Genomic DNA, 57,671 nt, shown 5'->3' with positions numbered 1-57,671 from the left:
TTCGTCAGGCACCCGTTTCACACCTGTGAAAACACATCCGGCCTGCTGTAAACAGGAGGCAATACTGTTCGTCAACGGCCGATCGCCTACCAGCAATACAGGTTCCATTTGTTTTCCCATTCCCTTCATTTATCCAGCTGAATACCTTATTATCAAATCGTTTGAAGCACTTTTCCGGCTTTTCCGATAGCAAGCTCAACCTCTTCGTCAGTGTGCACGGCGCTGATATACCATAGCCCGCGACCGATCACCCGAATACCTTCGTCGTGCATGCCTGCAATGAATTTTGCCAGCTTCGCTTTGTCCGCCAGGAGCGTATCGCGGTAGTCTCTGGTTTTTTCCAAAGAAGTAAAGCTCATCGCAAACATCGGCCCTGGGCCTTCAATCAGCAATGCATGCCCGCTTTCAGCGGCGGCCTCCCTGAGGCCGTCCATTAGTTTTTTGCCCAGCCTGAACATTCTTTCATGTGGTTGCTCTTTTTCCAAAACGGTAATCGTAGCCAGCGCGGCCGCCACGGTGGGGTTACCAGCATTCATGGTACCCGCGTGTATCACCTTCGCTTGCTCGATGAGCTGCATCCACTCGTACTTCCCGACAATCGCGCTGATGGCGTAACCACTTGCGATCGCTTTGGCAAAAATGGACAGGTCGGGCGTAATGCCGAAGTGCTTTTGCGCGCCGCCCAGCGAAATCCGAAAGCCCGTGATTACCTCGTCGAATATCAGTGCAATGCCAAATTCAGTGCAAATATCCCTTAACCCCTGTAAAAAGCCGGGCACGGGCTCGATGCAGCCATTATTACACATAATCGGTTCCGTAATGATCGCGGCGATCTCCGAATGTCTTTCAGCGACCGTTTTCCGCACCAGTTCCAGGTCGTTCCAGGGTAGTATAATAAAGTCGTTTTCAACCCCCTCGGGCAGCCCCTGCGTCCACGGAAACACATTCGGGTTTTCGCGACTGCCCAATGCTTCCGGCGAGGGCGCCGAAATACCCCAGCACACATTGTCCATCCAGCCGTGGTAATGTCCTTCAAAACGAAGAAATTTGTTCCGGCCCGTTTTCGCTCTCGCCACACGGAATGCAGTTTGCACCGCCTCTGAACCGTCCAGACAAAACCGCATTAACTCTGCGGACGGGATCAGTCCATTCAGTTTTTCAGCCAGCTCTATTTCTTTGATATGCTGACCGGCAAATAGTTGCCCCATTTCAGAATACTCCGAAATCGCTTTTAATACTTCCGGATGGGAATGCCCTAATAGCAACGGACCCTGGCTGAGGGTAAAGTCGAGGTATTCGTTTCCGTCGACGTCATAGATCCGGCTCCCTTTTCCATGCGTATAAAAAAGCGCGTGCGGGTGGTTATATTTCCTGAATTCTGACGAAACGCCGCTGGCAAGTACCTTTTTCGCCCTTTCCAGCAAGGCAGCGGATTTGGTGTAGGTTTTCATATTGGGGAGTGGCTGTTGGCTTTTAGCTGTTAGCTTTTAGCTTTTGGCTTTCGTGTGGTTTAGTTGGTTTTTGACGTTTTCTTCTGAATAATTCGCCGCTAGCTGGTGTATTTCCTGATTAAATCGCGTAAAAGCTTCGTCCCATTGCTTGCCTTCTCCGGGTTCGTAGGGATATAATCCTTTGTCATTATGCACCCCGCGGGCCGCGTCAGTAACCATTTTCTGCATAATTGGCGGAACAGTCTCAGTATTGCTGAGCTGCGGGAAAATATTGTTCAGGATCGTACCATAATCTTTCAGCCCTGTATAATCCATTCTTCTGAACAGCCCCATTAATGTCATCCAGGAACCGGCGTCGTACCGAAATGCTTTGTCCACGTCCTCGCGGGTAGCATTTCCGCTTTCAATCTGGTGGAATATTTCACGATAAACCGAGTACATCAGCCGGTTAGTAATAAAGCCGCGGATATCCTTTTTCAGCAACGTAGGTTCTTTGCCCCATCGATGCGCGAGGGAGAAAATCCGGTCGGCATAAGTAGCGGTAGTCTGGTTTCCGCAGGTGATTTCCAAAAAACGGGTCATAAATGCCGGCTCGGCCCAGTGGATTCCAAGAAAGCGCTCAGGATTTGCGACATAAGTTTGCAAATCGCTGATCGGAATCGCGGAGGTATTGCTGCCAATAATACACGAGGGGCTTACCGCCGAAGTGATCTTCTTGTAAACCTCAGATTTGATTTCCAGCTTTTCGATCACGCATTCAATCACCACCTCACAAGGTGCAAGTGTTGCATAATCCTCTGATATATGAAGCATTGACCGAAACTTTTCAACCGAATCGATTAGACCGGCTTCCAGACAGTAATTGAGCTGGGTAAATATGCGCTCGTAAGCATTTTGAGCATCAGGCGTTATCGGACTAATCGCTTTCACAGGGTGGCCCGCGATCAGCAGCGCGGCTACAATGCTGCTTCCCATCAATCCCAAACCCACCACCCCTACAGGTATCCCCGCAACATTCGACTGTTCGTTCATAGGTGTGGCGCTCAGGCGGGTAGTTTTACGATGCAATCAATCTCCACTTTGATATTTTCTGCCAGTACCGATTGTACGGTAGTGCGGGCAGGTTTGATTCCAGGAAAGTAGGTGGCGTACACCGCATTATAGCGGTCAAAATCATTGATATCCGACAAATGCGCCGTGCATTTCACCACGTTCTCCATAGAACCTCCGGCAGCTCTGATGATCGCCGCAATGTTATCCAATGTGCGTGCAGTTTCCTCTTCAATCGTGCCCAAAACGAATTGGGAAGTCTTAAAATCCACAGCCGCCTGACCGCTCACAAACAGGAAACCGTCGGTTACGATACCATCGGAATAGGCGCCGGTAGCAAAAGCAGGATCACGGTCCGGATGAATTATATTTTTCATAAAAACAGAATATTATTTCAAAAAATAACTACATCACAAAAGTACATCTCACATACTCTTGGGTTCTCCTACTTTTGTGTGGATTACTGATACTATTTTTTAGACCGGATTCAGGCGTTCAGTCCACCATCCATAAGAATATTCTCTCCATTGATATAGGCACCTGCATCCGAAGCCAGCAGCACCACGAGGCCTTTGATATCGTCGTGGTTTGCCATGCGCCGGAGGGGAACCTTTTTTGTGTAGTTACTGACAAATGCAGCCGGCTGATTATTAAACAATCCGCCTGGACTAATGCAATTGAAACGAACGTTTTTCCCTGCATTCATCTGCGCCATGTAGCGGTTTAGGTTGATCAGGCCTGCATTGTGGAAGAAATAGTCGGGTGGCAGATCGCCCATTTTCTCGGTTCCGTCGTAATTGGAAAGGTCAGGGCCGAACATGCCCATCATGGAAGCAATATTGATTACACTTCCCCCTCCGCTCATAACGATCAGCTCCGTCATTTCCCGCAGCAGGTCCAGCATGCCCGTCGCATTGACTTGCATGGATTCCTCAAACTGGCTCAAAGGCGCATTGTAGCCTTTCATCGGCCTGGAAACAGCATTATTGACAAAACCGTCGAGCCTGCCGAAGGTACCCGTAATGTTTTGTTTCAAAGCCAGCACCGATTCGTGATCGCCCTGATCCGCTTCCATGGCATGAACATCCAGCCCACGCTCCGTAAAAATGGCGGCCGTAGCCTGCGCGGAACCAATATCCCGGGAGGTAGTAATCACCGTAGCGTCAGCCTCAGCCAGCCCCTCCACAATACATTTCCCATAATTCCCCGACCCGCCGGTCACGAGGATTACTTTGTCTTTAAGGCTAAGAAGTTGTTTGATGTGCATTTTTGTTGGTTTTTTTTAAGGTAGGAAGGAGGAAGGGAGGATGGAGAAAGGGAGGATGGAGGAAAGGGGGGATAGAGAAATTAAAAGAACTAAGCTAGAATTGAGTTTTCAGCCGTTTTTTACATCGACTTTCCTCCCAAGTCCTTTCTCAACTTTCTCCCTTCCTCCTTCCTCCCTTCCTCCACTCTCCTTCCTCCTTCCTCCCTTCCTCCCTCCTCCCTTTCCTCCCCCTTCGACAATCACCCTTACAATCCCCTCCGTCTTCCAAAAGTCCAGCCTCGGCTTTTCTTCTTCTACGGAGCGGATGAATTCGATGAGGTTGTCGCGGAACATGGAGTAGGAATTGCGGATATCTATTAGTTTCCAGCCATTTTGACCAAAAAGGGAAATCTGGAAGGTGCCCGAAATGTCGTTAAAGAGGTGCAGTGTTACGTCCGGGCCATTTTCGAGGCGGAGGTGAACGATCTCTCTGTCCGGCCCGCCAATATTTTTCACCGAAACCACTTTGGGATCATCCAGGATCGCAAAAATGGCTTCGAGTAAATGTATGCCATACTTTTTCCAGTCTTTCTTGCCCACGGCAGTAACGAGTTCCAGCTTGCCGAGCGATTTCAGTTCCTGTTTTGCAATGCGAGCTTCGTTTGCATAGCGCATAGAAGAGCAGGACATAATGAACTTCCCTGCCGCATTTTGGGCAGAGAACCAGTCAAGGTCTTCGGTGGAATAAGCAAGCGGTTTGTCTATAAATATCGGCACGCCCGCTTCGATGAACGGCCGCGCCATTTCCTTATGATTTTCAGGATCGTCGCGCGCCAGAATCACGGCATCCACTTCCCCGATCATATCTGCCAGTTCATTTACAACTACCTCTACGCCAGCAGCCTTGCAAATACTCTCAGAGATTTCCCGATCCTGCGTCCACACGTGTGTGACTTTTGCAGCCGGCAAACCCAGCGTGTCGCGGTTGGCTTCGAGGTAGGCGGCTACGGCCGGATAACCCACACGCGTGATCTCGTCGCCATCAAATTCGCCATTTATTATCGCCGACCAGGAATAAGGATGTGCATTGCCGGGGCTCATGCCGATGATTCCGATTTTTAACATGGTTTATTTTGGCTTTTAGCTGTTAGCTGTTAGCTCTTAGCTTTTTGGTGCTTGATCAGTTTATTTTAACCATCCCATTCTGTCCCAGTGCGGTAGGTTTAGGAATTCGGGGTTGGGGTATACGAGATTTTTAGCTTCTTTCATTATCGGCTCGTCCAGGTAATGGCCGTTTGCCGTTGCCAGTGCTTTGTGTAAATATTCCATTTTATCAATACCCACTAATACCGAGGATACCTCATTAAATGACAGTGCAAACTGGGTTGCCAGCGTTGGCAGATCGGGAAATTGTCCACCGGTCAATGCATGATAACCTTGAATGTGCCGCTCCACATCTGCCAGCGCCGGGTGCAGGTTTTTACCCCTGTCGCTCAACAATCCCTTCATCAATACCGACCGGATCACCAATCCCACACCATTCTCCGAAGCTATTTTGAAAAATTCCCCTTGCCGCTGATCCATTAGATTAAAGGGCAGCTGGATCATATCCCAGTTGCCGCTGTCAATCGCCAGCCTTGTTTCCTCGGTGGAATAGGTCGACGCGCCGGTCGCTTTTATTATATTTTTTTGTTTCAAATCAGAAAAAACTTCGGCGATCACTTCGTTTTGCAAAATTTCTGCATCTGCCTGGTGCAGCATGAAAACGTCCAGATAATCTGTCCTGAGCATTTCCAAACTCTGTTGTAACGAATTCAGAATGAATGGCTTGGTCTCGCTATCTGGCAGCATCTTACCGCCTTTTCGAAAATGGGCGCATTTGGTTGCCAGTACGATCTCACTTCGTCTGTGTTCAAAAGCTTTGCCCATAATGGCTTCACTTTCACCATACAAGCGGGCTGTGTCGAAAAAATTGATTCCCTGTTCCTGCGCTGCGTGAAGCAGGTGAACTGCATCTTTTTCAGATAGCATATCCTCCCTGCCTGCCACGCCGATCCCGTAGGGCATACCAATCTCGACCCCGCCAAAAGCAATTTCAGATACATCGATCCCAGTATTTCCCAGCGGTCGCTTTTTCAATTTATATTAGAGTTTTGATGTGAATATCCCTTCTCAGGTGTCCATATAGGAATTTTTCGACCCTACTGCCGAAGACTTGGTAAATGCACTCACCAGCTCCTGGCAGTAATTTTTAATCCCCACCACATCGGCGCCCATGCTGATAAACTGGTACCCCATCGCGATCAGCTCGTCTGCATTCCCCGGACCGCCGACAGTTCCCGCAAACTTTCCGTGCTTCCGCGCAACTTCCGCCACTCTTTTCCGGGCTGCGATCAGCTCGGGGTGGTTCCATTCACCTGGCGCGCCGATACCTTGACTGAAATCGCCCGGACCGAAAAACAGCATATCATATCCGTCCAGTGCGGCTATTTCTTCCAGCTCTTCCAGCGGCTCGGGGTCTTCGATCTGGAAGATCACAAAACGCTGCCGGTTGGCCTGCACGAGGTATTCATTGAAATCCAGCGCGGTGTAGGCACCGTCGGAATTGCCACCGTCGATCGGCCGGCGGCCAGTTGGGTGAAAGCGCGTCATGCTGACGATCAGTTCGGCTTCGGCCAGGTTCATAATATGCGGGACCATAATGCCCGTCGCGTCGAGTTCGAGCGGACGGATGAAATCGCTGTAACTGCCCCTCGGTACCCTTACCAGCATGTCGGTATCATGCGCTTTGGTAGCCCAGATATTAGAAGCAAGTATCGACCAATCCTGACCAATATGCTCCTGATCCGTCCAAACGCAGTCAAAACCCGAAATAGCGGCGATTTCAGAAACGCGGGCGTCAGACAGATTGATTTTAAAACAACTTACGATTTCGCCTGCCCTCAGCTTTTTCAGTACCCTGCTTTCGCGCATTTTCATGGTTTTCTGTTTAAATCAAAATTAGTATTAGGCGGTAAACCGTGCTGTTACTTTCATTCCTATTTCTGATACTATTTTTCAAAGCCTGGTTATTTTTTCTCAGGTTAAGTGAAGAATAACTGCCTCCATTATTCTCTTTGGTTTATTTTTAAAATAGCGTGGGCAGCAGCGGCTGCAACATCTGCCCGGTCTGCTTCGCTTTCCAGCTGGCTTGCATGGGTGAGCAGCGGAGTTAAGATTGATATATCCTCAACATTACCTTTCTCAGCCAGCGCCGCCGCTATTTCGGAGATATTACCCTTCGAAGGTGAGTTTGCATATTTTACAATTTCAGCATGCAGCTTTTCCGACTGTGCTGAATTTCCTTTCATATTGGTAAAAGCCGCGGACAGCAAGTATATCCTTGCGGGCGAATCGGCTGGTTCTGCCAGCGCCGCCTCTGCCAGCTGCGCCGATTCTTCTTCGGAAATCCCCTTTAACTGGCGCAACGCGTAAGCCGGGATCAGCCTGTCAGCAGATTCGGCATTTACATCCGTCACCGTTTTTAAAAAATGCTCCGAAACGGATTTCATTGAATCCGCCGACGTAAATGCAGTACTCCACAAAGTGTAAAGCGCCAAGGGTTTTACGGGACTTTTGAGGGTAGCTTCGGTTAAGAGTATGTTATTTTCATACGGTGAAATTTTAAGTTTCGCGAGCGTTTCAGCCGCGTGCGTCCGGTCTGTTGCTGATGAATCCAGAAATACATCCAGAATCTTGTTGGTCCAGATTTTCTTGTCAGCCGGATTTTCAGCCACCTGCGCCAGTACCCGCCAAATCCCTATCCGGTATTGCGGCTTGGTGCTCCATAATTTTTCTTCTTCCAGATAAGCTTCCCGCACGCCTTCCGGATGCCCGGCCCAGATCAGATATTCGGCCGCGTGGACCTTCACCCATTCTTTCTGAGTCGCCAGTACCTGTCTCAAAACTGCGATCGATTGCTGCCCGACTTCGCTTGAAATCTCAGAATCGGACTTCTTGCTATTGCACGCACTGCTCATAACCGAAAAGAAAATAAGCGTAAAAACGATTGGATTGAGTTTCATAAAATGGCTGAGTGATTTTACCAACTTGTCCAGCCGCCATCCACAGCCAGGTCCTGGCCGGTGATGTAGGAAGCGGCATCAGACAATAAAAAAGCGACCGATCCTGCGATTTCCGAAGCCTGACCAATGCGCCCCATCGGAGATTTGCCAGCTAACCGTTCTACGAAAGCCGCGTGGCCTTTTTGTACATCAGGATTAGGGAAAGGTCCGGGTGAAATGCAGTTGCACCGCACATTGGATTTGCCCCAGTGAACAGCCAGGTAGCGCGTCATTTGGGTGATTCCGGCTTTGCCAACGCCATATTCCAGCGGATTTTTGTTCATTGGTTCCTGGTAAACTTCGGGATAAGGGGATACCGAACCGTACATGCTCGAAAAAAGGACAATACTACCTTTTTTCCGTGCAGCCATTTGTAAACCGATGGCGCGGGTAAGGATGAATGTGGCGGTAAGGCCGCCGTGGTTCACTTCGTCAAAATCCTCTGCGGTGAGTTCCTCCATTCTCTTCGCCGTGGTAGCGGTGGTGAGGTTAACATAACCGTCGGGCACTCCGAGTTCCGCTATTTTTTCGCTAACAAACCGCTCCGCGGCCCCGGTATCTCTGATGTCGAGCGCAGCATAGGCGGTATTTGTCAGATTTTGTTTTCTTACAAAAGCCTCTGCCCGGTCGCCCAGATCTACACAAAGCACTTTTGCACCCAGTTTATCCAGCACCGAAACCGTGGCCTGTCCAAGATAGCCGGCCCCGCCAAAAACCCAGATATGCTTGTCTTTCAAATTCAATATGTCGGCAGCAGCGTCTGTCATTACATCAGCAGTTTTTATTTCTATTTCAAAAATTTCCCCTTTTTCAAAATTTCCGCCCACAGCTGGTAGCCTTCGGCGGTCAAATGGACACCGTCCCAGGTGAGCTCCTTTTTTAACTTACCTTCATGATTCACAAAATGGCTGTACAGGTCGATGAATACAGCGTTTTCTTCCTTTGCCAATATCGCCAACCCGCTGTTCACTTCCCTGATCAGCTCATCCTTATTACAATGGTTAGGCAGCTTTTTGAAAGAATCGTTGGTTGGCAGCATCGTTTGCAGGTAAATGCGGGTTTTGGGCGACTTTGTTTTTATCCTTCTCACAATGCGTTTATAATTATTGGTCAGCACATGCCCAGGCGTGTTTTTGGCCAGATCATTGATACCGATCATCAGGAACACTTTTGCCGGTTTCCCGCCCGTCACTTCGTCCAGGCGGTCGAGAATACCGTAGCTGGTATCGCCGGGAATTCCTCTGTTGCGGATACGCTTGTTGCCCAGCAATTCCTGCCATTCTGCCCAGAACGTAATGCTGTTTCCCAGAAAGACGATATCTTTCTTGGAGTGATGAAAGGTTTTCATCAGCGCAACACGCGGCGGGTAAATTTCTGGCCGGGTAGTACTGTCCCAGCTCACTGTCTGACCAAAAGCATTGCCTCCAATCAGCAGCAGAGTAAGCTGTACGATAATACCTGTGTGCCGGAAAGCGCATTTACCGATCATTTTGAAATCAGGTTTTCAATAAATCACCCAACTATTTAATTTCCAGAATACTGCCTGCAATATGCTGCGGGCCGCCGGGCACATTGAAATAATAACTAACCAGCACACGGTTCTTATCCAGCTGCACAGCCCACGGGTAACCCAGGTCGGTGGTACCGCCGTCGATGCGCAATACAATTTCAGGCGCAGTGGCGAAGTCGGTGCATTCCGCATTCAGGATGCGGGCGCGGATACCCAGCGGCTTGTGACGGTAACCATAGGAAACCAGCACGCGGTTGTCGGGCAGGCGAAGCGCCTGCATCGGGTGGCCCTGAAAACCCATTTTCTCCCAGGCGGTGAATGTTTTCCCGCCATCGGTAGAGCGCGCAATGCAAGCCTGGTCATCGAGCCCGGCAGTACGCAGAAACGCAACAATATCACCCTTCGGTGTTTCGTAAACCGAGGCTTCATTGAAGGAGACTTTCTCGTCCACGGCCACCGGCGCGGAATATTTCCAGGTCAGCCCTTTGTCAGTTGAGATCAGTAAATGGTTGGAAGTCTTGCTCGGTGTTTGGCGGTCGGTTGCTGCCACTACCCAGAAAATGCGTCCGTCCTTTCCCTCATACATGGCGCCCCGATTATAAGCCGGCACCATATTTCCCATTGCCGTGTGATTGATCTCCGGTTCAATATGCGGCGGGTACAAAGGCCCCTGCCAGGATTTGGCGCCGTCGGTAGAGCGCAGGACGTATCCGCCCAGAAAAACAGCCCCGCCGGCCAGGAAGTAAGGTTTTTTCAGACTTTCCATTCCCTCGGGGCGCACAAAAGCCCAGCCGTAGCTCGCGCAAAGCAAAGTACCGTCCCGCAGTTGCAGCAGGCACGGATCCTGCGATCCGCCGAAAGTGTGGGCGTAGATCAGCTCCGGTTCCGGTGTCCAGGTTTTGCCGTCTTTCGATTTCAAAGCCACGAGGTAACTGTTAGGATCTACATGACTGGTGCCTTTTTCACCGAAAACCTTCCGGTTCGGCGCGCGCCGGAATGCGAGTAAAATCTCGCCGTTCTTCTTCTTAATCACCGAAGGAAAAGCGGAATGGAATTTTTCATCCTGATAAATGATCACATCCTCTATTTTACGCACGCCGGGAATGCTGTCGGCGGAGGTAACAACTGTTTTAGGGTCTGAAAATTCGCTTGGGTTTGCTACCGCCGGGAGATTAACTAGTAATGTAAAGAGCAGTGCAGGGATCAGTATCTGATTCAATTTCATAAAAAGCGGGTTAGTTTTGATTCAATAGCGAGAGGAGCTGGTCACTTGCCGGGCAATACTTCCAGTTTTTTGGGCTCGGAAAAAGGCGCATCTGCTGCCTTCGCCGGCACTTTGAAGCGGTAAGCACGGATTCCGCTCCCCTGGCCTTCTTCATAATATACCACCAGTACCGAACCGTCTTTCAACTCAACCGTCGATGGATATGCACCCAGCGTTTCGTCTACCAGGTAAGGTCCCTCCCAGGTTTTCGCTTCGTCCCTGCTAATGCGCAATCCGGTGTACCCTTTCTTGGAAGGCGCATCCCGGAATGCCCTGGTAGTGAGCAATATTTCCCCTGTTTTCAATCGGGTAAATGAAGGCGAGTGGCCGCGAAAACCAATATCCTCCACATCCGACCAGGTTTTGCCCATGTCGTTACTCTTTGCAAAATGCATGTGTACTTCCTGCTGCGCGCGCAGTGCGGCATAGAGCGTTCCGTCTTTGAGGAGGATCACGTCCGTTTCGGCAGCCAGCGGGAGATTTGCTTTTTCACCGATCGTGATCACCGGGCTCCACGTTTTTCCTTTGTCTTTTGAGCGCATCACGCCGCCCCAGGCTTTCAGGCCTCCCCGACCCTCCTGATGGTAAACAGGCAAAATGACGGTACCGTCAGGCATTTCGCGCACCTGCGCCGAGGAAAGCCAGTCGATATCGCCGGTTTCCAGCAGGGTCGCTTTTTTATCCCAGGTTTTACCATTATCCCGCGACCAGAGCAGCTGCGGGCTTCCGACCATTTTATATTCTTTGGCCCCAAAAGCGGCATACCGGAGTGAGAAAAAACTGATCACTACCGATCCGTCGCTGAGCTGCGCAATATGCGGGTCGCGGTTGTCGTCGGTATCGTCATAAATCGTGACCGGTTTCGACCAGGTACGGCCTTCGTCTTTGGACCGAACCAGACAGATCCGTCCGGCCTTGGGATACTTTTCGCTTTGCTTCGTCACATGTTCGTCGCCCGCATAGAACACAGCCACGATATCTCCGTTTTTGAGCCGGCATGCATCGGGGAATGCCTGGTAGTCGCCGGCATCACCGCCTTTTGAGATCAACATCGGTTTCAATGTGTCTGCCGGAGACGGTATTCGTGTTTCCCGGGCGAGCAAATCGCCGGAAACCAGCAGGGCGCTCAGCAGCAGGAAACGTGAAAATCGGTTGGTATTCATATCATTAAGGTTTAGGAATAGATGCTTTTTAAATACTAAATACCAGGCTGCTTTGCATTTGCCCTCTTCTTAATTAAGAACAGGATTCCTACGCACACGAACATCAGCACGCCTGCAAACCGGAATATCTGTCCCAGATCCACATGCATATCGCGCAGAACCCCACCTGCGTACAAGCCGATCCCTCCGATCACGCAGGCAAAAAAGTTGAGTACACCATACCCGGTCGCACGGTAGCGGGGATCGGCGGTAAGACAAAGTATCGGCATCAGGTTGGCGTCACTGAACATGCGGGTAACTCCATAAATCATAAACATCCCGATCGCCAGCGGCAACAATGAAGTATTACTCGCAATGAAAATGCTCGGCGCTGCAATGCACAGCCCGATCACCGGGATAAGAAACTTGGAATTGACACTCCCTTTGGCAAAGCGATCTGACAGAAACCCGCCCAGGATCACGCCGACAATGGAAGCCGGGTACAGGTAACCTGTGGCATATAGCCCGGCCATTCCCTGCGAGAGGTTGAAGTGCTCTTTATAGTAAGTTGGCATCCAGCCCATTACCATCCACCCGATAATACCCAGCAGCGACCAGAAAATGATCAGCAGGATAAACGATCCTTGACTGAACAAACTGCGGAGCGCCTGGAAGAAATCTACTTTTGGTTCTGCGGGCTTTTCCTCCGTTTGCGCACTTTTGGGCGCATCTTTCAAAAGCCATAAAAGAACAAAGGAATACGCCACACCGATCACCCCGAAAACGCTGAAAGGCGCACTCCAATCGTAATCCTCGGCGATCCAGCCGCCCACAAAACCAAGGCTTTGCCCCACCATAACACCCGCAATATGAATACCGGAAGCAAGGGAGCGGGTCGTGGTTTTATGATAATCGACGATCAATGCGACGGCGGCGGGAATGTAACAAGCCTCGCTCACGCCCATCAATACCCGCGTCGCCAGCAGCTCCTCGAATGTGGTCGCGTAAGATGTAAGCCACGTTACCGCAGACCATACAAACAGACTGACGATGATTACACGGCTCCTGTTGAAATGATCGGCCAGAAAACCAGCGAACGGACTCAGAATACCATATACCCACAAAAAAACGGAAGTTAATAACCCAAACTGCGCGTCGGTCATCGGCATTGCCTGAATAATGGAGGTACGCATGGTGGTGATCATGGTACGGTCCAGGTAATTAAGACAACCCACAAAACACAGCAAAATCACAATCCGCCAGGCGCCGGAAGGCAATACGTTCTCAGCTTTCAATGGAGCTGCCTGGATTGTTGACATAATTAATACGGGTAAATTGAATACTAAATTGCTGCTGATATGAATGCAAAGGCTACCTGCCGGTTTGCAGGTCTTTCAGCGGAATTTCTGCCTGATAAATGATCGACTTCCCTTCGTGACTGGAATAATAGGCCACATATAGCTGGTTCTTTTCCAGGATAAGACCGGGATAGCTGCTGTCGCCATTGCTGGGCAATTTGATGGTTTTGAGGATCTTACCTTCAAGATCCGTTACATGCAACGCAGTGGAGGCTTCTTTTCCCTCGTGCCACCGCGAGCCGATGATCAGCCGGTCGCTGTCCAGAAACTGGAAGTTTGGCCCGCCGAGTCTGACACTTAACTTATTGTATTTCCACTGATTATAGGGAAAGTCACTGACTGCAAGTACGCCCATCTGGTCACCAGTTTCTCTTCTGACCAACACGTACATTTTGTTGTTTTTATCAAAACGAATGGTCGATTCGTTGGGGCTGCCGTCTATTTCGAGTCCGGGTACTTTCTCGTAGTATTTGCCGTCTTTGGTTTTGAGAAGTTGAGCGAACATAGTCCGTACGCGCTTACCGTCGACCATTTTGTATTCGGCAGTGTACATAACCCCGTAACCTGTGCCTTTGTGCCAGGTCACCCGCCAGATCCAGTCAAGGGTCGGGGTAATTTCTTTGCTGAAAGTCGTTTTTTCGGGCTGTGAGAAATTTGTGCCTGACTTATCGGACATGGAAACGTAAGGTGCCAGTGAAATGTATCTTCCATCCTTGACAACACCGACTGCCACGATTGCCATTAAAGTCCCGTTGGGCCGGACAGAGAGCCTGGCTTCCCGGACATCCTCTGCGTCCATATCAAACAAAGCCACCGGTTCCCAATCTTTGCGGTTCTTCGATCTGACGATCCGCACCTTTCCATTGTTCTCATTCCCTACGTGGTTCGAACCTTCACGAAATGTAATGTAATAATAGTCTTTGAATTGGATCAGATCGGGGAATGCATTGTGCGGCTCCTTGTCCCAAACTCTGGTAACCCGGATAGAATCCGCCGGATTTCCTGTATTTGCAAATGTGAAGCTGGTTCCGGAAACAAACAAAACCAGCAAAAACCATTTCATTTTCAACATATAATCAGATTAGAAAGTGAGTAATTTGAATGCATTCATTCAGCCACGAGCTCGCCTTTTTCGCGCATTTCCTTCTGTAATTGAGCTTGATAAGCCGCTTTGGCCTCTACATCTTCCCGGGCGGATTCGCCGAAGTAGATAAAACCCAATGCTCTCCGGGTACGATCGGAGGTTTGGTTACCGTCGGCGCGGTGGATGGTAAGTGAATCGTGGATCAGCAGATCGCCCGGCTTAGCGGGAAATGCAATCTCGTTTTCCAGGTCTTCAGGCAGACCATAATCGGTAATACCCTGCGAAAAGCCGAGCGTCTGCGTGCGGCCGTGACGGCGCATTCCCTTCTTGTGCGAGCCCCTTACATAACGCACACAACCATTGGCCTCGTCCACATTTTCCAGCGCCATCCACATGGTCACTGCTTTGGCCGGTTTGAGCATAAAATAATATCCGTCCTGGTGCGGTGGCGTCGGTTTGCCGATTTTAGGTGGTTTATTAAAATATTCCAAAATCCTGGGAACGATCTGATCTTCAAGCAACTGACCTGCAATCTCACTAAACTTACTATTGTGTAGCATGGGCGCGAAAGAAGGTTCATATTCAGATACATGCATGATCTGTTTCAAGGTTTCCGGGGCATTTTTATCTTCATAAAAAACATCATTTGCAGGCAAACCCGGCACTACATCTGCGATAAAAACTTCCAGTTTCTGATTCACATCTGTAATTTCTTCCTGCGACATAAATCCCGGCAAAAAGACATAACCGTCTTCTTCAAATCTCTTTTTGATCAGTTCAATATCCATTTTTTCCAGTATTAAAATGAATGCTTGCTGTTAGTTATACCCCGGATTTTGCTTCACTTTCGGTTCGAGGCTTAATACCGTATTTGCGATCGGGAAGAGCAGCAGATGATCCTGTCCTTTTCTGGCTTGGAGATTTGGTACCAGGTCAAAAGCTTTTCCAAAACGGACGAGGTCCCACCATCTTTTCCCTTCGTATATCAGCTCAAAAAGTCTTTCCTTCAATATCGCATCATCGTTAGCCTGTTTCGTGCCTTTAACAAAAACGTGTTTGCTATAATTGGCACCGTAAGCCCGCTGGCGCACTTTATTAATCTCCTCGCTCGGGTCCTGGTCAAGTGCATTTTTGGCTTCTGCTTTCAGCAAAATCACGTCAGCGTAACGGTATAGCACGATATCGCTCAGGAAAAGCCTGGTTCCGCCGGTCAGCAAGCCGCGCCCTTTCATAGATAGAGTCGTGTAGAAGGTAGCCTTACCCGCGGCGTCGTAAGTGAAAATTTCGTGGAATGATCCTTTTTTTCGGGTATCGTCTTCGGTGAACTGGTTTCGTACCAGCGGCGTGATCACCAGCAGGCCCTGCCCGCCACCCACCGGCTGTATCATTGCCTTCGTCGCCGCGTCGATATTAGCGGGTACTGCACTGTCGATGATCCAATGCAGCCAGAATTGGTTATTGGCTGCGCCGTCCAGGTCCTGGTAACGTATCGTCATGATCGTTTCCTTGTTGCCTTTGTTCGCATACTCAAACAGATCCGCAAAATTGGGCAGCAGCGAAACGTCCGCTTTTTCCACTTCCGCAATTGCGGCCAGCGCCGTAGTAAAATCGGCTGCGCCTCCATTCATTCGCTTGCCTGTCCACAGAAATACGTCCGCTTTCAATGTATTGGCACCAGCTTTCGACCATTTAGAACGACCAGCCAGGAAATTATTATCAGGGAAAAGCGACAGCGCCATTTCAATATCACTTTTGATCAATGCAAATACCTCAGCCTGAGGCGCACGCTCTTTGATGGTAATTTCAGCGTTTGAACTTTCAGTAGGCTCAGTCCGGATGATCAGATCGCCCCAGGTTTTGGTCATCACGAAATAAGTATAAGCCCGCATTGCGTATGCCTGTGCTAGCACCATGTTTTTGGCAGCTTCCGATTTAAATGTGATACCGGGCGTGTACTTGATGAGCAGGTTAGCAGAATTGATGACAGTATAGAACCCGCTCCAGTCCGGATGATTGGGCTGGTCGCCGCTGATTTCGTTCAGGAAAAGGTCGTTCCTGCCGCTGCCGTATACGCCGCCTTCAAAAACCTCGCTGCGCTGCTCGCCCACGGTGTAAATAGCGCCCGAGATGTTCCGGAGGTTCACGTACATTCCGTTTAAGGCTCCTTCTGCATCGTTTTGTGTTTTCCAGAACGAAGTAGTTGTGATTACGCTGGTAGGGGCTACGTCCAGCACGTCGCAGGAAACGCCGCAGAAACATACCAGCAGGGTCAATGCAATTTGTTTAGTTTTTTTCATGATTCCCTTGATGATCAAAATGATAGATTAGCTCCGAAGATGAGATTTTTAGGCATTGCATACCGGCCGTCGTCCACGCCGCCCTCTTCGGGGTTCAGCCCCAGATATTTGGTGAAATAATGAATGTTGTTGGCAGTAACATTGAACCTCAATGCCGCAATTTTCAGCTTGTTTAATATTCTGGAAGGTATCGAATAGCTGAGCGTCACTTCCCGGATCGCCAGAAAATCGCCGGATTCCATATACATCGAATTTCCGGAAGTAGTCACACCATCGAACAAATTGCGCTGTACACGCTCGCCTCCCCAGTACGACCGCGGCGTGTCGGTAATGTCGCCCTGTTTTTTCCAGGAGCGGTCCACCATTCTTTGCGTCAGGTTTCCGTCCGAATACATATTCCCGTCGAGGAACATCCGGCCCCAGTTGAAAATGGTGTGACCCGTCGTGTAGTCCATACGCACGTACAGGTTCAAACCTTTGTAACTCAATGTATTCGATAAACCTCCTGTCCACAGCGGATAAGCATTGCCCATATACCTTTTGTCTCTGGAATCGATCGTGCCATTTTTATCAGCATCATAAAATTCCACATCACCGCCATACTGGGTTTTATCCGCGCCCACGATGTAGGAAGCAATAGGGCCGTTTTTTGCATCTTCATCGGTCGGGTAGATCCGCACCTGCTGCCTGTCAAACATTTCTCCTAACCGAACTCCCTCCTGCAACCCGCCTTTCCAGGCGTAATCCTGAATAGCATCGTCCCAGATCAATATACCCCCTACTCTATTATTCGGAATGCCATTATTTGGCAGTTTCAGCACTTTATTTTTTGTCTTTGAAGCATTGAAAGCAACGTTCCATTGCAAGGCAGAACTTGCCGGTAACACGCGCGCACCGAGTTCTATTTCAAAACCTTTGTTTTCCAATGTACCCAGGTTGGTCAGCACGCTCCCGAAACCGGTGGATTGCGGCAGCGGCAGACTGGTCAGCAGGTTGCTCGTCACGCGCCGGTAATAGTCGAGGATCATCGTAATGCGGTTGTCAAAGAATCCAAAGTCCGCACCTATGTCAAAGGTTTTAGATTGTTCCCATTTCAGCTCGCTGTTAGGAATAACTGTATTCTGGATCGCAGCTGCGCCGCCATATTTGCCACCCACACCGTACGCTCCCTGCGCCGTGAAGTCGCCGAGCCCGCTGATATTACCATTTACACCATAACTTCCCCTTAGTTTCAGCTGCGACACACCTCTTGAAATCCCCGCCCAGAAATCTTCCTTATGAATATTCCAGCCCAGCGATACTCCCGGAAATAATCCCCATTTGTAGTCGTCGCCGAGGTTAGAGGCACCGTCGTAGCGCATGTTCACAGTCAGCAGGTATTTGAGCCGGTAGTTATAATTGGCACTTCCAAAATACCCCAGGATCGTTTGCTTTGTTACGGTTCCACTCACAGCAGTCGCTTCGCCGGATGCATTCAGGGTCGGGATCAGATCTGTGGAAGCGCCCCGGCCCGTTGCGCTGATCCCGGAAGTGTCGCGGACAAAGTAGGAGAAACCCGCTTTTACGTCGAGATTATGGTCTTTGAATGTTTTGGTATAAGAAAACACACCTTCCGCTTGTGTCTGCCGCCACTTGGAAGCACTGGCGGACGAGATACGGGAGTCTACAAACGCAAGCGGACCGTTCCAGTAGCCGGGCTGAAACGAGCGAGCGTCCCTGGAAACATTGTACATGGAAATCTGCGGATCAAATGACAGGCCGGGCAGAATATCCCAGTGCGAGCCGAGTGTAAGTGTCAACTTCTCGTTTGCATTATCATAAACTCTGGTATTCATCTGGTACTCCGGGTTACCGATCCCATTGTTGGTTCCCGGCGCAAGTGTACCGTCTTCAAATTTGTATTTGGCCGTCGGTGCGAGGCCCGCATTCCGGTAAAATGTGACCGCCGTTGAACCGTAAGGCATATTGGACTTAGCCCGCGAATACATCACGCGGGAGAAAACGCTCAGGTTCTTTTTTACTTTGATATCCCCATTTAAACTAAAACTCAAACGGTTGTACTTGGTGGTAATAACCGTCCCATCGGCCGACATATACCCTACGCCCGCATTGAAAGTAGCTTTTTCGGTACCGCCGGAAATCGACAGGTTATGGTTATGCGACAACCCCGTCTGATAGTTAAGTGACTGAAAATCGGTGTCTTGAAATATCAGTGTCTTGGTAGGATCGGCCGGGTCGGGCATGCTTTGCCAGCCTTCTTTCAACTTATGCTCGTTAGCGGGAGTGAGGTACTGCGTGGTGAAGGCGGTATTGTTGGTTAGATCGTTGCCGGTTCCGTAACCCATCGGCAAAGTCAACCTGGAAGTATAGTCGCCGAATTTGGCAGCACTAAAAACACCTAACCTATTGACGGTCAAATAATCTCTCGCATTTGCCAGTTCAAATAATTTACCCGGCTTCGAAGTTGTGAGATCGTAGGAATAGGATATGCGCGTTTGCCCGGCCTTTCCATTTTTTGTCGTAATAATCACTACCCCGTTCGAGCCCCTGGCACCGTATATCGCGGTGGAAGCGGCATCTTTTAATACCTGCATGGATTCTATATCCTCGGAATTGATATCATTCATATCGGTGCGGATCACCCCGTCGATAATGTATAATGGACTAGCTCCGTTGGGATTATTAATGGAGGTCCCGCCACGCACGATCACGCGGGGCGCTGCGCCGGGCTGTCCCGAGGTACTCTGTACCCGCACCCCCGACACGGTCCCCTGCAAGGCCGAAGCCGCATTGGCGAAAGGCACATTTTCGAGCACTTTGGTATCCAGCTTGGAAATGGACGTAGTGAGCGTTTCCCGTGACTGCACCCCGTACCCAACTACCAAAACCTCCTGCAAAACAGCAACATCGGCTTTCAGCGTCACATTGATCTCCGAACTATTACCGATCGGTATTTCCTGACTTTGATATCCTATAAAGGAAAATATCAGCGTGGAGCCCGCTGTTGCGCTCACGGTGTAATTTCCTTCCGCATCGGTGCTGGCGCCGGTAGTCGTCCCTTTCACCTGGATATTCACACCAGGCAGCGCCTCGTTTTTTTCGTCAATAATTTTTCCGGAAACCCTTACCGCCGATTGAGAAAATGCAGCCGGCATACAAAAGCAAATCAATACAACAAATAACAAACAGGACTTCCGGTGAAAAAGATGTAGTAATATTCTCTTTTGCATAGCAATGGGCTTAGAAGGTTTGGCTTGATTTAACAAATCCAAAATTAAGTTCTGCTATTTCTTCGATCCTCTACTTTTGTTTGCTTTTATGATACTATTTTTCGACAAAAAATCCGGGCATGACTTATCTGGTTGTTCCTAGTGGGTTGAATTTGCGAACAATGCACGCTCCGCTTACAAAACAGCTTGACCTTGAATGTGCTGCTATCTGTCGCAGCGCCGCGGAAGTGATGAGCCCGGAAAGCGGATTTAGCGCGCATTATGCCGTGTTTGTGTATACGCTTGTCATAATTGCGCACAGGAATGTGAGCAACATGCGAAAAATGGGTATGGAGCATTGTGCCGTTAGTGCGCCGAAGCTTGCCGCTACTGCGCTCAGCTTTGTGAGCAAATGGCTACACCGGTGTAAATAAACCGGGTTTGGGATTCTTGCTACTTAATCGCATAGGATGTCGCATCAAATTCACCCAGCCTAAAATATCCCAATACTTCTTCGCTAGGATCATTGACATTAGTACAGTTTCCTTTTAACGGTACGGGGAGAGTTGGAAAAGGCCCGCCTTCCTCACTTCCGGATTGCTGAATCAATATGTTTAAATAGTCATAGTACCGTTGTGAAATACCATACACATTAATACCTACAGTTACTCCAGCAACATAGTTTTCATTATCGCTTTCAATATAATTTTCGTTACCATCTGAAAATTTATCGCTAATAACTGCAAGAGACGGCAATGGTAAATTAGACGGAGTAAATTCACCAAAATAATAATTTTTAACAGCTCCGGGGTCGTCAAAAAATACCTGAAGCACAATTTCTATATCACCATCAGAGCCTTCAATGGTTTGCTCAACCCGATTAATAACAGGTGCTGCAATTAAGGTTTCGGTTGCTGTGTAGGAGTTGCCTTTGTAAAAGATCTTTAAAGTGTACGATGCGTTTAATTCCGGAACAAAATCGGTTGCAGTGTAACTACCATTATTCTGGTCGGCAAACACAAATATTGACCCGTCGTTTTCCTTGGTTACTGTTGCCGAAGCACCCGTAACAGGTACATCCGGATTCTTATCAAAATAAGCAGTTGATTTTCTTAGATTGATGGTTTGTGTTTTTCCCGTCGTACCTTTTTGCCACTTAATAGACGCATCAACCACCAATCGTGCGCCGCCGTTTGGGACTTTAACATCTATGACATCGGTGCAAGAGTTTAAAAGTCCTATTAATAGAAGGAGTGCCCCTAATTTGCCGTATATATTTATGTTTTTCATTGTTTTAAAAATTAAAATTGTATGTTACTGATGGGACAATACCAAATATGGAAGTACGAGTTGCTTCAGATACACCTGTCTGGTGATTTTGACCAAAATAGATAGAGGCTGCATTACTTCGGTTATAAGCGTTGTATATGCCAAATACCCATTCTCCCTGCCATTTTCTATCTTTATTTTTTCGGGGTGTTAAGGTTGCAGACAGGTCTAGTCTGTGATAGGCTGGCAATCGGTCTGCATTCCTTTCGGAATAAGTCGCCACGGATAATCCGTTGTATATAAACTGTCCGTTAGGATAGGTAACAGGTCGGCCCGTCTGGAATACCATGTTAGCCCCAAATCGCCATTTTTCGTTGAGTTTGTAACTTCCGGTAAACTCAAAGTCGTGCGTTCTGTCCCAGTTAGAGTTATACCATTTCCCGTTGTTAATACCTGCTCCGCCAGCTGCCCCTCCGGGTGTGCGCTGTTGCGATTTTGACAACGTATACGCTACCCATCCTGTAAAATTGCCTTGGTTTTTCCGCAACAGAAATTCTAATCCATAAGCCCGGGCTTCACCAGTCAAAATTTCGGTTTCAATGGTGTTTTGTGCGATAAGTTCTGCGCCGTTAATATAATCTATCCTGTTGTCGATAGTTTTGTAATAGGCTTCGGTTTCGATCGAAAACATATTTTCTTTTAGATTTTTGAAATAGCCAAGAGCATATTGATCAGCAATTTGCGGCTTAATAAACTTTCCGCTAGGCGCCCAAACATCTAATGGCGTGGCTGATGAGGTATTGGAAATTAAATGCAGGTATTGAGCAACTCGGTTATAACTTGCTTTAAACGAAGACTTCTCGTTAAGCTGATAAGAAAGTGCAAACCGAGGTTCTAAATTATTGAATGTCGCCATGCTTTTTCCCTTATCGTAATTGGTAGTAGAAATGGGTTCGGCACGTTCATAAATGCCCAATTCTTCGTTGTAATTGACTGGCAAATTATTTTCGTAATTATTTAATGTCTGTTTCCCGAGTCGGTTAAAGTAACTAAGACGCAAGCCATATTCAGCGGTGAACTTTCCAGAAATCTTATGTTCTAAACTGGCATAAACCCCCGCTTCGAAAGCAAACTTATCGTCCAATTTCTCGGAATTAACACCCGACTCTGCATTTAAAGGATTGAGTCTGCCTGGATTGAAGTTGTAATAAATGCTACTTACTCCAAAGTCAAATTTTAATTTATCGCTTGCATAATATCCAAAGTCATAGCGCATATTATAATTGCTGATATCTGAGGTCCAATCAATTCCTTCAATAGGAATTTCCAGGTTGTAATTATATCGACTGTATATCAGGGATGCATTGGAGAATAACTTGTTATTGAAAATATGATTCCATCGCAAGTTTCCCGAGAGGTTTCCGTATGAATTAGTGAAAATTCCTGCCAGGTTAAAGTCATCATTACCGAGATAGCCAGAAAGATAAAGTTTGTTCTTCTCGTTAATTTCGTAATTGGTTTTCAGATTCAAATCGTAGAATCCGGCTCTGCTGCTTTCCTTGGCCAACGCTAAAAATATATTTACATACGAAGCTCGACCAGCAATCAGAAACGAACCTTTGTCCTTAAACATGGGCCCTTCCGCCGCCAAACGACTGGAAAACGCACCAATACCGCCCGTGAGTTCGAACTCTTTACTGTTTCCGTCCTTTTGACGTATATCCAATACCGAAGAAGCCCGACCTCCAAACCGTGCAGGGATGCCTCCCTTGTAAAGTTTAACATCCTTAATAGCATCAGCATTAAATACTGAGAAGAAACCAAACAAATGGGAAGCGTTGTAAATGATTGCTTCATCCAAAAGAATCAGGTTTTGGTCTTCCGCACCGCCACGTACATTGAAGCCCGATGCGCCTTCACCGGCATTGGTAACACCTGGCAGCAATTGAATGGACTTGATCAAATCTACCTCGCCCAAAACGACAGGAATCTGTTTGATATCCTTACTTGAGAGTCTTGTCACACTCATTTGCGGCGTCGCAATGTCTATTTGCTTTGCTTCTTCCGCTGTGATAACTACTTCATCTAGCTGGGCGTTATCGCCTTTGAGCTCAATGTTGAGCTTTTGATTTGATTTAAGGTCTATCGCCCTTTCAAAAGTTGTAAATCCTAAATAGGAAATCGCTAAGGTATAATTACCTTCCGGTGCTGTAATAGAATAAAAACCGTATTCATTGGTTACGCTTCCAACAGAAGTCCCTTTTAAAATGACAGTTGCTCCCAAGAGTGTTTCGCCGTTGCCAACATCCTTAACTACACCACTTATGGTATATTTTGTTTGTGCAAATAGGAATACCGGGCACAACATCAGCACCGCAACTAAGGCCTGCCATTTTCTTAACCTAAGGGGTTTTAATTGACTCGTTTTTTTCATAAGATTTTCAAATAGGTTATTTATTTGTTGTTTAAAATTTCATCTTACCTCACAAGCAATCGCCGTCTCGAGATACGAGATGATTCACGATTTGTAGTTCCCCTGGAAAAGAAGGTAATGCACAAGCAAACGATAAGCGCTATACGTTTACTTAGATTCTAGTTGTCGTTAATGAAAGGCTTGGCTTCGACAGCACAACTGTTTTCAAAAGCCATTACGGGTTGTCCGAAAAGAAAGTGGGGTGAATGCTAAAAATATTTCCCTCTTAAAAAAATATAGAATCACACCCCACCTTTGCATGTTACCTTCCGTAATGACAAGATGATGTCTAATCTAATTACCATTGCTATTTAGAAGGAAAGCGCTCTTTGATGAAAAGGATCTGTCAAGCATTTTGAATGCCTGTAAGGGTGGCAATGCTCAGGCACAACGATGTCTGATCCGACAATTTGCAGGATATGCCAAAAGCATTGCGCTTAGGTATGCAGCAACCTTTGAGGAAGCAGAAGAGATTGTCAATGACTGCTTTTTAAAAGTGTTTAATAATTTACATAGCTATGACAAAGCTCAACCTTTTAAAGCCTGGTTTCGAACAATTGCTATTAATACGGCGATTGACTATTACCGTAGGAACCTTAAATGGCAGGGGCAGCTTAGTCTGGATGATCTGGAAATTGCGGACTGGAGTGATGACATTTTAAGCGAAATATCTGCCCAGGAAATATTGATAATGGTTCAACGCCTTCCACCGGCTTATAGAATGGTTTTCACTCTGTTTGTAATTGACGGATATTCACATAAAGAAATAGCCAATATGCTAGGTATCCAGGAAGGAACATCAAAATCTAACCTGAGGGATGCCAGACGAAAGCTGCAAACAATGATAAAACTAAACTTTCCGCATTTGTATCAACTTTATAACTGGCCTACTAAGGGATTTAATGAAAACTGAGCAATTTGACGACGAATTCCGGAAAAAGTTATTGGGTCTGGATCCAAGCGATGAAGAAGTCGATCGGATATATAATTATGTCTCTTCGAATGGTAATATTACACCCCATTTATCATGGACTAAAATCCTGATTTATGGATTGGTCGCTTCGTTGTTGGTCGGCTCTCTAGCCTTCAATTACGTTCAAAATCTAACCAATAAAGAACTCTTGTCCTCTTTGGATTCTTTAAAAAGTAGAATCAATTCTATTGAACTAAATTCTACTCAAAAAACAAGTCTACGTGTCGACACCGTATACATTGACCGATATATTGAAAAAACCATTGCAGCTGAAAATCATCAGGAGTTGCTTTATACCAGGCAGAGTACTCAGAACGAAATTCAGCAGCCGATTAATAATCCGCTTACGGATGAATCAGTAAAGAATCCAAACCTCAGACCAGCGGATTTATCTGGCATTGCACCGAATCAAACGGCTGATACGGTTGCGAAATCCATTGCTCAGAGTAATGCTTCCGGCGCAGAATTAAATACCAGCAGATCAGATGATACCAATGTTGAGAAAAGATTTTCCGAAATAACTGGTAACGACAATAATCCGACAAACAAGGCAGTGTACACAAGTAAAGACGATTTTCCCAAAGCTGGTAAGACAATAATAAATAGCCGTATTGGCAACATTCATCTTTTATTTACGGGGTTAAAACTACCACTTTTAAAGACGCCTGAGAAATTATCTGCTGCTAGCAAAGACAAACCCAAATATTATTCAGAATCATTGAAGTCGGTTCTTAAAAAGATGGATTATTATGTGGGTGGAAGTCTTGAAGCAGGTAGCAGACTGGTCGCAGGCTCAATTCTTGGAGAGCTGCGGATCACTCCCAAATGGAGTTTTCAAACCGGCGCTCGCTGGAAAGAGATCACCGGCGACAATTATGACACTGCCGAGCAGTTTGGTCAACAAACCGGCCAGGATTTCAGGGCTCTGTATGCTCCCTTCGTAGCTCAAAATGTTGATTTGTTAAATATTGAACAAAATTATCAGCTCGTTCAGATTCCCTTAACCATTGCATATCATTACAAAATACATCCGAATTGGGCCCTGCGTTTCGGAATAGGAACTGATCTTACAGTTTACTCCCTAAAAGACATCCATTTCAATTATAAGAAAGACAGTCAATCCTTTGATAAAGGAGAATACAACGCAAAATTAGCAATAAAGCCAATTAATGATATTACAATAAACCTGGGTCTGGAGCGTCGCTCGAACAAGTTCCTGTTTAGGTTAAGCCCTTACGTTAGTCCTCAATTACGTAAAACAGAATTTTCCAACAAAGATATTTTGTGGGGTGCAAGGGTGCAGGTTTTGTATAAATTCAATAGATGACTTCTAACAACGTCGGCAGTTGTCTCAAAAAACAATGTCTAAAAGCTCCCCCATATGATATTGCTCACTATCAACAAGTTAGCTCATAGATTTTCTGCAAATCATCAGGCAACCGGTTCGACATTTGTTCCGTTGCGGGTACGAAAGCCCTTCAACGCGAGTTGAGGGGCTTTTTTGCGTTCAGAGGATTTCACAACCGCACTTTCCCAAGTATTTAGAACATTGCTGGTTCGACACCGGTTTAGTTAACACACCCAATTTCAGGTCACTTTCCGACAAAAAATCAAGCTCATAGAGGCTTAGTCTTGTTAAAAGCTGTTATGAAGACCCATTTTTGTAATACATTTATAATGAGCAAAACGCTGATTTAATTGCAATAAAAAATTGAAATACTTTAACCTTTTTATTCTGTTTTGTTTAATTGTAACTGCCTGTTCTAGGAAAGAGTCCAAGCAGTATACGATTGGCTTTTCGCAATGCACGGGCAGTGATAACTGGCGTAAAACCATGCAGGAGAGCATGTACCGTGAGCTTTCTTTTAATCCGGAGATTAACTTTGTGATGAAGGATGCGGGCGGACAGAGCCAAAAGCAGATCACGCAGATTGAAGAACTGCTTAAACAAGATATTGACCTGCTGATTGTATCCCCGAATGAAGCCGAGCCTATCACGCCCGTTGTAGAGAAAGCCTATCAAAGCGGAATTCCGGTTATCATCCTGGATCGCCGCACTAATTCTGATCAGTATACTGCCTATGTTGGTGCTGACAATGTGGAAGTCGGGCAGATTGCCGGAGCTTATACGAATACACTTCTGAAAGGGAAGGGAAAGGTGATCGAGATCAGTGAAAAGCCTGGCTCATCAGCGGATATTGATCGCCATAAGGGTTTTATGGAAACGGTCAGCCGCTTTCCAGGCATTAGATTGACAGCAAAATTGGATGGAGACTGGGACAAATATTCTTTCGAAGCTCCCCTCACCAAACTGCTGCAAACGCATACCGACATTGACGTTATTTTCTGCCAGAATGATCGCCGCGCGCTCACGGCTTTTAAGGTTTGTAAGAATCTGGGTCTTGAAAAAAAGATCCGTTTAATTGGCGTTGACGGACTAACCGGGCCAAATGGCGGCATTGATCTGGTTGACAGAGACATTCTGAATGCAACCATTCTTTATCCGACAGGCGGTGAAGAAGCCATACGAACCGCGATTTCAATCCTGCGAAAACAGCCTTTCAAAAGGGAAAACCGGTTGCAAATCACCATGATCGATTCGACCAATGTCAGGATCATGAAATTGCAGAGCGAAAAACTGGTTGCCCAGCAGCAGGACATTGAGCGGCGACAGGAAAAAATTGAGGAGCAGCGCGCGATCTCTGAAAACCAGAGCATTGTCATTTACACCGTTTCCATTACACTTGCCCTGGCACTTATTTTCGGAGCCATTTCCTTTTATTCTTTACGCGAAAACCGGAAGATTAACAAGCGGCTGGAAGTGCAGAATCATGAAATATCAGATCAGAAAAACCAGATTGAACAACTTGCGCAAAGCGCCGAGATTGAAAATGAGGCTAAGCTTAAATTTTTCACCAACATTTCGCACGAGTTCCGTACACCGCTGACATTGATTTTAGCACCGGTTGAAGATGTCTTAGCCAGCGAAAAAATCCGTGATCCTTTGATCAAACAGGAACTTTCGCTGATTCGCAAAAACACATTAAGGTTGCTTCGGCTGGTAAGCCAGCTGATGGATTTCAGGAAACTGGGAAGTCACCGAATGCAAGTACGTGCAGGAGAGCACAATCTGGTAGCATTTATAAAAGACATTATGGTTGCCTTTGAACGCATTGCAACCAAACGGAAGATCGATTTTCAACTGATCGCTTCTGATCCTGAGCTGATGGTTTGGTTCGATGCCACAATGCTGGATAAGGTGATTTTTAATTTGCTTTCCAATGCCTTTAAGTTCACGCCGGATAAGGGAAGGGTTTATTTGTATATCAAAACCATCTCTGATGATCAGGTGCAAATTACCGTTGAAGACAACGGAATAGGCATGACGGAATCCGAAGTTGCCCATGTTTTTGAAGTATTTTATCAGGCCGAAAGCGGTTATAAGGCGCTGGGAACCGGACTAGGGCTAGCGCTTTCCAAAGAGCTGATCTCGCTTCACAAAGGCACAATTTCTGTTCGCAGCCAGCCTAATAAGGAAACAGCATTTACCATTGAACTGCCGCTGAGTAACAAACATTTTCAGGAAGATGAATTACAAACCGGGCATGCGGAAGATTTTTCTATGGTCCAAAACTTCGAAATTCAGGAAGAAGATCCGGCTTCAAATAATGTTTCTGCCAAAGAGGTTTCAGTTCATGAACAATCCGTCCTGCTTATTGAAGACAACAATGATCTAGTGAGGCTTTTGGAACAAAAACTGAATGTCAATTACCAGATACTGGTGGCCAATGATGGTGAAGAGGGGTTGAGAGTGGCATTTGAGCACATTCCCGATCTGATCGTCTGCGACGTAACACTACCCAAAAAAGATGGGTTGGGCGTGAGCGCGATACTCAAAGCAGATTTCAGGACTTCACACATTCCGGTGATTTTGCTTACCGCCAGAACCACCATCGAACAGCAGATTGAAGGCATTCAAACGGGCGTGGATGCTTACATTACCAAGCCGTTCAATCTGCTATATGTTCAGGAAAGTATTAAGACTTTGCTGAAAAACCGGTCGGTGCTTCGGGAACATTATACCAGTGAGTTACCCATTGAAACCTCGTCTGGCACGAATCCGAACAAGTTGGACAAGAAATTTATCACCCAATTCACTGCATATATTGAGGAGCGTTACGATAATTCAGAGCTCAGCGTGGAAGACATCGGCAGGGACCTCGGCATGTCGCGGGTGCAGCTTTACAGAAAAGTGAAAGCGCTGCTGGGCATGAGCGTGAATGAATACATTCAGCAGGTAAGGCTCAACAAAGCCAAGTTCCTGCTGCGCCGCGACGATCTGACCATTGCCGACATAGCCTATAAAGTGGGCTTCTCCTCTCCTACCTACTTCTCCACGGCCTTCAAGGGAAAATATAACCAAACTCCGATGGAATATAAGAAATCATAAGCAGCCGGCTATTTGTTCAAGATTTTCAACCAATCGTCCAATTCGTTTACCACTGAATTCATAAGAAATGATACAATTTTGAAACAAGATGTATCAAAATTGAAAGGCTACGGATGTATCAAATTTTAAATCGCAAGTTAATTCACTGATTATCATCATTATAACCTTCTAAAATACCACTGTATCAAAGTTTAACTTTATTGAGATATTATTTAGTTATTCCGGGCAGCAAGTGTCGGTAGTTTTGACAAAAAATCAGAACTACCAATGAAAAACAGTAAGGTATTAGTTTGGTCGATCGTCGTTGCGCTTGGCGGGTTTCTTTTCGGATTTGATACGGCCGTGATCTCGGGGGCGGAAAAAGCCATTCAGCATTTATGGGATCTGTCCGCGGTCGAGCACGGGTTCACGGTTTCCATCGCATTGATAGGAACTGTTCTCGGCGCTATGTTAGGCGGCATTCCGGCAGACAAGCTCGGCAGAAAAACCACCTTATTCTGGATCGCTGTTTTATACCTTGTTTCCTCGCTCGGGTCTGCGCTTGCCACCGATTGGTATGTTTTCATTTTCTTCCGGTTCCTCGGCGGGTTGGGTGTAGGCGCTTCTTCCGTAGCTGCCCCGATGTACATTTCCGAAATTTCTCCTGCCAAATCCCGTGGGAAAATGGTGGGGCTATTCCAGTTCAATGTCGTTTTCGGAATTCTCATTGCCTACTTCTCCAATTACTTCATGCAGGATATGGGCGACGATGCGTGGCGCTGGATGCTGGGCGTGCAGGCTTTGCCATCTCTGATTTTCTTGCTCGCAATTCTTTACGTTCCTGAAAGTCCACGCTGGCTGATCATGAAAAAAGGTGACGTGGCGCAGGCAAAAGAAATTCTGAACATTATCGATCCCCAAACCAGCGAAGAAACATTGTTTGCGATCATGAACGCAAACGAAGAAACAAAAGACAAACCGTCCGCCAGGCTGTTTTCTGCCAAATACAAAACACCCGTAATGCTTGCCATTTTGTTCGCGGTTTTCAACCAGGTTTCGGGCATCAATGCCATTATTTATTACAGTCCGCGCATTTTTGAAATGACGGGATTGGGAGCCAAAGCCGCTTTTTTATCTTCGGCGGGAATCGGTTTCGTCAACTTTGCCTTTACACTTTTAGCGATCAACTTTATCGATCGTTTCGGCAGACGCACATTGATGGCGATTGGCTCGGTGGGCGTCATTATCACGCTTGGATTGGTTGCCAGGGCGTTTTTTATTCAGGATTTTACGGGCGTTCCGGTTTTCCTGTTCGTTTACATTGCCTTTTTTGCCTTCTCACAAGGCGCGGTCATCTGGGTTTTCATATCTGAAATTTTTCCCAATGAAGTGCGGGCAAACGGTCAGGCGCTGGGAAGCTTTACCCACTGGTTTATGGCGGCCGTGATCGCCTTTTCTTTCCCTATTATTTCCGAATATCTGGGCGGCGGAATTACATTTTCCTTCTTTGCCATCATGATGATTTTGCAGCTCATTTTCGTGTGGCGCATTATGCCGGAAACCAAGGGAACTTCGCTGGAAAGAACCGATAAAACAATGATTCTACATTAATATCTCCACTTATATGACACCAACAATAACCGTTTTCGGAGAAATGCTATGGGATATGCTGCCATCTGGCAAGCAACCCGGCGGTGCGCCCATGAATGTGGCCATTCACCTGAAAAACTTCGGCATGAACCCGGCCTTCATCAGCCGCGTCGGCGACGACGATCTGGGCGTTGAACTCATGGATTACCTTAACAACCAGGATTTTAACACAGATTTTATTCAAACCGGCATAACGCATCTTACCGGCATCGTAAAGGTTAACCTGACGGACAAAACAGAAGTAACTTACAAAATTGTGCAGCCCGTTGCTTGGGATTACATTATGACGACGCCTGAAAACAAGCAATTGGTTAAGGACTCAGATGTGTTTGTCTACGGCACGCTTTCCGTACGCAGCCAGCAGTCGCGCAACACGCTTTTTGAATTGCTGAAAGATGCAAAACTGAAAGTGTTTGACGTCAACATTCGTCCTCCTCATCTGGACAGATCAACCACAGAATATCTGCTGGAACAGGCTGATATTGTAAAAGTTAACGAGCACGAGCTTAACACAGTTTGCACGTGGTTTGGCATCCAGCCAGACGTCGAAACGCAGATGAAATTCCTCTACGAACGCTTCAACCTGAAACTGGTATGCGTAACGCTTGGTGCCGATGGCGCGGTTGTTCTTTCCAATGACGGATTTCACTATCAGGGCGGATATGTCGTGGAAGTGCAGGACACCATTGGCAGCGGCGATTCCTTTCTGGCCATGTTTCTTAAAGAATATATTTCGGGCTCTTCCATTCCCTCAGCCCTTGAAAAAGCCTGCGCAGTTGGTGCGCTGGTTGCCTCCTATTCTGGTGCTACACCTGTTATTGCCGAAAAAGAAATTGCTGATTTTTTAACAAATAATCAAACGAATCATGTTTAAACGACTACCGCTTCTGGCTTTTGCCATACTCTGTTGGGTGCAACTTGCGGCTGCTCAATCCAACATTACCGGAACCGTGAAAGACGGCGCCGGTGTCACACTTCCGGGCGTAAGTATCCTGGAAAAGGGTACAACCAATGGCACATTATCCGATGCCGATGGAAAGTACAGCATTAGCATTAATAGCGGTGCAACGCTGGTATTTTCTTATGTTGGCATGGTGCCAAGTGAAGTGGTTCCAGGCACCAACAGTGTCATGGATGTGACGCTGGAATACGATTCAAAAAGCCTGAACGAAGTGGTTGTTACCGGCTATCAGTCTGAGCGAAAGAAAGATATCACAGGTGCGGTGAGCGTGGTGAGCATTAAAGACATTAAGGACAGCCAGGTGGGTAACCCCGCAAAAGCATTGCAGGGAAGAGTGCCGGGTGTGTTAATCACCACGGATGGAGCGCCCGGCGGAGGCGCTACGGTAAGAATCCGGGGAGGAAGTACATTGGGCAATAATGATCCCCTTTACATCATCGATGGCATTCCTACCAAAAGAGGATTGAATGAAATCAATCCGGCCGACGTCGAATCCATTCAAGTTTTGAAAGACGCTTCGTCTGCGACCATTTATGGTTCACGGGCTGCCAATGGCGTTGTGATTGTGACGACAAAAAAAGCAAAAAACGGACAATCGCGGTTGAATGTTAACATTTCCACTTCAATTCAGGATTATGCTTCTAAATTAAAAACACTGAATGCAGACGGCCGGGGCCGGGCTTATTGGCAAGCGGCAGTGAATGACAAAGCAGATCCGAACGCCAATCAGATTTATCAATATGATTGGAATAACGACTTCAACAGTCCGGCATTGAATCAGATAAAATATCCAGAATTTATTGACGCAGCAAAAACAATGAAGCCCGCAAACACTTATTGGTATGACGAGATTTCACAAAAGTCCATTATCCAATCGTACGACATGTCTATTTCCAATGGTTCTGAAAAAGGAAATACCATGTTTTCACTGGGCTATTACGACAATAAGGGAATTGTAAAATCGACGCACAATAAAAAATACACTGCAAGGCTGAACACGGATTTCTCGCTCTTTAAATCAAAACTGAAAATCGGCGAAAATCTGTCTGCTACTTACATCCAGGATGTGCAGTCTCCTACTGCGGATATTTTGTTTGCTTCACTGGTGTCACAGCCCGTTGTGCCGGTTTACACCGTGGATGGCGGCTGGGGCGGCCCTGCCTCAGGAATGACTGACCGACAAAATCCTGTCAGGCTCATCGAGGACAACAGACAGAACAAAGGCAACTTCTACCGACTCTTCGGTAATGTATTTGCAGACCTGGAAATTATCCCAAAACTGCATCTGAAAACCAGCTATGGAATTGATTACAGCGGTGGTTACAAAAGGCTGCTTCGGAAATCGTACACCTCAGGTTTCTTGTCTGATCCAACCAATCAGGTTTCCAACTTCCAGGAGTATTCGGGAAATTCGATCTGGCAAAACACATTAAACTATGACATTCAAACCGGTAAGCACCAAATTGGAATCCTTGTTGGACAGGAAAGTATCCGATATATCGCCCAGGAATTTTCGGCAAGCAGAAGAGGCCTGGCATTGGAGAATATCAATTATTCCTATTTGAATGCTGGAAGCAACAACATTAATAACGGCGGCAGCGGCAGTGCGAATTCACTTTTCTCCTATTTCGCGAAGGTCAACTACACTTATGCAGACAAATTCCTGGCATCGGCAACCGTACGCCGCGATGGTTCGTCGCGCTTCGGAAAGGACAACCGCTTTGGAACATTCCCTGCATTCTCATTGGGTTACCGTTTGAGCGAGGAAGCATTCATTAAAGATATTCCTTTCATTTCTGATTTAAAACTAAGATATGGCTGGGGTCGCTCTGGTAACCAGGAAATTCCGAACAATGCTACGCAATCTTTATACTCAGCCATTTACGGCAGCGATCCGACGTGGGACTTTGATAATGGCAGTGCTTATGACATTGGCGGCAACGGCACGGGCCAGCTTCCGTCAGGATTTACATTAATCCAACAAGGCAATGACGCGCTGAGATGGGAATCTCTGGCAGAATCGAATTTTGGTGTGGATTTTGGTTTCTTAAACAACACTTTGACTGGTTCAGTTGATTATTTCCAGAGAAAAACTTCTGACATCCTGATCAGCCCGGCATATCTGGCTGTGATCGGCGACGGTGGAAACCGGTTTACAAACGGCGCTTCGATGAAAAACAGTGGCTTCGAAGCATTGCTTTCCTATGACACAAAAATTGGCAACGACCTAAGAATCAACCTGACAGGAAACTTCTCCCTGTATCGCAACAAGATTACTTATCTACCAAAAGAAGTGATTGCATCCTATCCGGGAAATGGAACGGATAAGACCATACTAGGCCGCCCGGCAAATTCTTTCTTTGGATACGTAGCCGACGGAATATTCCAGAATCAGGGCGAAGTAGACAATGCTGCAACCCAGCCGGGAAAAGGCGTGGGACGAATCAGATATGCAGATTTGAACAGCGATGGCACCATTGACGCGCAGGACAGGGATTTTATCGGAAACAGCACGCCTAAATATATGTATGGCTTCAATACATCCGTCAGCTGGAAAAATTTCGACCTGAGCTTTTTCTTCCAGGGAATCAATGTAAAGGTTCAAAACGAATTTAAAACCTACACCGATTTCTCGTCACTCTGGACGGGTACCAACTGGGGTGAAAGAACTTTGGACGCATGGACGCCGCAAAACACAGATTCTGATATCCCTGCATTGACATTGGTAGACAGAAATAACGAAGGCCGCTTCTCGACTTACTTCATTGAAAACGGTTCCTACCTGAAACTGAGAAACGCACAGATCGGGTTCAATTTCAAAAGTTTGAATAACCTGAAAATTCAAAGCGCGCGATTGTATCTGCAAGGGAGTAACCTATTTACAATCAAAAGCAAAGCTTTCACAGGTCCTGACCCGGAGATTCCAAACTTCGCTTTCCCCATACCCGTCATAGGAACAATTGGACTGAATGTCACTTTCTAAATTTTGAAATCATGATCACTAAAAAATTAATATACGCCCTGACATTGCTCATGTTGCTTTTCACGGGCTGCGACGATGCGCTGGTAGAACCGGCACAAGGGGTCATTTCGGGTGACGATTTAAACACGCCTGAAAATGTGGACAAAATGGTTATAGCAGCCTACTCCGCGCTAGGAAACGATCATTACACCTCCCCTTTTTCCAGTATGTGGGCGTATGGGAGCATTCGCGGAGGCGATATGTACAAAGGCGGCGATGGCCCGGGTGATTTGTCCGAATTCCATTTGTTCGAAACATTTTCGCTGAACCGGGTTGATAATGCATTGATCGACCAGGTATGGTTCAGATTGTACGTCGGTATCAGCCGGACTAATGATGCATTGAGAAGGGTGAGCGCAATGTCCGACGCGGAATATCCGGAAAAAGCAGCTCGTATGGGTGAACTGAATTTCCTGAGAGGGCATTTCTACTTTTTGCTGAAAATCCTGTTCAAATATGTTCCATACATTGACGAAACCATTGCCAAAACCGACTATCCGACCATTTCAAATGATAAGCTTTCCAATGATGAACTATGGTCAAAAATAGAAGCGGATTTCCGAAGTGCTGCTGAGAATTTACCCGACAACCAAAGTGACAAAGGCCGGGCCAACAAGATTTCAGCAAAAGCCTATCTGGCAAAAACCCTTTTGTACAAGGCTTACGAACAAAACGAAACCAATGCCGTAGTAACCATAAACAAAGCCTTGCTAACAGAAGTAAATGCGCTTTGTGATGAGGTGATCAACTCCGGAAAGTATAACCTGAGTGCTGATTTTGCTGACAACTTTTTAACAGCAACCGAAAACGGTCCGGAGTCCGTTTTTGCAATCCAATATTCAAAAAATGACGGTACGCCGCTCGGCAGGCTTGATTACGGGCATGCGCTCAATTATACGATGAACCAGGAATACGGCTGCTGCGGTTTCCACGTTCCAAGCCATGACCTGATCAATTCATTCAAAACAAGTGCTGACGGACTGCCTCTGTTTCAAAACTACGCTGCTAATGACGTGGCAGCATCGCTCGATTTCCAGACCAGCTCTTTCGATCCGCGGCTGGACCACACCGTGGCAAGACCCAATGCTCCGTTTAAATATGGGAAAAGCTATGTATTCCAAAAATCCTGGGCCCGTGCTCCGGCGGTTTACGGCGCTTTCGCGAGCATTAAAGAAGTAGTTTTGCCGACGGACCCTTCGTTTCAAAAAGTGCCGCCTTTTATGTCCAGCGCCAAAAACTGGCAGATTATCCGGTTCGCCGATGTATTACTTTGGAAAGCAGAAGCATTGATAGAACTGGGTAGACAAGACGAAGCACTTCCTTTGATCAACAGGATCCGTGCCCGCGCAGCGGCAAGTACCGGTTTGCTGGTACAAGCAGACGGCAAACCAACTGCTAATTTTAAAATTCAACCTTACGTTAAAAGTTCGGATTGGACACAGAACTATGCAAGAATGGCACTTCGCTGGGAAAGACGACTTGAATTCGCTGGTGAAGGTTATCATTTCTTCGACCTCGTTCGCTGGGGCGCTGCGGCTGAAACCATTAATGCCTATTTCCAGATTGAGAAAACAAGGGCAACGCATTTGGGAGATGCCCGATTTACAGCAGGCCGGGATGAATATCTGCCTATACCATTGAACCAAATCAATTTCAGCAGCGGCTTGTATAAGCAGAATGTGGGATGGTGATTGGCTTTTAGCTGTTAGCTGTTGGCTGTTGGCTGTTGGCTTTTTGAACCTTTAACCTGAGAAAATTAACCTGTTAAACTTTAACGCATTAACCCTTTGGCTAAAAGCCAACAGCTCAAAACTAACTATATGAAAAAAATAATCATTGTATTACTCCTCATTTGCGCTATAACCGGCTCGAGCGCCATGGCTCAGGCGTTCAAAGAAAAATACCGTCCGCAATTCCACTTTACACCCAAAGCCAACTGGATGAATGATCCGAATGGGATGGTGTTTCACAATGGGATTTACCATTTGTTTTATCAATATTATCCGGATGATAAAATCTGGGGCCCGATGCACTGGGGACATGCGACAAGTAAGGATATGATCGCCTGGAAAGAGCAGCCGATTGCTTTGTATCCGGATAGTCTGGGTTACATCTTTTCGGGAAGCGCTGTTGTCGATAAAAATAATACGGCTGGATTCGGTAAAGACGCATTGGTCGCTATTTTCACGCATCACGATCCAGTTCAGGAAAAGCAAAAAACGGGCAAACACGAAACGCAGAGCATTGCATACAGCCTGGACGACGGTAAAACGTGGACGAAATACAAAGGAAATCCTGTGCTTCAAAATCCGGGCATAACCGATTTCCGTGATCCGAAAGTGCGGTGGTTTGAGCCTCAGAAAAAATGGGTGATGACGTTGGCAACCAAAGATCGCATTACGTTTTATTCATCTCCTGATTTGAAATCCTGGACGCGTGAAAGTGAATTCGGTGCGAATGAAGGCGGCCACGGCGGCGTTTGGGAATGCCCTGATCTTTTCCCGATCAAACATGAAGGAAAAGATATTTGGGTGCTGATCGTAAACATTAACCCGGGCGGTCCAAATAAGGGCTCGGCAGGACAATATTTCCTGGGAGATTTTGACGGAAAAACATTCACTTCCAATTCCAAAGAAACCAAATGGCTGGATTTTGGAACGGATAATTACGCGGCTGTAACATTTGCAAACACAGGCAACCGCAACATTCTGATGGGGTGGATGAGCAACTGGCAATATGCCAATCAGGTTCCGACAGATCCTTGGAGAAGCGCCAATACAATTGCCCGGGAATTGGGTCTGAAAACAGTCGGTAAAGAAACTTACCTGACGTCGGTTCCTGTCAAAGAACTGGATGTTTTGAACACCACAACATTCTCGATGAAGAATGTAAAAGTGAAAGATCAGCTGGATCTGACGGAAACAGCAAAGAACAAAACCGGACTTTTCCGCCTGGATCTAACGACCAAGAACACAGCAGATTTCTCCATTGTGCTGGCCAATGAAGCGGGTAACGAACTGGTAGTTGGTTATGACAAAGCCAAAAATCAATTCTACATTGACCGTTCGAAATCCGGTGCAATTGATTTTGAAAAGGGTTTTGGAGAAAAGCACATTGCACCAAGGTTTGCAACGGGAAGTGACATTCCACTCACATTGATTGCAGACGTAGCATCCGTGGAGCTTTTTGCAGACAACGGACTTACAGTAATGACGGATATTTTCTTTCCGGAAACCCCGATGTCTAAACTGTCTATCAAATCCGTTTCTGGCATTACTGTTGATAATTTAAAATACACGGTTTTGAAACCTTCGGTAGAATAATCCGATAACCCAATGAACTGCTGTTGATTGCATGCGATTGCCATTGACTAGTGCCTACGCAAGCGTTAAGGATGCAATAGTCTGCAAATCATAGAGCAACCCGTTCGACATTTGTTCGGTTGCGGGTACAGTTAAGGGGCATAATGGATTGTATTACAATCCATTATGCCCTTTTTTTATTTGGTCGTTACGCATACTCGATTCGAAAATGACAGATATCGAGTTGGATAAGCTCATAACAAACAAAGGTGTAGGTTACATTGTAGGATAAACCAGCGCTCGTCTTCATCAAGAGTACCATATAGCAAAGCCGGGGAACATCGCCACGGCTATTAGGTTGCTGATTGATACTATTGTTGGATCGGCGTAACTTTTCCCGCTACTGTCCAAACGACATCACCGTAGATGATTCGTCCATCGGCTAGGATAGCATAGGCGCGCTGGTAAACGTCTGTGCGTAATGGATAGTTACCTCCTTGGTCGAAAGACTTCTCCCCTTCACCAAAAGCATCTGGGAACACATGTGATGGAAATTGCGCATCTACCGTTGGCGTCTTGTTCGGGTTGGGAGTTTCGCCAGAACGGTAAGTTGTGAAAACAATTCCATATTTTGAAACAGGCACATTGCCTACATTTTCTACTACCAATCGGTAACGATTGGTGTACATACTTTCAAATGGTGGTGGGTTCTCTCTGGTTTGAGTAATTGGAAGAGTTTTTAGAACCGGCAAGACCTCAGGAACGGTGTGATCTTCACAAGAAAAGCTGAGAAGCAGAACAGCACAAAACAGAAAGGCACTTTTGATGATTGGACGGGTAAATTTTTTCATAAAGTATAAATTTTGTTTGGCCAAATGTAACCTTTAAGCACATGACAGCAAACGGGCTACATGAATTTTTTGCAATTTTTTAACGATCTGTTAACATTTCCACAAAACAAAAGATGCCCTAGTTAAAGCCCCTGATTTGTTGCATTGACGAAAAGTAAATTCAACTAAATCGACCTTCTCTGCTATCTGACTGATAAAATTCTTGACCTTTTTCAGTGGGTCATCTTGTAACTTTGAGCAACCAACGATTAACATTTATGACAACAAGCGAGCTGGTTGACTATTTTGCGGAGCGGGAATTACCCGAAGGCCCAATTAAATAAACAAATACACGACCGTTGAAAGTCTCGCAAAGTTTATCGCCTCAGAATTGAACATGTTGAAGGTGAGCCCAGACTACAAAGGGTCAGATAGTTGCCGGCTTCGCTTGATTGAATTGAAGGAGTGGTTAGAGAACGGACGAGTTACCCACTAAACCCGAGAACGCACGATACGGGCAACTACAGTCCTAGATCGACAATACCAATGCTATTCTAAATTTAATTTTAATTGGGCGCTGAGGTGCGGAAAAATATACTTTTGTTTTCGTGCATCTAAGAAGCTTACGAGAGTGGCCACTCATGGTACCGGGGCAACCACTCAGTCTAAACCCAAATCAGATGCGTGGAGGGGTGGGTGCTATTGCATTATTTGCAGTGCGTGTTGGGGGTCTGTGTAGGAGAAAGTATGCTTTTTGAAAAATCGCGATCAGACGAAATATTGAAATCAGAGGGTTTAGCAAAAAAACCAGTTTGATTTTTGCAATTTCGTCGTTACTAACTTGTAACGCATGAAAATTGATTTCAAAAATTGGTTTCCCGAAACTAAATCTTAGCACCCCATTTTTTTTGTGATAGTTGCCGGGGGCATTGTCCTCTTTTATAAAGTTCGGCAAGTATATCTCGATGAATTAGAAACCCTCCCAAACACGACAGATGAATTTGGTACTTATGGTGATTACATGGGAGGGCTTTTAAATCCTATTTACGGATTTTTAAGTCTAATTATGCTACTTGATTTTTTGGAAACACTGCCGATATAAAAGTGCAGTAACCCGTTTTACATAAACTTTATTCAATGATGAATTCAGATAATAAGGCCACATTATTAGCAGCAAATGCTGCTGTGGCAGAAGGAGATAATGAAGGATTTCTATCTTTTTGCACCGAAGATTTAATGTATGAATTTGTCGGTGATCAGACATTGCAGGGAAAGGCTGCGGTCCGGGAATATATGAAATCAGCATATGTGGAACCGCCAGAGTTTGATGTCGAACATTTGATTGCCGAAGGTGATTTCCTGACCGCAATTGGAAAGATCAGCATGAAAGATGAAAGTGGAAAAAAAGTTGATTACTCCTATTGCGATGTCTGGCGTTTTCGGGATGGCAAGATGGCTGAACTAAAAGCATTCGTCATCGAAATATCGTGAAGCTCACGATTTACTCGACCTCCACAGAAGAGTTTATCAATAACTGTTTTGACCTGTTTCAGGAATTCGTGGCAAAGCACGAAATGAAACAGGCTGTTACGCTGCTCCAAGTCGTTGCCCTGAACGACACATTGAATATTGAGCTGAATGCTACCGTTGCAAGATAGCAGGCTTAATGCGGATCCCAGCACATTCACTCACCGTCAAGCTGTTTTAAAAGTTTCTCATGGCAAAAACAATAGACATTCAATATAAATACATTAAAACAGCTCTAATATCGTAGGGAATTCATCTGGATTGAGGAAATTTGATTAAAACTTGTTTTTCAAATTCTAACATTACCACTACCGAAATGGATATCTCACAAATTTTCAAAAACAATCAGAATTGGGTTCAAAGCAAGCTTAATCAGGAGGCCAATTACTTCAGTGACCTTTCCAAGGGACAGACTCCCGACATTCTCTACATAGGTTGTTCAGATAGCCGTGTCTCTGCCGAAGAACTGATGGGCATCGCACCTGGCGAAGCATTTATTCTGAGAAACATCGCTAATATGGTACCGAACACCGATTTGAGCGTCATGTCAGTGATCAATTATGCTGTGGAGCATCTTAAGGTAAAACACGTCGTTGTCTGTGGGCATTACTATTGTGGTGGTGTGCAGGCAGCAATGAAATCCGGTGACCTTGGGATATTAAATCCTTGGTTAAGGAATATTCGAGACGTGTACCGGACTCATAAAAATGAATTGGCTGCCATAGAAAATGAAGAACAGCGTTACAAAAGATTAGTTGAATTGAACGTAGAGGAGCAATGTATCAATGTAATTAAAACGGCAGAAGTGCAAAAGGCGCAACGTGACCGAGGTTTGACCGTTCACGGTTGGGTATTTGATGTACACTCCGGAAACCTGATTGACCTGAATATCAATTTCAAAAAATTACTGGAAAATATCATGGAAATTTATCGCCTCGATTTGACCGACCCTGAGGTTCAGACTGCCAAATCATAATATTTGACCAAAGAATCGCTTTAAGTCAGCAAATGAATTGATCCGTCCTTTATACGCGGTAATGAAAGCTAAGATGGGCACATCGTTAGTCTAAATGTCCGCGTATATTTCATAACGTTAACATCAATTTCAGTTGTCTTTGACTGCTCTAACTTCTCATGTGGGCGTCCAGTCCAAACCGACGGAGTGATCGCTTTACTGCTGATGGGAGAGAAACCATGCCTCGGCTAAATGGGTTTCAATTAAAACAGAAGCTACAAACCGACGCAGAGCTACAATTAAAATACATCCCTTACCTTTCTTTTCCACTGCCTTACATCAGAAAATGGTGATCGATGCATACAGTATGTTTGCACAAGGTTCTTTTGTAAAAGGGGGACCATTCCAGCAACTGGAGAATACATCAGGATAATTATGGAGTACAGGTCAAGGTTGCAGCTCCAAATAACTTTAACTGAGTTTAAGCGCAGATACATAAAGTCTGGTCAAGTTGGCCGGTTTTTGTAATTTGGTATCTTAGCTATAATCTTGAAATAAATGGCTCTTCCTGGTACTCAGTCCGCATTGATTCCCGAACATCCCAAAGGCAAAATCGTTTATATTGACAACCTGAAAGTGCTCCTTACTGCGGTCGTCATCGTGCATCATGCGCTGGTGACTTACGGCGCGCCCGGCGGCTGGTATTATTACGAGAAATCAGAATTACAAGGCGCCGTCATCCCGATGACAATGGTCGTCAGCGTCGACCAGTCCTTTTTTATGGGCTTCTTCTTCTTTCTTTCTGCACTCTTTATTCCCGCATCCCTAAAACGCAAAGGCACTGCGGTTTTTGTTAAAGACCGGTTTTTTAGATTGGGTATTCCGTTGATATTCTATTCGTTTGTCCAGGCGACGATCATGAACTACTTGGTTTACCGCTACGGTGGAGAGCACGACATTACTTTTATGCAATTCGTGTCGGGTTATGATGGCTGGATAAATGTGGGCGTACTCTGGTTTGTTGTCGCGTTGTTACTCTTCACATTGTGTTACGTCGCATGGACAAAACTCGCCAAACACGACATAAAACAATGGCAGTTACCTTCTATTAAGCATATCTTAGTCTTCGCTGCCGTGCTTGGGCTGACCACTTTTTTAATCAGGCTGATTTTCCCGGTGGGTTGGGTTTTGGAGCCGTTGGGGTTTCAGCTTGGACATTTTCCACAGTATATTGCTGCATTTATATTCGGATTAATTGCCGCCGAAAACAAATGGATCGAGCAGGTTGATCAGCAACGTTACCGGAGGCTGGGAATATTCATTCTCGGCATGATCGTTATCGGCTTTCCGTTGATTTTCTCTCTCAAAATCGTCTTTGGCCAGCCGCTTGAATGGTTTGTCGGAGGCTGGCATATCGCTGCGTTTCTCTACGCATCCTGGGAACAGATTCTCGGCATTTCCATCATGGCCGCACTGCTTGCATTTGGGAAAAAGAGACTGAATACCTCGTCCGAATTCATGACGAAAATGTCGCGTTGCGCCTTCGCCGTGTACATTCTGCATCCTTTTGTGCTCGTGGTGTTCTCGCTTGCGCTAAAAAGCTGGACCGTGGACCCGGCGATTAAATTACTGATTGTAGCGCCACTTGCCGTCGTGTTTACCTTTTTGCTAGGTCACCTTGTCCTGAAAATTCCGGGCGTGAATAAAGTCGTTTAAAATGCACACTGCCGCATCAGAATAGTGGGTAGTCTCATGCTAATCTTCTGGCCTTCTATTCCTAATGTTCAGATAATCTTAATGCGGACCGGCCCCTTGATATTGTTGACATCAACAGGTATTCCCTTTTGCGTTATTGCTACGCTACCCTTGTTATGCAAATCAATTGCTACCTCGCGTACATCATTCATGTACTTACGCCAATCGTCAGGAAACAGCATGCGTGCAATTTCAGAAGGACAAGTACTTTTCTCAGCGCCACGATGAATGGCCGTGGCTAGAATGGTTGTTGCTATTTTCTCGTAATGCTGCATGCGAATGCTAGTTGAGCACTGTCAGTTTCTTTGAATAAGCCTTTGTTGAGCTATTTCAACTGCCTTGTGTAGCTTTTCGCTAAGGAGTTTCTGTGAGGGCAGGACAGTCAGGTAGTCGGCTACTCTGATATTGCTTTTGTCGAGTTGTAACAATTCCACATGCTCTTCATTTTTGCCGGTGCAAAGGATAAGTCCAATTGGCGTGTTTTCACCTTCAACTTGTTCGTTTTTTTCAAGGTAACGAAGATATAACTCCATCTGACCTTTGAAGCCAGCCTCAAATTCGCCGATTTTAAGATCCATAGCAACCAGGCATTTTAGTCGTCTGTGGTAAAAAAGCAGGGCGATGTAATAATCCCGGTTATCAATAGTTATCCTTTTTTGACGCGCCAGAAAAGCGAAGTCGATGCCCATTTCGGTGATAAAACGCTGCAACTCAACGATAATACTTGTTTCTAAATCTCTTTCGGAATAAGTATCCGCAAGTCCCAGAAAGTCGAGAAAATAGGGATCTCTGAAAACCAAATCCGGACTTAACTTCTGCTCTGTTTTTAGTCTCTCCAGATCATTCAGAATCGTCACTTCCGGCTTTTTGCTGATGGCAGTGCGTTCGTAAAGCATGGAATTTATTCTTTCTTGCAGTTGACGCGACGACCATTTTTCCAACTTACATATCTCAATGTAAAAGTTCCGCTTCAATTCATCGTCAAACGCTATAATCTGTCTGATATGTGTCCAACTCAATTGTGTACGCAGTGCGTGCACAATCTCAACTTCCGGAAAAACCTCGGCAATTCGAAGGCAATGGTGCAGTTGTCGTTTGCTCCATCCGTTGCCATATTCCAATGTCAACTGCTTAGATAGCGTGTCCACAATCTGCTTGCCGTACTCTGCTCTGTTGAAATTAAGAACCTCTTGATTGATTCTTTTACCAATATTCCAGTACAAAAGTGTGATTTCGGCATTGACCGCAATGGCTACATTTTGCCTGCTTTGCTCAATGAGTTGCTTTATATCACTGGCAATGAGCGGCATGTTTGAAAGTGGTGTATTCATAGGAGTCAAACTAATTTATTAGATTGTCTTTTACAAGCGGTTTGCTTAATGTCCATTTTTACCATGACGTAAGTCTGAACTGCCGTGAATCGATATGTAAAACAAAAAAGGACTGTCGCCAACAGTCCTCCAATTCCTAAACTTTCGCAACCATTTTCTGAAACCCCTCTACAAGTAAGTTCACATCAAACAGCGCCGATTTTTCGGCCGTATCAAACGGAATATCAGAATGATAAAGCGCCAGATCATGCACCATTTTCAGCGAATGCGCCAGCTCCTTACAGCCCTGACATTCGATGAGATACCAAAACTCGGCTTGTGACTCTGTCAGCGGTGCTCGGACATTTGATGCGTGACGTGCATCATTCGTTGGGTTGACTGAATTTGCATTCGAGTCGACACCGGGACCATTTAAAGTTTGCATATCCTAGATGGATTGAAGTGATTAAAAATGGAGAGGTCACCGCAAACTTTATCAAAGCTGATGCTACGATAGGTCTCGGGACTCTCACCCGTATGCCTCTCCAATACGATACTTTAAACCCAAGTTTTAACATGAGCATCATAAAAAATTTAATAAAGTTTGCGGGGCAAATATAGGGGAATATTTATCACATCTTCAATACAAATTCTGCGAAGAAATGCCGAGACGCAAAGCTTCTTGAAAATTAGTCAAGTTTCCCATTTTTGGGAAAATTCGCTGTATCTTGCACTAATTATCTAAATTTTCAACGTGACAATGGGAAACAACGACATGCCGATCAACATTTCGGATTTGTTTGAACAAGTAGGAAGTGGCCCCTCTGTAAGCTTTTCCGAGCTGGTTGAACAGAAAAAATTAGAGCTTGGCATTACAGACTTTCAAATGTCAAAAATCCTGGGGATACCAAAGAACACCTTCTATCGAATGACAAAGAGGATATCGGAGGGCGATGTAGAGTCACTTGATTATTTTTCAATTATTAAGATTAGCCAGCTCTTTAACCTCGACGTCCAGGATTTAACGAAGACTTACGTCGGCTCATTGAACTCGGAACATATCGGACAAATCGAAGACGCCAGGAAGGCTAACTATATATTACGAACCTTTGACGTCAAGGGCCTTAAAGATTTAAACTTCATTTCATCTATTACCGATTTCCAGCACATCGAGAATCGCATAAAATCATTTTTCCATCTTGATTCTATTTTTGATTACAGTCATGAAGTTGGCAGAGTGTTGTTTAGCAAACTGCACAATTCCAATGATAAAATGAGAGAACTTTGGGTTCGATCAGCTTTTTTTCAGTTTGAAAAAATTGAAAATACAAACGAATTCAATCGCGAAGCACTATTGAGTCTTGTCAAAAACATAAGACCATATACCAGGTATGAAGAGAAAGGATTTCTGACGGTAATACGTGCTCTATTTGGTGTTGGAATTACAGTAATTGTTCAACCTTCTCCACCGAAGGCCAAAGTACGAGGTGGAACATTTGTCGTAAATGGAAAGCCTTGCATTGCCATTACTGACTATAATAATAACTATGCAACGTTGTGGTTCGCTCTAATGCATGAGCTATTTCATGTTCTGAATGATCTGGATCAACTAAAAGTTTTGAAATATGCACTTACAGAAGACGGTGCAGCAGACCTGTTTCTTCTTCAAGAAGAGGATGCTGACTGGTTTGCCCGGGAAATGCTCTTTCCGCGTGAATTCATGAACTACATTAAGCATTTGATCAACTCTCCTGCATCCGTGGCGAAGTATGCCGAAGAAAAACGTGTTCATTCTGCAATAATTTACAGTTTCTTTTGCTACGAAGCTAACAAGGAAATGGGCAAGAACTTGTATGGACTTTATCAGCAATATTTTGGTAAAACTGACATTGCCTTACGATCATTAAAAACGAATCCTTTTGATAAAGAATCAATTTTTGAGGAAATAGAATTGATTAAGAAAAGATTAACTGTCGGAACAAACTAACTAAATATATTCAGAAACATGGAAAATAAAAAAACGAAGAAAGATCAGACAGATCGTCTTGAAGAAATGAAAAAATTGATTGAACAATCGAAAGATATGACATCAATCCAACCTTTATTATTTCCTCTTGAGGAACTGGGAGACGAAGATATCAGCTTTGACTCTAACATATTTAGCGACATTGCTGATCCTGACAAATCGCACCGGTTATTTTTTACCATGCGAAGAATGCTCATAGATAATCTTCCAAGAGGAAAGGAAAATAAGGCACTCCGACAGCAAATCTATGATCAAAAAAACTTGTTTTTAAATAGAGGAAAAGCTCTTGATAAAAATGGCATTCGCCACAGTTCCGGCCAAATGACTTACATTTCTACTTTTTTGGAGCCAGCCTTCAATGTGACAGCTGATTGGGTAAAGTCAGGAGGAGGGCCGATGGACATTTTTATGGCATTTTACGATCTTAATAAGGCTAACGGATTTAGTCTGGACTTATAAATCTTGAAAAGGTCCTAGGTGATATCAAAATATCGACCATTTTCCCGACGTCAGGAAAATGGTCTGCAAGCTGTAATAAGTCTTAACACGCTTTTTACGCCTTGCCGTAATCGTCCAGTTGAATTAATTCGACAATAAGCCTTGCAAATTTTTCTATAACGACAAAACTGCAACAGCTTGTTGCAGTTTTGTAACAACCTGATAAAAAGACAATTATGTGGCTCTTAGCTTTCTGTTAACAGCATACTATATTCCATATGGAGGCCTAGAAGATTGCTAGACTATCGTTTCGATTTGAAACAATTTCCAAGTCAACATTTTTCAAATCAACCAGAAATACACCCGTTCTCTGAATAAGCAAGTTTCAGTTATTCGAAATTTTCGAGTAACCGAAACTGATGGAAAGACCTCATTCCCAAACAAACACCCTAATAATCAACGACGCTACCGTAATAATAACAATCCCCGCAACATCGAGCAGCAACCCGGCATTGCGCATATCAGCGGCACGGACCCGCCCGCTTCCGAACACAATGGTGTTTGGCGGGGTTGCTACGGGGAGCATAAAGCCGAGCGACGCGGCCAGCGTGGCGGGCACCATCAGCATTAATGGCGGCATGCCGGTTACTTTTTGAATGGCTAATAATATGGGTAACACCAATTGTATGCAGGCGACATTGGAAGCAAGTTCGCTGATGACACAAATGATCACGCACATGCCAGCGATAACAAAAACGGGGGACGCATCCTTTAAAAAAAGCAGTTCTTGTGCCAGCCAGGTGCTTAGCCCCGACTGATCGCACCCTTTTGCCAAAGCAAAACCACTGCCCAACAAGAGGATGATGCCGATTGGAAGTTTCTTCGCTTCTTCCCAGCTCATCAGCATTTTACCTTTTTCATTTTTCGAGGGGATCAGAAATAGTAAAACTGCCATTACAATAGCCACCGTGCTATCCGTAATAAACGATGCCTGTGTACCCAAAAGACGGCCCCAACCTTTTAGATGAAAAGATCCAAAATCAATATCCTTTCGGCCAAACCACAAGTATGCGGTAATGACAAAAACGGCAAAAACGACCTTTTCTTCAAAAGCCATTTTGCCCAATTGCCGCAGGGAGGCAACAAAGTAACTGCGGTCGAATATAACAGCTTTTGCACTGCGGAGAAAAGTGAATTTGAGAATAAAAAATGCCGCGGCCAACAGCATTACTGCAACCGGAAAAGCTAGGACAAACCAGCTGACAAAGTTCATGTCGCCGGCATCTTTGTAAGCATCTAAATATATTTTGTAGAAAGCAAGATTAGTGGCCGTTCCCACCAGTGTAGACATGCCACCAATGGATGCAGCATAGGCAAGCCCCAACAGCATTGCCTTGGCGATCGCATTTTTTTGAGCAGCAGATATGTCGTGTTTTTCAACCTGAACAATAATCCCCAGCACCGCAGAAAGCATCATCATGACGGTTGCCGTATTGGACACCCACATGGAAATGAAAAAAGTAGCGACCATCACGCCGCCAAGCATGGTGGCCGGGTTGGCGCCGAGTTTCGATAAAATGGACAATGCAATCCGCTGATGCAGGTTCCAGCGTTCAATCGCGAAAGCCAGCAGCACGCCTCCGATGAATAGGAAAATGGTTTGATCCATATATTGGGCCGCCACCGTTTGCGAATCGGCTATGCCTAGTATCGGCATCAGTATGAATGGCAGCAAGGCCGTCACGGCCAGGTCAGTCGCTTCGGTGAGCCACCAAATGGCGACCCATACCGTCACCGCGGCCATTCTGGTAACTTCGGGATGCCCGGGATTTAAGTCAGCAAAAAACAGGACAAGAAAGAACGCAGCCGGTCCGGCAAACAGCGCAGCAAATTGGGCAGGTTTCAAGGAATTTCAGTTAAGAATATAAAGGAGGTAAGTAATTTTGTAACCAAGCGCTATTGTTTTAATACTTAAAAGCGAAGCTGTTTACTAGGGCTTTCTATAAAAATTAGCTTTTTCCGGTGCAAGTGGCTGGTTGCCTAAAATGATATCGGCAGCCTTTTCAGCAATCATCATAATGGGTGCATACAGGTTTCCATTGGTTATATACGGCATCACACTGCCATCCACGACGCGCAAACCTTCAAGCCCATGCACCCGCAGCGTGAGCGGATCCACCACAGACATGCTATCCGTACCCATTCGACAAGTGCAGGATGGATGCAGCGCAGTTTCAGCATCACGTCTGACCCAGTCGAGAATTTCCTGATCAGTCTCCACACTATGGCCGGGCGAGAGCTCGCCGCCATTAAATTCACCCAGTGCCTGCTGATTCAGGATGTTCCGCGCGCAGCGGATCGCCTCTACCCACTCCTTCCGGTCTTTATCCGTAGACAAATAATTAAATCGAATAGCTGGCTTTTCCTTTGGATCCGCGGACTTGATGAGCACAGATCCACGCGCATCCGAATTCATCGGACCGACATGCACCTGATAGCCGTGACCACCTGATGGAGAACTGCCGTCATAACGGATAGCAACAGGCAGAAAATGAAATTGAAGGTTAGGGTAAGCAACGGTATCATTACTTCTGATAAATCCGCCGCCTTCAAAATGATTGGTTGACGCAGGTCCACTACGAAACAGCATCCACTGCAGACCAACCCGGGGTTTATTATACCATTTCAACGCCGGGTATACGCTCACCGGTTTTTTGCAGGCATATTGGATATAAACTTCAAGATGATCCTGTAAATTCTGGCCCACACCCGGAAGGTCGTGCAGCACCTCTACCCCCGCCGCCTTCAATGTTTCAGTGTTTCCTATTCCTGACAACTGGAGAACCTGGGGAGAATTAATGGCACCCCCGCAGCAGATAATCTCCCCTGCCATAACTTTGTGCAAACTATTTCCTTTCAAAAACTCTACACCCACTGCACGCTTTCCTGAGAACAGGATTTTGGTTGTGAGCGCGTCACAGATGACTTCCAGGTTTTTACGTTTTCCCAAAATAGGATGCAGGTATGCGTCGGAGGCAGACCAGCGCTTTCCATTTTTGATATTACGGTCGAACTTTCCAAAACCTTCCTGCTGGAATCCATTCACATCATCGGTGAGCGGATATCCTGCTTGTTTGGCTGAATTGAAAAATGCCTGAAACAACGGGTTAGTGGCCGGCCCGGTCTCCAAATGCAGGGGCCCGTCGCCACCACGCCAGGCATTGACTCCGGCGGTTCTGTTTTCTGACTTTTTAAAATAAGGCAGGCAATGTGTATAATCCCATGTTTCCATTCCCGGATCCTTTGCCCATTTTTCATAGTCCATTGGATTACCCCGAATGAAAATCATTCCGTTAATTGAGCTGGAACCGCCCAACACTTTCCCACGTGCGTGATACACCTGCCGGTTATTCATAAACGGTTCAGGTTCGGATTGATATTGCCAGTCGTAAAATTTGCTGCCGATCGGATAGGTCAGCGCTGCTGGCATATGGATGAAAATATCCCACCAGGAATCCGTTCTTCCCGCCTCAATGACCAGCACTTTATGGTTGGGATCTTCACTTAGCCGGTTTGCCAGCACACAACCTGCCGACCCACCTCCAATGATGATCGTGTCAAAATTTTTATCCATTGTCTTTTAATGACTTATAATAATAAATGAAAATTCCGATCACGATCAAGCCAGCCGTGTACATCCATGCCGAATACTGGTGATACCACTCCAAACCATACGTTTCAGGTCGCGGCCAGGATACATTGACCACCATAAATGTGCTCCAAACAAGCGCGAGAATATTAATTGGTAAGCCCCATTTGCCTAAATCAAATCTTGCGTTAGTATCTCTGTTATGCCTTGCAGAAGAAAGTCTATTTTTGAGTTGAAGAGCAACCACGATCCAGTAGGCCAAATTGGCCCAAAGTATGGCGATAGAGGTTACCAAAGCGAAAACATTGGGAAACTGAATGTTCACTGCCAAAACAATGATCGCTCCCAATCCACAAATCAGCGTTGCTAGTATCGGAGTGTGAGTTTTTAAGGAAACTTGCGATAAGGATTTGCTAAAAGGCAGGTACCCATCACGCCCCATCGCGTACATTAATCTGGCAGCCCCGGAGTGAACTGCCAATGTGCATACAGTAATGGCAAAAATGACACAGCAAAGAAATAGACTTCCGGTAGTTTCTCCCAGCACTGATTTAACCAGCATAGGTAACCCTCCGCGTATATTTCCCAGATCCGGCATATTGAAGTCCGGCACTGCCATGAGGGCGAAAAGTAATACGAGTAATCCCGCAGTGCCTGCCGCTAACAGTGCCTGCAAGATGGCGCGGGGTGCTTTTGTACGGGGGTCGTGCGTTTCTTCGGCCAATGTTCCGGCAGTATCAAAACCATACAAAACATAAGAGGCTGTCAATGCAGTGGCTGCCAAAAAAATCTTCACATCAGGGAAAGAGCTGCCCACAGATTTGATTTGTTCAATATGGACGACCGCCTCGACCGGAGATCTTACCCTGTTTAGAAAAAGCAGGATTATTAATAGAACAATCCCAACCAGTTCTGCGACCGCACCAATATTATTAATCAGCACCATCAGTTTAATGCCTTTCGCATTTACCAGCGTACTGATAACAATCAGAATAGACCCTAGTAAAATGCCGTTAATAGCAACCGATTCTGCATCATCTGAGGTTCCGATGACCTGAAAGGCACTTGATATTTGAGGCAGGCTAACCTGTAATGCCATCGCTACCGCAGCAAGGGTGACAATGAGGCAAGCCAGGTAAATCCATCCTGTCATCCATCCAAAGAAAGGGTTTCCTGTAAACTTTGCCCATTGATAAACCCCACCGGATAACGGAAAACGGGAAGCTAGTTCTGCAAAGCAAAGCGCCACCAGCAACTGACCCGCAAGTACAAACGGCCAGGTCCAAAAGAATCCGGGACCTGCAACCCCGTAACCCATATGGAACATTTGGAAAAGCCCCGTAAGAATAGAAATGTAGGAAAATCCGGCAGCAAAACTGGAAAAGCTGCCCATCGAGCGTTTTAATTCCTGCCGATACCCAAAACTGGCCAGATCGGTATTGTCACTAGCTCGGGAATCCTTCATATTAGTTTTGCAGGGTTTATTTCACTATTACTACATAAAATGGATAGCGCTCGATATATACTTAACAGTCAGCCCGATTTGTAAACCTTTACTAAACTTATGTTCCATGCTAGCCTGCATAATGCTTGAAAGAGGCAGCAAAAAATATAGCGGCCAGCCAAGAATATACGTCACGGTTTTTTCGCATGAAACCCGGTACTTTGCGAAAACTCGTAATCTCCTCTGTTCTTTCCTGTATGCATTCAACTTTACTTCCTGCAAAAAGTACGTCCAATTTATTTTTTGTTTCTTTTCGAATCGCTATTTGCCTGGCGCTTTTTTCACTTCTGAATGGCGTTTCTTCTGCTGTTCTTGCTTCGACATTCTATGTAAAAACAACCGGCACAGGGAATGGGTCGGGCTCCTGGGCAAATGCGAGCAGTGATCTTCAGGCGACTATCAATGCCGCCAACGCAGGCGACGAAGTCTGGGTGGCAGGTGGTACATTTCAACCTGCGGCTTTTACGTATTTCTCCATGAAAGAGGGCGTGAAAATCTATGGCGGCTTTGCAGGAACGGAAATCAATCTCGCTAGTCGCGACCTGACTATCACTGCTAATAAAAGTATTCTGCGTGGCGTGCAAAGTTCTGTCAATACAATCCGCAATTCAGGGAACGGGCTTACCACGGCTGCTGTGCTGGACGGGTTTACGGCTTCAGGAGAAACCAGCGGCATTTTTAATGCCAATTCGTCGCCCATGTTTGTCAATGTGATTATCACAGATAATGGCCTTAACGGAGCCGGTATGAGAAATGAGAATTGCTCCCCCGTTCTGGTAAACTGCGCTATCGTGAGAAACCAAGGTGCTGGAATAGAAAATATAACTGCCTCTCCGATATTGACGAACTGTACAATTGTCGATAACGTACCTTCTGGTCAGACCGCTACCGGTATGCGAAATTCGTCTAATTCGTTTCCCCAAATTCGGAACAGCATCATTTTTGGAAGACTTGGGATCCCCGATGGCGTACCAGGGATCATCAATGAAACAGGTTCCAGCGCAGTGATTCGATATAGCATCGTGCAACGTGTATATGATGAAAACCCCGATCACCACAATGCTCCGCGAGCAGTCGATCCGCTTTTTGTCAATGCTGAGGCGGGTGATTACCGGCTGCAACAATGCAGCCCTGGTGTGAACAAGGGTAATAGTGGCTATTATGCCAGTGGCCAGACGCCCAATTTAACTACTATTACGACCGACCTGGCTGGTAATCCACGCTTTTACGGCCAGGGAACGGTAGATATGGGCGCATACGAATACCAGGGCGCCACTTCTGTGGGTGTTCCAGGCGTGTGGTATGTGAAGGCAGGCGGAACCGGCTCCGGGGCAAGCTGGGAGTGTGCTTCCGGCAGCGTGCAGCTTGCAATAAGTTCAGCTGCGAGCGGTGAACAGGTATGGGTGGCAGAGGGAACCTTTTACCCGGATCAGGAAGACGGACTTGCCAGAGCACTCATTATGAAGGAGGGTGTAAAGGTTTATGGTGGCTTTGCAGGAACGGAGACAAATCTTGCCAGCAGAGATGTGACCATCAATGCTAATAAAAGCATTTTGCAGGGCTTGCCAAGTGTTCTCTACACCATTAATAATACGGGAAATGCGCTTACTACTGCTGCCTTGCTGGACGGTTTTACTGTTTCTGGAGGAACTAGTGGTATTTTAAATTCCAATTCATCACCCATGTTCGTCAATGTGATTATCACAGGCAACACTGGCGGAGGGCCTGGTATGAGAAATGAAAACTCCTCCCCCGTTTTGGTCAACTGCTCCATCGTTAAAAACCTTGGTGTAGGTATGGTGAATTCAGGGGCCTCTCCGATACTTACGAACTGCACAATTGCGGATAACAAATCTGACGGAGAAGACTTGATAGCCGGAGTAAATAATACTGATAATTCATCTCCGGAAATGAAGCTGGGATAGTCAATGAAGGGGGTTCCAGCTCTTTGATCCGGTACAGCCTGGTACAAGGAGAAACCAGCACGTCAAATGGTAATATTTCAGGCTATGTGGATCCGGTCTTTCGGGATGCCGCTCAGGATGATTACGGGCTGCAGGCTTGCAGTCCGGTTGTGAACAAGGGAAGTAACACCTACTTTACCAGCGGTCAGACGCCGGATTTGTCACTTATTGTTAAAGACATTACTGGCAGCGGTCGCTTTTACAATAATGGAATCGTAGATATGGGCGCTTACGAGTTCCAGGCCGATCCCCTACCGCGGGGAGTTGCCGGTGTCTGGTATGTAACTCCGGGTGGAAGTGGGGCAGGTACGAGCTGGGCCTGCGCACAGAGTGACTTGCAACGCGCCATTAATTCGGCATCCAGCGGCGATCAGGTGTGGGTAGCTGCAGGTACGTTTATCCTTGGGAGCGGCCCGCGTTTTTTCATGAAAGAAGGCGTAAAAATTTATGGAGGTTTCGCAGGCAATGAAACAAGCCTGGATCAGCGGGACCTGTCTGTTACAGCTAATAAGAGTACCCTCAGTGGTAATAATGGCGCCGGGGTACTAGTCCATTCCGGGCTGAAGCTGACCAGCGCCGCTGTACTGGACGGCTTCACGATAACAGGTTCTAACACCGCCCCTGCGATCCAGAACGGCAGCGGATCATCGCCTAAGCTGGTCAACCTGACGATAACCGGTAATCAATATACGGGTATGAATATTTATGATTCTTCCCCTGAGCTGATCAATTGCTCATTCATTGGCAATGTCTCTCCAATTTTCGGAGGCGGCCTCTTAATATCCAGTGCTTCTCCAATATTGACCAACTGCTTAATCAGCGGCAATACATCTGCCTTAGATGGAGGAGGGATCTTTGTGGCTGATTCAAAACCCGTAATCACCAATTGCACGATTGTCAGAAATATTGCTAGCGGCCAAGGTGGTGGAATTTTCAATACCAGCGGCCAGGCTTTTCCGATCCGCAACAGCATTGTTTATGAAAATAATACCGGTCTAGTGAATGTTCCGCAGTCTGGCATCAAAAGCAGCCTGGTTCAGGTGGACGGAAACGCAGGAATAAGCGTCGATCCGCTTTTTGTAGATGCCAACGCAGGTAATTTCCGGTTACAGCCTTGCAGCCCTGCTATAAATGCTGGGTTTAATTATTTTCAAGAAGGCCAGAGACCGGACATTTCCGGCATTACTGCCGATCTGGATCGCAACCCACGGGTACGTGAGCACATTGTTGATCTGGGTGCTTACGAGTTTGGTGGCGCAAGGCGCGAACTGGCCAATGATAATGATGAAGCTTCCGCTGACATTGCCGGAGACTATGTTTTGACTTCCGCTGATTGCCAGCTTATCGCCTATTTAAATCCAGGTGGCGTGGTGAATGGAACAGGCGCCGTGTCTGGCACGGTGAAAGGAAAAGTTTGGGTAGCAAGTACGCAGCCTGACGACTTTGTAAAACGACACTACCAGATAACGCCTTTCAACAATCCCGACGGTGCCGCAGCCAGAGTAACCCTATTCTTTACCCAGCAGGAATTCGATGACTTTAATGCTGTAAACCCGACCAAGCTGCCGCTTAACGCAGCCGACATTGAGAACAACAAAGCCAATTTACGTATTGAAAAGCGTTCAGGAGTGAGTAATGACGGCTCTGGTCTGCCCGACTCTTACCCAGGCAACGTCTCCACATTTACACCTGCTCAGGCTAATGGCAAAGTTGAATGGAATGCTGACGCGCAATACTGGGAAGTGACTTTTGATGTAACCGGTTTTAGTGGTTTTTTCATAAAAACGAAACAGTCTGCGCTACCGCTTAATCTGATCAGCTTTACTGCAACCAAAGAAACAGGAAGCAATTTGCTTCAATGGAACACTGCGAGCGAGGTCAATACGAACAACTTTGAAATCCAGCGCAGCGGCGATGCCAAAAGCTTCCTTAAGATTGCGACGGTGGACGCGGCTGGCAGTGGAGATAATCATTACAGCTATCACGATCAAAACAACTTTGACGGTACCATTTATTACCGTTTAAAAATGTCAGATCGTGACGGCACGTTTACGTACAGCAAAATCACTTCACTCAATGAAGAAGGCAAGCTGAATGCAATTTATCCAAACCCAGCAAGCGAAACGGTTACTTTCCAGGTTAGTGATGCATTGCTAAGAACATCTGCCAATTTATATGATATTACTGGTCGCCACATGCAAAGTCTTGACATTACTGCCACCAAACAACAGATCAGTATAAAATCGCTGCCCAGTGGGCTTTACATTCTCAAATTTGCTGATGGTACAAGCGAGCAATTTGTGAAAATGTGACGGGTAACTTTCCGTACTTCTTGGCATATTCCTTAGGCGAAACTCCAAACTCCTCCCTAAAACATTTGGAGAAATACGAGAGATTCGAGAAACCTACGTCATACATGATCTCAGATACATGATGGGGCGGTTGGAGCGGTTGATTGGAGCAGGCAGATAGGTAAATTGCTAAGCTCCGGAGGAGCAACCTGTTTCTAGAATAGATCAATGATAATAATTTGTTAGGCCCCAGCGGGGCCTCCTGGGAATTCGCGGTTAATTAGGAGGCCCCGCTGGGGCCTTTGCTATAAAACCGGGATATATTTTCTATAAACAGGGAGCCGCTCTGCGGCATAAAATTCAATACAATTAATAGGGAGAGAATGCCTCAGACGTTGACGATATAGATTATCATTAAACAAGAGGAATAATATGATTTTGTTTGATCCGCCCATCCAGGTGAACTTATCCGCGAAACTCTTGACGGAATTTATGAGGAAACAGGAAAAAAGACTTACCGTTGAGCAGGTGGCTGCAGTTTTGGGGACAACCCGTAAAACCCTGTCAGCAATTATAAATGGAAAATCTGCGGTGTCGCCAGAAATGGCAATTCGTTTAGGCGCTGCGTTCCCGAACACGACAGCCGAATTTTGGTTAGGTGTGCAGGAGAATTACAATTTAGCGCAAGCTAGAAAGCGTGTAGATGCATCTAAAGTTAATGCGATATGGCGGCCGAATGGGTTGCTGCCAGCGTAAACATCTCAAATTATGATAACTTAGAGAATATAGAGATTGTTTGATTTCGTTGATTATTTGAAGGAGGGATTTCGAAGGAGAATGATGAGATGAAGGGGCGGTTGGAGCGGCTGATTTGGGGGAGGTAAATAGGTAAACTGCAAAGCTCCGGAGGAGCAACCTGTTTCTAGAATAGATCAGTGATAATAATTTTGTTAGGCCCCAGCGGGGCCTCCTGGGAATTCGCGATTAATCAGGAGGCCCCGCTGGGGCCTTTGCTATAAACTGATATCGTTGTTCTATAAACAGGGAGCCGCTCTACGGCATAAAATTCAATACAATTAATAGGGAGAGAATGCCTCAGACGTTGACTATATAAATTATCATTAAACAAGAGGAATAATATGATTTTGTTTGATCCCGCCCATCCCGGTGAACTTATCCGCGAAACGCTTGACGGAATTTATGAGGAGACAGGAAAAAGACTTACTGTTGAGCAGGTTGCCGCAGTTTGGGGACAACCAAGAAAACGCTGTCTGCAATTATCAATGGAAAATCGGCGGTGTCACCCGAAATGGCAATTTGTTTAGGCGCTGCGTTCCCGAACACGACAGCCGAATTTTGGTTAGGCGTGCAGAAAAATTATGGTCTTGCACAGGCGAGGAGGCGTGTAGATGCATCTAAAATTAATGCGATATGGCGGCCGAATGGGTTGCTGCCAGCGTAAACATCTCAAATTATGATAACTTAGAGAATATAGAGATTGTTTGATTTCGTTGATTATTTGAAGGAGGGATTTCGAAGGAGAATGATGAGATGAAGGGGCGGTTGGAGCGGTTATTGGAGGAAGGTGAAAAGAGCAAATCTCTATTTTCAACTAAACAACTATTAGAA

The 57,671-nt window shown here is 46.0% G+C and carries 49 protein-coding genes (1 of these 49 running past the window's edge); 21 read left to right on the top strand and 28 right to left on the bottom strand.

The window, feature by feature from the left end:
* The 18 genes from LZG94_RS24105 to LZG94_RS24020 form a co-directional block, all read right to left on the bottom strand.
* Positions 1-120, bottom strand: partial view of a 3-hydroxyacyl-CoA dehydrogenase family protein gene (locus tag LZG94_RS24105; protein WP_233794224.1) — the 5' end (the start) only. 759 nt of this gene lie to the left of the window's left edge; the window shows 120 of its 879 coding nt (coding positions 1-120); the start codon lies at positions 118-120; the stop codon falls past the left edge of the window.
* 32 nt (positions 121-152) lie between these two features.
* Positions 153-1,451: an aspartate aminotransferase family protein gene (locus LZG94_RS24100; RefSeq protein ID WP_233794223.1), complete on the bottom strand. Its 1,299-nt coding sequence runs from the start codon at positions 1,449-1,451 to the stop codon at positions 153-155.
* A 36-nt stretch (positions 1,452-1,487) separates the two neighbouring features.
* Positions 1,488-2,519 (bottom strand): 3-hydroxyacyl-CoA dehydrogenase family protein, encoded by a 1,032-nt coding sequence (locus tag LZG94_RS24095; RefSeq protein ID WP_233794222.1) that lies wholly within the window; start codon positions 2,517-2,519, stop codon positions 1,488-1,490.
* Positions 2,495-2,878: a RidA family protein gene (locus LZG94_RS24090; protein WP_233794221.1), complete on the bottom strand. Its 384-nt coding sequence runs from the start codon at positions 2,876-2,878 to the stop codon at positions 2,495-2,497. The genes LZG94_RS24095 and LZG94_RS24090 overlap by 25 nt, the downstream gene beginning before the upstream one ends.
* Before the next feature lie 110 nt (positions 2,879-2,988).
* On the bottom strand, positions 2,989-3,768 hold the full coding sequence (locus tag LZG94_RS24085) for an SDR family oxidoreductase (RefSeq protein WP_233794220.1): 780 nt from the start codon (positions 3,766-3,768) through the stop codon (positions 2,989-2,991).
* Between the two features lie 108 nt (positions 3,769-3,876).
* Complete coding sequence (locus tag LZG94_RS24080) at positions 3,877-4,872, bottom strand: Gfo/Idh/MocA family protein (RefSeq protein ID WP_233794219.1); 996 nt, start codon at positions 4,870-4,872, stop codon at positions 3,877-3,879.
* A 60-nt stretch (positions 4,873-4,932) separates the two neighbouring features.
* Positions 4,933-5,886: an aldo/keto reductase gene (locus LZG94_RS24075; protein ID WP_233794218.1), complete on the bottom strand. Its 954-nt coding sequence runs from the start codon at positions 5,884-5,886 to the stop codon at positions 4,933-4,935.
* Between the two features lie 33 nt (positions 5,887-5,919).
* Positions 5,920-6,726 carry an HpcH/HpaI aldolase/citrate lyase family protein gene (locus tag LZG94_RS24070; RefSeq protein WP_233794217.1) on the bottom strand — a complete coding sequence of 269 codons (807 nt, stop codon included), beginning with the start codon at positions 6,724-6,726 and terminating at the stop codon, positions 5,920-5,922.
* Positions 6,727-6,854: 128 nt separating this feature from the next.
* A complete protein-coding gene (locus LZG94_RS24065) occupies positions 6,855-7,811 on the bottom strand; it encodes a hypothetical protein (protein ID WP_233794216.1) in 957 nt (318 codons plus the stop codon).
* Between the two features lie 17 nt (positions 7,812-7,828).
* Entirely contained in the window at positions 7,829-8,617 is a 789-nt protein-coding gene (locus tag LZG94_RS24060; RefSeq protein WP_233794215.1) for an SDR family oxidoreductase, read from the bottom strand.
* A gap of 20 nt (positions 8,618-8,637) precedes the next feature.
* Entirely contained in the window at positions 8,638-9,339 is a 702-nt protein-coding gene (locus LZG94_RS24055) for a GDSL-type esterase/lipase family protein (protein ID WP_233794214.1), read from the bottom strand.
* A gap of 31 nt (positions 9,340-9,370) precedes the next feature.
* Positions 9,371-10,585, bottom strand: coding sequence for a sialidase family protein (locus LZG94_RS24050; RefSeq protein WP_233794213.1), 1,215 nt, complete (start codon positions 10,583-10,585; stop codon positions 9,371-9,373).
* 41 nt (positions 10,586-10,626) lie between these two features.
* Positions 10,627-11,787, bottom strand: coding sequence for a sialidase family protein (locus tag LZG94_RS24045; protein WP_233794212.1), 1,161 nt, complete (start codon positions 11,785-11,787; stop codon positions 10,627-10,629).
* Positions 11,788-11,822: 35 nt separating this feature from the next.
* On the bottom strand, positions 11,823-13,085 hold the full coding sequence (locus LZG94_RS24040; RefSeq protein ID WP_233794211.1) for an MFS transporter: 1,263 nt from the start codon (positions 13,083-13,085) through the stop codon (positions 11,823-11,825).
* Between the two features lie 52 nt (positions 13,086-13,137).
* Entirely contained in the window at positions 13,138-14,196 is a 1,059-nt protein-coding gene (locus tag LZG94_RS24035) for a hypothetical protein (RefSeq protein WP_233794210.1), read from the bottom strand.
* Between the two features lie 35 nt (positions 14,197-14,231).
* A complete protein-coding gene (locus LZG94_RS24030; protein ID WP_233794209.1) occupies positions 14,232-14,996 on the bottom strand; it encodes a phytanoyl-CoA dioxygenase family protein in 765 nt (254 codons plus the stop codon).
* A 30-nt stretch (positions 14,997-15,026) separates the two neighbouring features.
* Entirely contained in the window at positions 15,027-16,505 is a 1,479-nt protein-coding gene (locus LZG94_RS24025) for a RagB/SusD family nutrient uptake outer membrane protein (protein ID WP_233794208.1), read from the bottom strand.
* A 14-nt stretch (positions 16,506-16,519) separates the two neighbouring features.
* The gene (locus tag LZG94_RS24020; RefSeq protein WP_233794207.1) at positions 16,520-19,660 is read right to left on the bottom strand and encodes a TonB-dependent receptor; all 3,141 of its coding nucleotides are present in this window, start codon (positions 19,658-19,660) and stop codon (positions 16,520-16,522) included.
* Between the two features lie 194 nt (positions 19,661-19,854).
* Here LZG94_RS24020 and LZG94_RS24015 point away from each other — a divergent pair, with 194 nt between their 5' ends.
* Positions 19,855-20,148 carry a hypothetical protein gene (locus LZG94_RS24015; protein WP_233794206.1) on the top strand — a complete coding sequence of 98 codons (294 nt, stop codon included), beginning with the start codon at positions 19,855-19,857 and terminating at the stop codon, positions 20,146-20,148.
* 19 nt (positions 20,149-20,167) lie between these two features.
* Here LZG94_RS24015 and LZG94_RS24010 read toward each other — a convergent pair whose 3' ends face one another.
* Both LZG94_RS24010 and LZG94_RS24005 read right to left on the bottom strand, forming a co-directional pair.
* On the bottom strand, positions 20,168-21,004 hold the full coding sequence (locus tag LZG94_RS24010; protein ID WP_233794205.1) for a DUF4249 domain-containing protein: 837 nt from the start codon (positions 21,002-21,004) through the stop codon (positions 20,168-20,170).
* Positions 21,005-21,008: 4 nt separating this feature from the next.
* Positions 21,009-23,417 (bottom strand): TonB-dependent receptor, encoded by a 2,409-nt coding sequence (locus LZG94_RS24005; RefSeq protein WP_233794204.1) that lies wholly within the window; start codon positions 23,415-23,417, stop codon positions 21,009-21,011.
* A gap of 343 nt (positions 23,418-23,760) precedes the next feature.
* Here LZG94_RS24005 and LZG94_RS24000 point away from each other — a divergent pair, with 343 nt between their 5' ends.
* From LZG94_RS24000 to LZG94_RS23965, 8 genes are all read left to right on the top strand, one after another.
* The gene (locus LZG94_RS24000; protein WP_233794203.1) at positions 23,761-24,369 is read left to right on the top strand and encodes an RNA polymerase sigma factor; all 609 of its coding nucleotides are present in this window, start codon (positions 23,761-23,763) and stop codon (positions 24,367-24,369) included.
* Positions 24,359-25,756, top strand: coding sequence for a hypothetical protein (locus LZG94_RS23995; protein WP_233794202.1), 1,398 nt, complete (start codon positions 24,359-24,361; stop codon positions 25,754-25,756). The genes LZG94_RS24000 and LZG94_RS23995 overlap by 11 nt, the downstream gene beginning before the upstream one ends.
* Positions 25,757-26,140: 384 nt before the next feature.
* Positions 26,141-28,879: a substrate-binding domain-containing protein gene (locus LZG94_RS23990; RefSeq protein WP_255700711.1), complete on the top strand. Its 2,739-nt coding sequence runs from the start codon at positions 26,141-26,143 to the stop codon at positions 28,877-28,879.
* A 267-nt stretch (positions 28,880-29,146) separates the two neighbouring features.
* Positions 29,147-30,469, top strand: coding sequence for a sugar porter family MFS transporter (locus tag LZG94_RS23985; RefSeq protein ID WP_233794200.1), 1,323 nt, complete (start codon positions 29,147-29,149; stop codon positions 30,467-30,469).
* Between the two features lie 13 nt (positions 30,470-30,482).
* Positions 30,483-31,382, top strand: a complete 900-nt coding sequence (locus tag LZG94_RS23980; RefSeq protein ID WP_233794199.1) for a carbohydrate kinase — start codon at positions 30,483-30,485, stop codon at positions 31,380-31,382.
* Positions 31,375-34,452 carry a TonB-dependent receptor gene (locus LZG94_RS23975; protein ID WP_233794198.1) on the top strand — a complete coding sequence of 1,026 codons (3,078 nt, stop codon included), beginning with the start codon at positions 31,375-31,377 and terminating at the stop codon, positions 34,450-34,452. Before LZG94_RS23980 ends, LZG94_RS23975 begins: the two co-directional genes overlap by 8 nt.
* Before the next feature lie 11 nt (positions 34,453-34,463).
* On the top strand, positions 34,464-36,182 hold the full coding sequence (locus tag LZG94_RS23970; RefSeq protein ID WP_233794197.1) for a RagB/SusD family nutrient uptake outer membrane protein: 1,719 nt from the start codon (positions 34,464-34,466) through the stop codon (positions 36,180-36,182).
* A gap of 129 nt (positions 36,183-36,311) precedes the next feature.
* Positions 36,312-37,814, top strand: a complete 1,503-nt coding sequence (locus tag LZG94_RS23965; RefSeq protein ID WP_233794196.1) for a glycoside hydrolase family 32 protein — start codon at positions 36,312-36,314, stop codon at positions 37,812-37,814.
* 350 nt (positions 37,815-38,164) lie between these two features.
* Here LZG94_RS23965 and LZG94_RS23960 read toward each other — a convergent pair whose 3' ends face one another.
* A complete protein-coding gene (locus tag LZG94_RS23960) occupies positions 38,165-38,644 on the bottom strand; it encodes a hypothetical protein (RefSeq protein WP_233794195.1) in 480 nt (159 codons plus the stop codon).
* 319 nt (positions 38,645-38,963) lie between these two features.
* Here LZG94_RS23960 and LZG94_RS26615 point away from each other — a divergent pair, with 319 nt between their 5' ends.
* The 5 genes from LZG94_RS26615 to LZG94_RS23940 all read left to right on the top strand — a co-directional run bounded on the left by LZG94_RS26615 (position 38,964) and on the right by LZG94_RS23940 (position 42,821).
* On the top strand, positions 38,964-39,119 hold the full coding sequence (locus LZG94_RS26615) for a DUF6965 family protein (protein ID WP_409013365.1): 156 nt from the start codon (positions 38,964-38,966) through the stop codon (positions 39,117-39,119).
* A 641-nt stretch (positions 39,120-39,760) separates the two neighbouring features.
* Positions 39,761-40,114 carry a nuclear transport factor 2 family protein gene (locus tag LZG94_RS23955; RefSeq protein WP_233794194.1) on the top strand — a complete coding sequence of 118 codons (354 nt, stop codon included), beginning with the start codon at positions 39,761-39,763 and terminating at the stop codon, positions 40,112-40,114.
* Positions 40,111-40,281 (top strand): hypothetical protein, encoded by a 171-nt coding sequence (locus LZG94_RS23950; RefSeq protein WP_233794193.1) that lies wholly within the window; start codon positions 40,111-40,113, stop codon positions 40,279-40,281. Before LZG94_RS23955 ends, LZG94_RS23950 begins: the two co-directional genes overlap by 4 nt.
* 185 nt (positions 40,282-40,466) lie before the next feature.
* Entirely contained in the window at positions 40,467-41,126 is a 660-nt protein-coding gene (locus LZG94_RS23945) for a carbonic anhydrase (RefSeq protein ID WP_233794192.1), read from the top strand.
* A 537-nt stretch (positions 41,127-41,663) separates the two neighbouring features.
* Positions 41,664-42,821 (top strand): acyltransferase, encoded by a 1,158-nt coding sequence (locus LZG94_RS23940; RefSeq protein WP_233794191.1) that lies wholly within the window; start codon positions 41,664-41,666, stop codon positions 42,819-42,821.
* 68 nt (positions 42,822-42,889) lie between these two features.
* On the opposite strand, the gene LZG94_RS23935 is transcribed toward LZG94_RS23940, so the two are convergent.
* From LZG94_RS23935 to LZG94_RS23925, 3 genes are all read right to left on the bottom strand, one after another.
* On the bottom strand, positions 42,890-43,135 hold the full coding sequence (locus LZG94_RS23935; RefSeq protein ID WP_233794190.1) for a DUF3253 domain-containing protein: 246 nt from the start codon (positions 43,133-43,135) through the stop codon (positions 42,890-42,892).
* A 21-nt stretch (positions 43,136-43,156) separates the two neighbouring features.
* On the bottom strand, positions 43,157-44,191 hold the full coding sequence (locus tag LZG94_RS23930) for a YhcG family protein (protein ID WP_233794189.1): 1,035 nt from the start codon (positions 44,189-44,191) through the stop codon (positions 43,157-43,159).
* A gap of 136 nt (positions 44,192-44,327) precedes the next feature.
* On the bottom strand, positions 44,328-44,615 hold the full coding sequence (locus tag LZG94_RS23925; protein WP_233794188.1) for a hypothetical protein: 288 nt from the start codon (positions 44,613-44,615) through the stop codon (positions 44,328-44,330).
* Between the two features lie 315 nt (positions 44,616-44,930).
* Here LZG94_RS23925 and LZG94_RS23920 point away from each other — a divergent pair, with 315 nt between their 5' ends.
* Positions 44,931-46,157, top strand: a complete 1,227-nt coding sequence (locus tag LZG94_RS23920) for an ImmA/IrrE family metallo-endopeptidase (RefSeq protein WP_233794187.1) — start codon at positions 44,931-44,933, stop codon at positions 46,155-46,157.
* Positions 46,158-46,175: 18 nt separating this feature from the next.
* Complete coding sequence (locus LZG94_RS23915) at positions 46,176-46,655, top strand: hypothetical protein (RefSeq protein ID WP_233794186.1); 480 nt, start codon at positions 46,176-46,178, stop codon at positions 46,653-46,655.
* A gap of 409 nt (positions 46,656-47,064) precedes the next feature.
* On the opposite strand, the gene LZG94_RS23910 is transcribed toward LZG94_RS23915, so the two are convergent.
* The 3 genes from LZG94_RS23910 to LZG94_RS23900 all read right to left on the bottom strand — a co-directional run bounded on the left by LZG94_RS23910 (position 47,065) and on the right by LZG94_RS23900 (position 51,748).
* Entirely contained in the window at positions 47,065-48,540 is a 1,476-nt protein-coding gene (locus tag LZG94_RS23910; RefSeq protein ID WP_233794185.1) for a DASS family sodium-coupled anion symporter, read from the bottom strand.
* Between the two features lie 84 nt (positions 48,541-48,624).
* A complete protein-coding gene (gene betA, locus LZG94_RS23905) occupies positions 48,625-50,268 on the bottom strand; it encodes a choline dehydrogenase (RefSeq protein WP_233794184.1) in 1,644 nt (547 codons plus the stop codon).
* A complete protein-coding gene (locus tag LZG94_RS23900; protein WP_233794183.1) occupies positions 50,261-51,748 on the bottom strand; it encodes an amino acid permease in 1,488 nt (495 codons plus the stop codon). The genes betA and LZG94_RS23900 overlap by 8 nt, the downstream gene beginning before the upstream one ends.
* A 236-nt stretch (positions 51,749-51,984) precedes the next feature.
* Here LZG94_RS23900 and LZG94_RS23895 point away from each other — a divergent pair, with 236 nt between their 5' ends.
* Together LZG94_RS23895 and LZG94_RS23890 are read left to right on the top strand one after the other, a co-directional pair.
* Entirely contained in the window at positions 51,985-53,712 is a 1,728-nt protein-coding gene (locus tag LZG94_RS23895) for a right-handed parallel beta-helix repeat-containing protein (protein ID WP_233794182.1), read from the top strand.
* 23 nt (positions 53,713-53,735) lie between these two features.
* Positions 53,736-56,063, top strand: coding sequence for a T9SS type A sorting domain-containing protein (locus LZG94_RS23890; RefSeq protein WP_233794181.1), 2,328 nt, complete (start codon positions 53,736-53,738; stop codon positions 56,061-56,063).
* On the opposite strand, the gene LZG94_RS26610 is transcribed toward LZG94_RS23890, so the two are convergent.
* Positions 56,020-56,250, bottom strand: coding sequence for a helix-turn-helix domain-containing protein (locus LZG94_RS26610; RefSeq protein WP_409013364.1), 231 nt, complete (start codon positions 56,248-56,250; stop codon positions 56,020-56,022). The genes LZG94_RS23890 and LZG94_RS26610 overlap by 44 nt on opposite strands.
* 224 nt (positions 56,251-56,474) lie before the next feature.
* Here LZG94_RS26610 and LZG94_RS23885 point away from each other — a divergent pair, with 224 nt between their 5' ends.
* The 3 genes from LZG94_RS23885 to LZG94_RS23875 all read left to right on the top strand — a co-directional run bounded on the left by LZG94_RS23885 (position 56,475) and on the right by LZG94_RS23875 (position 57,504).
* Positions 56,475-56,798, top strand: a complete 324-nt coding sequence (locus tag LZG94_RS23885) for a HigA family addiction module antitoxin (RefSeq protein ID WP_233794180.1) — start codon at positions 56,475-56,477, stop codon at positions 56,796-56,798.
* 383 nt (positions 56,799-57,181) lie between these two features.
* Complete coding sequence (locus LZG94_RS23880; RefSeq protein ID WP_233794388.1) at positions 57,182-57,367, top strand: hypothetical protein; 186 nt, start codon at positions 57,182-57,184, stop codon at positions 57,365-57,367.
* The gene (locus tag LZG94_RS23875; RefSeq protein WP_233794385.1) at positions 57,340-57,504 is read left to right on the top strand and encodes a hypothetical protein; all 165 of its coding nucleotides are present in this window, start codon (positions 57,340-57,342) and stop codon (positions 57,502-57,504) included. The genes LZG94_RS23880 and LZG94_RS23875 overlap by 28 nt, the downstream gene beginning before the upstream one ends.
* The last annotated feature ends 167 nt before the right edge of the window (positions 57,505-57,671 follow it).

The sequence above is a fragment of the Dyadobacter sp. CY343 genome, from assembly GCF_021390335.1.
Classification (GTDB): domain Bacteria; phylum Bacteroidota; class Bacteroidia; order Cytophagales; family Spirosomataceae; genus Dyadobacter.
The sequence above is the reverse complement of the archived record's forward strand: the minus strand, read 5'-3'. Positions and strand labels throughout refer to the sequence as shown.

Excerpts from the sequence above, each read along its gene's own strand:
- LZG94_RS23900 (WP_233794183.1), bottom strand. The coding sequence starts at position 51,748 with ATGAAGGATTCCCGAGCTAGTGACAATACCGATCTGGCCAGTTTTGGG.
- LZG94_RS23975 (WP_233794198.1), top strand. The coding sequence starts at position 31,375 with ATGTTTAAACGACTACCGCTTCTGGCTTTTGCCATACTCTGTTGGGTG.
- LZG94_RS23980 (WP_233794199.1), top strand. The coding sequence starts at position 30,483 with ATGACACCAACAATAACCGTTTTCGGAGAAATGCTATGGGATATGCTG.
- betA (WP_233794184.1), bottom strand. The coding sequence starts at position 50,268 with ATGGATAAAAATTTTGACACGATCATCATTGGAGGTGGGTCGGCAGGT.
- LZG94_RS24025 (WP_233794208.1), bottom strand. The coding sequence starts at position 16,505 with ATGAAAAAAACTAAACAAATTGCATTGACCCTGCTGGTATGTTTCTGC.
- LZG94_RS23885 (WP_233794180.1), top strand. The coding sequence starts at position 56,475 with ATGATTTTGTTTGATCCGCCCATCCAGGTGAACTTATCCGCGAAACTC.
- LZG94_RS23960 (WP_233794195.1), bottom strand. The coding sequence starts at position 38,644 with ATGAAAAAATTTACCCGTCCAATCATCAAAAGTGCCTTTCTGTTTTGT.
- LZG94_RS23880 (WP_233794388.1), top strand. The coding sequence starts at position 57,182 with ATGATTTTGTTTGATCCCGCCCATCCCGGTGAACTTATCCGCGAAACG.
- LZG94_RS23970 (WP_233794197.1), top strand. The coding sequence starts at position 34,464 with ATGATCACTAAAAAATTAATATACGCCCTGACATTGCTCATGTTGCTT.
- LZG94_RS23985 (WP_233794200.1), top strand. The coding sequence starts at position 29,147 with ATGAAAAACAGTAAGGTATTAGTTTGGTCGATCGTCGTTGCGCTTGGC.
- LZG94_RS24070 (WP_233794217.1), bottom strand. The coding sequence starts at position 6,726 with ATGAAAATGCGCGAAAGCAGGGTACTGAAAAAGCTGAGGGCAGGCGAA.
- LZG94_RS23920 (WP_233794187.1), top strand. The coding sequence starts at position 44,931 with ATGGGAAACAACGACATGCCGATCAACATTTCGGATTTGTTTGAACAA.
- LZG94_RS24045 (WP_233794212.1), bottom strand. The coding sequence starts at position 11,787 with ATGAATACCAACCGATTTTCACGTTTCCTGCTGCTGAGCGCCCTGCTG.
- LZG94_RS24065 (WP_233794216.1), bottom strand. The coding sequence starts at position 7,811 with ATGAAACTCAATCCAATCGTTTTTACGCTTATTTTCTTTTCGGTTATG.
- LZG94_RS24090 (WP_233794221.1), bottom strand. The coding sequence starts at position 2,878 with ATGAAAAATATAATTCATCCGGACCGTGATCCTGCTTTTGCTACCGGC.
- LZG94_RS24020 (WP_233794207.1), bottom strand. The coding sequence starts at position 19,660 with ATGCCGGCTGCATTTTCTCAATCGGCGGTAAGGGTTTCCGGAAAAATT.
- LZG94_RS23945 (WP_233794192.1), top strand. The coding sequence starts at position 40,467 with ATGGATATCTCACAAATTTTCAAAAACAATCAGAATTGGGTTCAAAGC.
- LZG94_RS24005 (WP_233794204.1), bottom strand. The coding sequence starts at position 23,417 with ATGAAAAAAACGAGTCAATTAAAACCCCTTAGGTTAAGAAAATGGCAG.
- LZG94_RS24010 (WP_233794205.1), bottom strand. The coding sequence starts at position 21,004 with ATGAAAAACATAAATATATACGGCAAATTAGGGGCACTCCTTCTATTA.
- LZG94_RS23965 (WP_233794196.1), top strand. The coding sequence starts at position 36,312 with ATGAAAAAAATAATCATTGTATTACTCCTCATTTGCGCTATAACCGGC.
- LZG94_RS24060 (WP_233794215.1), bottom strand. The coding sequence starts at position 8,617 with ATGACAGACGCTGCTGCCGACATATTGAATTTGAAAGACAAGCATATC.
- LZG94_RS23955 (WP_233794194.1), top strand. The coding sequence starts at position 39,761 with ATGATGAATTCAGATAATAAGGCCACATTATTAGCAGCAAATGCTGCT.
- LZG94_RS23940 (WP_233794191.1), top strand. The coding sequence starts at position 41,664 with ATGGCTCTTCCTGGTACTCAGTCCGCATTGATTCCCGAACATCCCAAA.
- LZG94_RS23895 (WP_233794182.1), top strand. The coding sequence starts at position 51,985 with ATGCATTCAACTTTACTTCCTGCAAAAAGTACGTCCAATTTATTTTTT.
- LZG94_RS24035 (WP_233794210.1), bottom strand. The coding sequence starts at position 14,196 with ATGTTGAAAATGAAATGGTTTTTGCTGGTTTTGTTTGTTTCCGGAACC.
- LZG94_RS24055 (WP_233794214.1), bottom strand. The coding sequence starts at position 9,339 with ATGATCGGTAAATGCGCTTTCCGGCACACAGGTATTATCGTACAGCTT.
- LZG94_RS23995 (WP_233794202.1), top strand. The coding sequence starts at position 24,359 with ATGAAAACTGAGCAATTTGACGACGAATTCCGGAAAAAGTTATTGGGT.
- LZG94_RS24030 (WP_233794209.1), bottom strand. The coding sequence starts at position 14,996 with ATGGATATTGAACTGATCAAAAAGAGATTTGAAGAAGACGGTTATGTC.
- LZG94_RS24085 (WP_233794220.1), bottom strand. The coding sequence starts at position 3,768 with ATGCACATCAAACAACTTCTTAGCCTTAAAGACAAAGTAATCCTCGTG.
- LZG94_RS23930 (WP_233794189.1), bottom strand. The coding sequence starts at position 44,191 with ATGAATACACCACTTTCAAACATGCCGCTCATTGCCAGTGATATAAAG.
- LZG94_RS23925 (WP_233794188.1), bottom strand. The coding sequence starts at position 44,615 with ATGCAAACTTTAAATGGTCCCGGTGTCGACTCGAATGCAAATTCAGTC.
- LZG94_RS24015 (WP_233794206.1), top strand. The coding sequence starts at position 19,855 with ATGACTTATCTGGTTGTTCCTAGTGGGTTGAATTTGCGAACAATGCAC.
- LZG94_RS24100 (WP_233794223.1), bottom strand. The coding sequence starts at position 1,451 with ATGAAAACCTACACCAAATCCGCTGCCTTGCTGGAAAGGGCGAAAAAG.
- LZG94_RS24040 (WP_233794211.1), bottom strand. The coding sequence starts at position 13,085 with ATGTCAACAATCCAGGCAGCTCCATTGAAAGCTGAGAACGTATTGCCT.
- LZG94_RS24080 (WP_233794219.1), bottom strand. The coding sequence starts at position 4,872 with ATGTTAAAAATCGGAATCATCGGCATGAGCCCCGGCAATGCACATCCT.
- LZG94_RS23915 (WP_233794186.1), top strand. The coding sequence starts at position 46,176 with ATGGAAAATAAAAAAACGAAGAAAGATCAGACAGATCGTCTTGAAGAA.
- LZG94_RS23935 (WP_233794190.1), bottom strand. The coding sequence starts at position 43,135 with ATGCAGCATTACGAGAAAATAGCAACAACCATTCTAGCCACGGCCATT.
- LZG94_RS24050 (WP_233794213.1), bottom strand. The coding sequence starts at position 10,585 with ATGAAATTGAATCAGATACTGATCCCTGCACTGCTCTTTACATTACTA.